This is a genomic window from Cupriavidus sp. WKF15 (assembly GCF_029278605.1).
GTDB lineage: Bacteria > Pseudomonadota > Gammaproteobacteria > Burkholderiales > Burkholderiaceae > Cupriavidus.
In genome coordinates this window covers 1,688,069-1,742,807 of record NZ_CP119572.1, presented here as the reverse complement: position 1 = coordinate 1,742,807, position 54,739 = coordinate 1,688,069, and the positions used below count along the sequence as shown (strand labels likewise).

General features: G+C 65.8%; 54 protein-coding genes (1 of these 54 only partly in view). 24 read left to right on the top strand and 30 right to left on the bottom strand.

Annotation, left to right across the window (positions count from 1 at the left end; translation table 11 throughout):
- Window positions 1–164: 164 nt before the first annotated feature.
- Together CupriaWKF_RS08170 and CupriaWKF_RS08165 are read left to right on the top strand one after the other, a co-directional pair.
- Window positions 165–1,169, top strand: coding sequence for a tripartite tricarboxylate transporter substrate-binding protein (locus CupriaWKF_RS08170; protein WP_276100492.1), 1,005 nt, complete (start codon window positions 165–167; stop codon window positions 1,167–1,169).
- A gap of 52 nt (window positions 1,170–1,221) precedes the next feature.
- Entirely contained in the window at window positions 1,222–2,304 is a 1,083-nt protein-coding gene (locus CupriaWKF_RS08165; protein ID WP_276100490.1) for a maleylacetate reductase, read from the top strand.
- A 55-nt stretch (window positions 2,305–2,359) separates the two neighbouring features.
- Here the strand turns inward: CupriaWKF_RS08165 and CupriaWKF_RS08160 are convergent, their stop codons facing one another.
- Window positions 2,360–3,274, bottom strand: a complete 915-nt coding sequence (locus CupriaWKF_RS08160) for a LysR family transcriptional regulator (RefSeq protein ID WP_276100718.1) — start codon at window positions 3,272–3,274, stop codon at window positions 2,360–2,362.
- A gap of 345 nt (window positions 3,275–3,619) precedes the next feature.
- On the opposite strand from CupriaWKF_RS08160, the gene CupriaWKF_RS08155 reads away from it, so the two are divergent.
- The 5 genes from CupriaWKF_RS08155 to CupriaWKF_RS08135 all read left to right on the top strand — a co-directional run bounded on the left by CupriaWKF_RS08155 (window position 3,620) and on the right by CupriaWKF_RS08135 (window position 8,171).
- On the top strand, window positions 3,620–4,099 hold the full coding sequence (locus CupriaWKF_RS08155) for a VOC family protein (RefSeq protein WP_276100489.1): 480 nt from the start codon (window positions 3,620–3,622) through the stop codon (window positions 4,097–4,099).
- Window positions 4,096–5,319, top strand: a complete 1,224-nt coding sequence (locus tag CupriaWKF_RS08150) for an FAD binding domain-containing protein (RefSeq protein ID WP_276100488.1) — start codon at window positions 4,096–4,098, stop codon at window positions 5,317–5,319. Before CupriaWKF_RS08155 ends, CupriaWKF_RS08150 begins: the two co-directional genes overlap by 4 nt.
- Before the next feature lie 37 nt (window positions 5,320–5,356).
- The gene (locus tag CupriaWKF_RS08145) at window positions 5,357–5,728 is read left to right on the top strand and encodes a DUF485 domain-containing protein (protein ID WP_276100487.1); all 372 of its coding nucleotides are present in this window, start codon (window positions 5,357–5,359) and stop codon (window positions 5,726–5,728) included.
- Window positions 5,725–7,362, top strand: a complete 1,638-nt coding sequence (gene actP, locus CupriaWKF_RS08140) for a cation/acetate symporter ActP (RefSeq protein WP_276100486.1) — start codon at window positions 5,725–5,727, stop codon at window positions 7,360–7,362. Before CupriaWKF_RS08145 ends, actP begins: the two co-directional genes overlap by 4 nt.
- Window positions 7,363–7,496: 134 nt before the next feature.
- On the top strand, window positions 7,497–8,171 hold the full coding sequence (locus CupriaWKF_RS08135) for a TetR/AcrR family transcriptional regulator (RefSeq protein ID WP_276100485.1): 675 nt from the start codon (window positions 7,497–7,499) through the stop codon (window positions 8,169–8,171).
- 38 nt (window positions 8,172–8,209) lie between these two features.
- Here the strand turns inward: CupriaWKF_RS08135 and CupriaWKF_RS08130 are convergent, their stop codons facing one another.
- The 6 genes from CupriaWKF_RS08130 to CupriaWKF_RS08105 form a co-directional block, all read right to left on the bottom strand.
- Window positions 8,210–8,809, bottom strand: coding sequence for a TMEM175 family protein (locus CupriaWKF_RS08130; protein WP_276100484.1), 600 nt, complete (start codon window positions 8,807–8,809; stop codon window positions 8,210–8,212).
- 7 nt (window positions 8,810–8,816) lie between these two features.
- Entirely contained in the window at window positions 8,817–9,530 is a 714-nt protein-coding gene (locus CupriaWKF_RS08125; RefSeq protein ID WP_276100483.1) for a YoaK family protein, read from the bottom strand.
- A 47-nt stretch (window positions 9,531–9,577) separates the two neighbouring features.
- The gene (locus CupriaWKF_RS08120; protein WP_276100482.1) at window positions 9,578–10,204 is read right to left on the bottom strand and encodes a hydrolase; all 627 of its coding nucleotides are present in this window, start codon (window positions 10,202–10,204) and stop codon (window positions 9,578–9,580) included.
- Window positions 10,205–10,618: 414 nt separating this feature from the next.
- Window positions 10,619–11,542 (bottom strand): 2-dehydropantoate 2-reductase, encoded by a 924-nt coding sequence (locus CupriaWKF_RS08115; protein WP_276100481.1) that lies wholly within the window; start codon window positions 11,540–11,542, stop codon window positions 10,619–10,621.
- An 11-nt stretch (window positions 11,543–11,553) separates the two neighbouring features.
- Entirely contained in the window at window positions 11,554–12,741 is a 1,188-nt protein-coding gene (locus CupriaWKF_RS08110; RefSeq protein ID WP_276100480.1) for a thiolase family protein, read from the bottom strand.
- 141 nt (window positions 12,742–12,882) lie between these two features.
- Entirely contained in the window at window positions 12,883–14,016 is a 1,134-nt protein-coding gene (locus tag CupriaWKF_RS08105) for a thiolase family protein (RefSeq protein WP_276100479.1), read from the bottom strand.
- A 136-nt stretch (window positions 14,017–14,152) separates the two neighbouring features.
- Between CupriaWKF_RS08105 and CupriaWKF_RS08100 the strand changes: the two genes are divergently transcribed.
- Window positions 14,153–14,737 carry a TetR/AcrR family transcriptional regulator gene (locus CupriaWKF_RS08100; protein ID WP_276100478.1) on the top strand — a complete coding sequence of 195 codons (585 nt, stop codon included), beginning with the start codon at window positions 14,153–14,155 and terminating at the stop codon, window positions 14,735–14,737.
- Between the two features lie 69 nt (window positions 14,738–14,806).
- Here the strand turns inward: CupriaWKF_RS08100 and CupriaWKF_RS08095 are convergent, their stop codons facing one another.
- The gene (locus CupriaWKF_RS08095) at window positions 14,807–15,595 is read right to left on the bottom strand and encodes an alpha/beta hydrolase (protein ID WP_276100477.1); all 789 of its coding nucleotides are present in this window, start codon (window positions 15,593–15,595) and stop codon (window positions 14,807–14,809) included.
- On the bottom strand, window positions 15,592–16,029 hold the full coding sequence (locus tag CupriaWKF_RS08090; protein WP_276100475.1) for an organic hydroperoxide resistance protein: 438 nt from the start codon (window positions 16,027–16,029) through the stop codon (window positions 15,592–15,594). Before CupriaWKF_RS08090 ends, CupriaWKF_RS08095 begins: the two co-directional genes overlap by 4 nt.
- A 289-nt stretch (window positions 16,030–16,318) precedes the next feature.
- On the opposite strand from CupriaWKF_RS08090, the gene CupriaWKF_RS08085 reads away from it, so the two are divergent.
- Window positions 16,319–16,753 carry a MarR family winged helix-turn-helix transcriptional regulator gene (locus tag CupriaWKF_RS08085; RefSeq protein ID WP_276100716.1) on the top strand — a complete coding sequence of 145 codons (435 nt, stop codon included), beginning with the start codon at window positions 16,319–16,321 and terminating at the stop codon, window positions 16,751–16,753.
- A gap of 21 nt (window positions 16,754–16,774) precedes the next feature.
- On the opposite strand, the gene CupriaWKF_RS08080 is transcribed toward CupriaWKF_RS08085, so the two are convergent.
- Window positions 16,775–17,551 (bottom strand): enoyl-CoA hydratase, encoded by a 777-nt coding sequence (locus CupriaWKF_RS08080; RefSeq protein WP_276100474.1) that lies wholly within the window; start codon window positions 17,549–17,551, stop codon window positions 16,775–16,777.
- A 143-nt stretch (window positions 17,552–17,694) separates the two neighbouring features.
- Window positions 17,695–18,291, bottom strand: a complete 597-nt coding sequence (locus tag CupriaWKF_RS08075; protein ID WP_276100715.1) for a DJ-1/PfpI family protein — start codon at window positions 18,289–18,291, stop codon at window positions 17,695–17,697.
- An 88-nt stretch (window positions 18,292–18,379) separates the two neighbouring features.
- Between CupriaWKF_RS08075 and CupriaWKF_RS08070 the strand changes: the two genes are divergently transcribed.
- Entirely contained in the window at window positions 18,380–19,711 is a 1,332-nt protein-coding gene (locus CupriaWKF_RS08070) for a PLP-dependent aminotransferase family protein (RefSeq protein ID WP_276100472.1), read from the top strand.
- A gap of 89 nt (window positions 19,712–19,800) precedes the next feature.
- Here CupriaWKF_RS08070 and CupriaWKF_RS08065 read toward each other — a convergent pair whose 3' ends face one another.
- Window positions 19,801–20,922: an AraC family transcriptional regulator gene (locus CupriaWKF_RS08065; protein WP_276100470.1), complete on the bottom strand. Its 1,122-nt coding sequence runs from the start codon at window positions 20,920–20,922 to the stop codon at window positions 19,801–19,803.
- 414 nt (window positions 20,923–21,336) lie between these two features.
- On the opposite strand from CupriaWKF_RS08065, the gene CupriaWKF_RS08060 reads away from it, so the two are divergent.
- A complete protein-coding gene (locus tag CupriaWKF_RS08060; RefSeq protein ID WP_276100469.1) occupies window positions 21,337–22,989 on the top strand; it encodes an AMP-binding protein in 1,653 nt (550 codons plus the stop codon).
- Window positions 22,990–22,994: 5 nt separating this feature from the next.
- Here the strand turns inward: CupriaWKF_RS08060 and CupriaWKF_RS08055 are convergent, their stop codons facing one another.
- Window positions 22,995–23,513 (bottom strand): metal-dependent hydrolase, encoded by a 519-nt coding sequence (locus CupriaWKF_RS08055; RefSeq protein ID WP_276100468.1) that lies wholly within the window; start codon window positions 23,511–23,513, stop codon window positions 22,995–22,997.
- Window positions 23,514–23,841: 328 nt separating this feature from the next.
- On the opposite strand from CupriaWKF_RS08055, the gene CupriaWKF_RS08050 reads away from it, so the two are divergent.
- Window positions 23,842–24,213: a hypothetical protein gene (locus CupriaWKF_RS08050; RefSeq protein ID WP_276100467.1), complete on the top strand. Its 372-nt coding sequence runs from the start codon at window positions 23,842–23,844 to the stop codon at window positions 24,211–24,213.
- A gap of 145 nt (window positions 24,214–24,358) precedes the next feature.
- Window positions 24,359–24,496, top strand: coding sequence for a hypothetical protein (locus CupriaWKF_RS08045; RefSeq protein WP_276100466.1), 138 nt, complete (start codon window positions 24,359–24,361; stop codon window positions 24,494–24,496).
- Between the two features lie 45 nt (window positions 24,497–24,541).
- Here the strand turns inward: CupriaWKF_RS08045 and CupriaWKF_RS08040 are convergent, their stop codons facing one another.
- Window positions 24,542–24,913, bottom strand: a complete 372-nt coding sequence (locus CupriaWKF_RS08040) for a hypothetical protein (protein ID WP_276100714.1) — start codon at window positions 24,911–24,913, stop codon at window positions 24,542–24,544.
- Between the two features lie 194 nt (window positions 24,914–25,107).
- On the opposite strand from CupriaWKF_RS08040, the gene CupriaWKF_RS08035 reads away from it, so the two are divergent.
- Together CupriaWKF_RS08035 and CupriaWKF_RS08030 are read left to right on the top strand one after the other, a co-directional pair.
- A complete protein-coding gene (locus CupriaWKF_RS08035) occupies window positions 25,108–26,496 on the top strand; it encodes a 3-deoxy-D-arabino-heptulosonate 7-phosphate synthase (protein ID WP_276100465.1) in 1,389 nt (462 codons plus the stop codon).
- 523 nt (window positions 26,497–27,019) lie between these two features.
- Entirely contained in the window at window positions 27,020–28,261 is a 1,242-nt protein-coding gene (locus tag CupriaWKF_RS08030) for a hypothetical protein (RefSeq protein WP_276100464.1), read from the top strand.
- A gap of 72 nt (window positions 28,262–28,333) precedes the next feature.
- Here CupriaWKF_RS08030 and CupriaWKF_RS08025 read toward each other — a convergent pair whose 3' ends face one another.
- Window positions 28,334–28,717, bottom strand: a complete 384-nt coding sequence (locus CupriaWKF_RS08025) for a hypothetical protein (RefSeq protein ID WP_276100463.1) — start codon at window positions 28,715–28,717, stop codon at window positions 28,334–28,336.
- 300 nt (window positions 28,718–29,017) lie between these two features.
- Here CupriaWKF_RS08025 and CupriaWKF_RS08020 point away from each other — a divergent pair, with 300 nt between their 5' ends.
- Entirely contained in the window at window positions 29,018–29,227 is a 210-nt protein-coding gene (locus CupriaWKF_RS08020) for a helix-turn-helix domain-containing protein (RefSeq protein ID WP_276100461.1), read from the top strand.
- On the opposite strand, the gene CupriaWKF_RS08015 is transcribed toward CupriaWKF_RS08020, so the two are convergent.
- The 9 genes from CupriaWKF_RS08015 to CupriaWKF_RS07975 all read right to left on the bottom strand — a co-directional run bounded on the left by CupriaWKF_RS08015 (window position 29,221) and on the right by CupriaWKF_RS07975 (window position 38,999).
- On the bottom strand, window positions 29,221–30,255 hold the full coding sequence (locus CupriaWKF_RS08015) for a fimbrial protein (protein ID WP_276100460.1): 1,035 nt from the start codon (window positions 30,253–30,255) through the stop codon (window positions 29,221–29,223). The genes CupriaWKF_RS08020 and CupriaWKF_RS08015 overlap by 7 nt on opposite strands.
- Window positions 30,252–32,870 carry a fimbria/pilus outer membrane usher protein gene (locus CupriaWKF_RS08010; RefSeq protein WP_276100459.1) on the bottom strand — a complete coding sequence of 873 codons (2,619 nt, stop codon included), beginning with the start codon at window positions 32,868–32,870 and terminating at the stop codon, window positions 30,252–30,254. The genes CupriaWKF_RS08015 and CupriaWKF_RS08010 overlap by 4 nt, the downstream gene beginning before the upstream one ends.
- Before the next feature lie 98 nt (window positions 32,871–32,968).
- A complete protein-coding gene (locus CupriaWKF_RS08005; protein WP_276100458.1) occupies window positions 32,969–33,742 on the bottom strand; it encodes a fimbria/pilus periplasmic chaperone in 774 nt (257 codons plus the stop codon).
- 64 nt (window positions 33,743–33,806) lie between these two features.
- On the bottom strand, window positions 33,807–34,364 hold the full coding sequence (locus tag CupriaWKF_RS08000) for a fimbrial protein (RefSeq protein ID WP_276100457.1): 558 nt from the start codon (window positions 34,362–34,364) through the stop codon (window positions 33,807–33,809).
- Window positions 34,365–34,546: 182 nt separating this feature from the next.
- Window positions 34,547–35,236: a response regulator transcription factor gene (locus tag CupriaWKF_RS07995; protein WP_276100456.1), complete on the bottom strand. Its 690-nt coding sequence runs from the start codon at window positions 35,234–35,236 to the stop codon at window positions 34,547–34,549.
- Window positions 35,237–35,661: 425 nt separating this feature from the next.
- Window positions 35,662–36,468 (bottom strand): 3-oxoadipate enol-lactonase, encoded by an 807-nt coding sequence (pcaD, locus tag CupriaWKF_RS07990; protein WP_276100455.1) that lies wholly within the window; start codon window positions 36,466–36,468, stop codon window positions 35,662–35,664.
- Between the two features lie 35 nt (window positions 36,469–36,503).
- Entirely contained in the window at window positions 36,504–37,499 is a 996-nt protein-coding gene (locus tag CupriaWKF_RS07985) for a tripartite tricarboxylate transporter substrate binding protein (protein ID WP_276100454.1), read from the bottom strand.
- A 69-nt stretch (window positions 37,500–37,568) separates the two neighbouring features.
- Window positions 37,569–37,847, bottom strand: a complete 279-nt coding sequence (catC, locus tag CupriaWKF_RS07980) for a muconolactone Delta-isomerase (protein WP_276100453.1) — start codon at window positions 37,845–37,847, stop codon at window positions 37,569–37,571.
- A 27-nt stretch (window positions 37,848–37,874) separates the two neighbouring features.
- Entirely contained in the window at window positions 37,875–38,999 is a 1,125-nt protein-coding gene (locus tag CupriaWKF_RS07975) for a muconate/chloromuconate family cycloisomerase (protein WP_276100452.1), read from the bottom strand.
- Between the two features lie 101 nt (window positions 39,000–39,100).
- Between CupriaWKF_RS07975 and CupriaWKF_RS07970 the strand changes: the two genes are divergently transcribed.
- A complete protein-coding gene (locus tag CupriaWKF_RS07970) occupies window positions 39,101–39,982 on the top strand; it encodes a LysR family transcriptional regulator (RefSeq protein WP_276100451.1) in 882 nt (293 codons plus the stop codon).
- Between the two features lie 22 nt (window positions 39,983–40,004).
- Here the strand turns inward: CupriaWKF_RS07970 and leuA are convergent, their stop codons facing one another.
- The 4 genes from leuA to bla all read right to left on the bottom strand — a co-directional run bounded on the left by leuA (window position 40,005) and on the right by bla (window position 44,683).
- Window positions 40,005–41,672, bottom strand: a complete 1,668-nt coding sequence (gene leuA, locus CupriaWKF_RS07965; protein ID WP_276100713.1) for a 2-isopropylmalate synthase — start codon at window positions 41,670–41,672, stop codon at window positions 40,005–40,007.
- A 337-nt stretch (window positions 41,673–42,009) separates the two neighbouring features.
- Window positions 42,010–42,468, bottom strand: coding sequence for a GNAT family N-acetyltransferase (locus tag CupriaWKF_RS07960; RefSeq protein ID WP_276100450.1), 459 nt, complete (start codon window positions 42,466–42,468; stop codon window positions 42,010–42,012).
- Window positions 42,469–42,532: 64 nt separating this feature from the next.
- Window positions 42,533–43,603, bottom strand: coding sequence for a CapA family protein (locus CupriaWKF_RS07955; protein ID WP_276100449.1), 1,071 nt, complete (start codon window positions 43,601–43,603; stop codon window positions 42,533–42,535).
- 198 nt (window positions 43,604–43,801) lie between these two features.
- Window positions 43,802–44,683 (bottom strand): class A beta-lactamase, encoded by an 882-nt coding sequence (gene bla, locus CupriaWKF_RS07950; RefSeq protein WP_276100712.1) that lies wholly within the window; start codon window positions 44,681–44,683, stop codon window positions 43,802–43,804.
- Window positions 44,684–45,088: 405 nt separating this feature from the next.
- Between bla and CupriaWKF_RS07945 the strand changes: the two genes are divergently transcribed.
- The 3 genes from CupriaWKF_RS07945 (at window position 45,089) to CupriaWKF_RS07935 (ending at window position 48,687) form a co-directional block, all read left to right on the top strand.
- Window positions 45,089–46,078 carry a transporter gene (locus CupriaWKF_RS07945; RefSeq protein ID WP_276100448.1) on the top strand — a complete coding sequence of 330 codons (990 nt, stop codon included), beginning with the start codon at window positions 45,089–45,091 and terminating at the stop codon, window positions 46,076–46,078.
- A gap of 118 nt (window positions 46,079–46,196) precedes the next feature.
- The gene (locus CupriaWKF_RS07940) at window positions 46,197–47,624 is read left to right on the top strand and encodes an amidase (protein WP_276100447.1); all 1,428 of its coding nucleotides are present in this window, start codon (window positions 46,197–46,199) and stop codon (window positions 47,622–47,624) included.
- A gap of 61 nt (window positions 47,625–47,685) precedes the next feature.
- The gene (locus CupriaWKF_RS07935) at window positions 47,686–48,687 is read left to right on the top strand and encodes a tripartite tricarboxylate transporter substrate-binding protein (RefSeq protein ID WP_276100445.1); all 1,002 of its coding nucleotides are present in this window, start codon (window positions 47,686–47,688) and stop codon (window positions 48,685–48,687) included.
- A gap of 109 nt (window positions 48,688–48,796) precedes the next feature.
- On the opposite strand, the gene CupriaWKF_RS07930 is transcribed toward CupriaWKF_RS07935, so the two are convergent.
- A complete protein-coding gene (locus tag CupriaWKF_RS07930; protein WP_276100711.1) occupies window positions 48,797–49,735 on the bottom strand; it encodes a tripartite tricarboxylate transporter substrate binding protein in 939 nt (312 codons plus the stop codon).
- A gap of 291 nt (window positions 49,736–50,026) precedes the next feature.
- Between CupriaWKF_RS07930 and CupriaWKF_RS07925 the strand changes: the two genes are divergently transcribed.
- Both CupriaWKF_RS07925 and CupriaWKF_RS07920 read left to right on the top strand, forming a co-directional pair.
- Window positions 50,027–51,007, top strand: coding sequence for a tripartite tricarboxylate transporter substrate binding protein (locus CupriaWKF_RS07925; RefSeq protein ID WP_276100444.1), 981 nt, complete (start codon window positions 50,027–50,029; stop codon window positions 51,005–51,007).
- A gap of 37 nt (window positions 51,008–51,044) precedes the next feature.
- Window positions 51,045–51,842 (top strand): crotonase/enoyl-CoA hydratase family protein, encoded by a 798-nt coding sequence (locus CupriaWKF_RS07920; RefSeq protein WP_276100443.1) that lies wholly within the window; start codon window positions 51,045–51,047, stop codon window positions 51,840–51,842.
- Window positions 51,843–51,941: 99 nt separating this feature from the next.
- Here the strand turns inward: CupriaWKF_RS07920 and CupriaWKF_RS07915 are convergent, their stop codons facing one another.
- Window positions 51,942–52,739, bottom strand: a complete 798-nt coding sequence (locus tag CupriaWKF_RS07915; RefSeq protein WP_276100442.1) for a helix-turn-helix domain-containing protein — start codon at window positions 52,737–52,739, stop codon at window positions 51,942–51,944.
- A gap of 242 nt (window positions 52,740–52,981) precedes the next feature.
- On the opposite strand from CupriaWKF_RS07915, the gene CupriaWKF_RS07910 reads away from it, so the two are divergent.
- Together CupriaWKF_RS07910 and CupriaWKF_RS07905 are read left to right on the top strand one after the other, a co-directional pair.
- A complete protein-coding gene (locus CupriaWKF_RS07910; protein ID WP_276100440.1) occupies window positions 52,982–54,160 on the top strand; it encodes a thiolase family protein in 1,179 nt (392 codons plus the stop codon).
- Between the two features lie 83 nt (window positions 54,161–54,243).
- Window positions 54,244–54,739: the 5' portion of an SDR family NAD(P)-dependent oxidoreductase gene (locus tag CupriaWKF_RS07905; RefSeq protein WP_276100439.1), read on the top strand. It continues 272 nt past the right edge of the window; only the first 496 of its 768 coding nucleotides appear in the window; the start codon lies at window positions 54,244–54,246; the stop codon falls past the right edge of the window.

The window sequence follows — 54,739 nt, the reverse complement described above, 5'->3', positions numbered from 1 at the left end:
CGGAAGCAAAGGCTTCCCGTTGAAGTGACCAGGGCATAGTATCGGGACGACGAGCTACGCTACAAGTTTTTTGCACAAAATGCAAAGCAGAAGCATCACGTGATTGGATTTGCGCAAGCGACGCGAACGATCGGAACGTGCCGACCATGGAGACAAGATCCACGATGACTACCACCCTGCCCTTCCTTTTCCATTCGGTGCGAGCGCGCGCGCAAGCATCCGCCGCGCTGGTGCTGACGCTTGCCTGCGCGCTGGCACCGGGCTTCGCCCGGGCTGACACGTGGCCCGCCAAGCCGGTCACGATCGTCGTCCCCTATGCCGCCGGCGGCACCGTCGACAAGGTCGCGCGGCAGGTCCAGGAGGGCCTGCGCAAGCGGCTGGCGCAGACGGTGGTGATCGACAACCGCGCGGGCGCGGGCGGCACCATCGGCACGGGGCAGATCGCGCGCAGCGCGCCGGACGGCTACACCGTCGGCATGGTGTTCGACGGCTTTGCCACCGAGCCGCATTTCTACCCGAAGCTGCCCTATGCCTCGCATCGTGACCTGACCGGCGTCTCCTACATGGTGCGCTCGCCGATGGTGCTGGTCGTACCCGCCGCCTCGCCCTACAAGACCGTGCAGGACTACGTGACGGCGGCACGCGTGCCGAACAAGGTGTCCTACGCGTCAGTGGGCAACGGCAGCTCGAACCAGCTCGTGGCCGAGGCCTTTCACGAGGCCGCGGGCACCAGTGGCATCCATACGCCCTACAAGGGGGGCGGCCCGGCCATCAACGACCTGCTCGGCGGCCACGTCGACTCGATGATCGCGAGCCTGCCGCTGGTGCTGCCCTACGTCCAGTCGGGCAAGCTGCGCGCGCTGGCCGTGACCTCGCGCCAGCGTGATGCGAGGCTGCCGGCTGTCCCCGCGGTAGCCGAGTCCTACAAGGGCTTCGAGGCCTATTCGTGGGTCGCGATGATCGCGCCGGCCAGGACCCCGCCGGAAGTGCTGGGCAAACTGACCTCCGCCATGACGTCGACGCTGCGCGATCCGGCGATCGCGAAACTGCTGACCGACGGCGGCTTCGACGTGGTGGCCGGCGATGCACAGCAGACCAACAAGCTGATCCAGGACGAATCGGCGCGCTGGGGCCGGCTGATCAAGGCACGCAACATTGCCGTCGACTGAGCGCGCGCTGCTGGCCTAAACCCTTTACCAACTTCCTGACAGGCATTTCGCGATGGTTCCTTTCGCCTACCAGACCCGTCCGCAACGCGTCGTCTTCGGCCCCGGCAGCCTGGCGCGGCTTGGCGAGGAAGCCGATGCCCTCGGCGCGCGCAGCGCGCTGGTGCTGTGCACGCCCGGCCAGCGCAAGCTTGCCGAACGCGCGGCCGCGGTGCTGGGCACGCGCAGCGCCGGGATTTTCGACGGCGCCGTGATGCACGTACCGATCGAGCAGGCGCGCCTGGCGCGCGAGCACGCCGCACGGCTTGGTGCCGACTGCGCTGTCGCCATTGGCGGCGGCTCGACCATCGGGCTGGCGAAGGCCATCGCACTGGAGTCGGAACTGCCGGTCATCGCCGTGCCGACGACCTACGCCGGGTCGGAAATGACACCGATCTATGGGCTGACCGATGCCGGCCTGAAGCGCACGGGGCGCGACCCGCGCGTGCTGCCACGAACCATCCTCTACGATCCGGACCTCTCGCTGGGCCTGCCGGTCCCGATCAGCGTGACCAGTGGCATCAATGCCATCGCCCATGCGGCCGAGGGGCTCTATGCCTCCGACCGCAACCCCGTGAGCCAGTGGATGTCACGCGAAGGCATTGCAGCATTCGGCCGGGCACTGCCGGTCATTGCCGCAGCGGAGCAGCACGCTGACGAGGCGTTGCGCGAAGCCCGCAGCGACGCGCTCTACGGCGCCTGGCTGTGCGGCGCCGTGCTCGGCAGCGTGACGGCCGGCCTGCATCACAAGCTCTGTCACACACTGGGCGGGACCTTCAACCTGCCGCATGCCGAGGTCCACACGGTGGTGCTTCCTCATGCGCTGGCGTACAACGCGCCTGCCGCGCCGGAGGCAATGGCCGCCATTGCACAGGCACTCGGTGCCGCGCATGGCAGCGGCCCGCTCGCCGTGTTCGAACTGGCGGCGAAGCTCGGTGCGCCCACATCGCTGCGCGAACTGGGACTGTCGTCGGCCGACCTCGATCAAGCCTGCGAGCTGGCGCTGCGCGACCAGTATCCGAATCCGCGCCCGCTCGAACGCGAGGGGATCCGCCAGCTGCTGGAAGACGCGTTCGCCGGAAAAGCGCCGTCGGCCTGAACGCGGCGCGGCGCGGCGCCCCGCTCCCGCGTACGCGCCTGCGCGGCAGCATGCGTCAGTCCCGGCGGCGGGTCGGCCCGGGCAGCGCGGCCAGGAACTCCAGGAATGCGCCGATTCTGCGTGAGCCGCGCTGGGTCGGCAGATACAGCGCTGAAATCGCCGAGCTTGCCTGGTCCGGATTGACGGACCAGTCGTCGAACAACGCCGTCAGCTGACCGCTAGCGATGTCGTGGTCGACCAGCCAGTCGGGCAGCAGGCCGATCCCTGCGCCGGCCAGCGCGACGTCGCGCAGGACCTCGGCGTTGTTGCTGCGGAAGTGGCCGCTGACCGGCACCTTGGTCTCGCTGTCGTCCTGCCGGAAGGTCCAGACCTGATCGCGCGCGCCATAGCTGAACCGAAGGCAGCGGTGATTGACCAGGTCGACCGGATCAGCGGGACTGCCGTGGCCTTGCAGATAGTCCGGGCTGGCAACGACATGGCGGCGAAAGCGCCCGATTTCCCGCGCGACGACGTTGTCATAGGATGCCGGGCTGCCCAGCCGCACGGAAAGATCGATGCGCTCGCCCAACAGGTCGACGATATCGTCGGTCAGCGTCACTTCGACCTCGAGCTGCGGATACTTCGCCAGCCAATCGCCCAGATAGGGCGCGATGCACCGCCGGCCGAACGCCACCGGCAACGACACGCGCAGTTGCCCTACCGGCTCCTCGCCCCGATCCGCGATCAGCGCGTCGGCCTCCTCGACCGCGTCCAGGATCCTGCGGGCCCGCTGATAGTAGGCGGCGCCTGCCTCCGTGACGGTAATGAGCCGTGTGGAGCGGTTCAGGAGCACCGCCCCGAGCGACGCCTCAAGCCCGTCCAGCGCGCGCGTAACTGACGATGTGGCCAGGTTCAGGCGGCGCCCCGCGGCGGAAAAACCCTTCGCGTCCACTGTTTCCACGAACATCTTCAGTGCAAGCAGCTTGTCCATTTTTGCCTTGGGACTGGTTGATCGATCCGTGCTTGGGGCGCCGGGTCCTGCCGATGCGTCGCGCGCCAGCATGTAGAACGCGGTCCCATCGTCGGGTTGCCGTTCGGCAATGACCTGCGACGGCACGATGGCATGTCGGGCGATGATGCCACGCCTTGGCGCGCATTGCCTCGCCCGGCCAGCAACAAGGCCTTGCCGGCGCTGTCGCCGATTCGCCACGCGCCATCGCCAGCCACCTTCCTGGATCAGGGTTAACACCAGCTTCTCCGCCCTTTGCCCGCTGGGCGATCCGCCCTATTATTTATCACACGATCACTGATCGATTGATAATTTAAGGAGGCAGCGATGGCACTCACCAAGCTGGCACATTTTTCCATCCGCACCACGGACCTCGAACGGTCCTGTGCATTCTATGAACGCATCCTCGGTTTTCGCCGTGGCTACCGTCCGCCGTTCAACTTTCCCGGCGCCTGGCTCTATATGGGCGACGACGAGCGCGACTACGGCACCGTCCACCTCATTGGCGTGGATCCGGACAACGCCGCGGGACTGTCCGCCTATCTCGGCGACAAGTCGCTGCCCGCGACGGGCACCGGCACGCTGGACCACATCGCGTTCCTGGCCACCGGCGTGCAGCAGATGTGGGCAACATTGCGCGCCGCAGGCATCCCCTGGCGCGACCGTACGGTGCCGGGCCTCGGCCTGCACCAGGTCTTCATTGAAGACCCGTCTGGCGTGACGATCGAACTGAACTACCCGGCTGCCGAAGCGGCCGGCCTGGAACTGCCAAATGCGGCGCAAGCAAGAACCGGAGGGATGGCATGAACACCGTACTGCACCAGAAACCAAAAGCGATCATCGTCGGCGGCTCGCTCGGCGGGCTGTTTGCCGCCAACATGCTCGAGCGCAGCAGGTGGGACGTTGAGATCTTCGAACGCACGCCCGAGGCCCTGAGCGGCCGTGGCGCCGGCATCGTCACCCATCCGGAACTGTTCGACGCGCTGGCCGCTGCCGGCGTGGCGGTCGACGACAGCATCGGCGTGCGCGTCAATGCCCGCATGACGCTCTCGCGCGACGGCGCTGTCGTGTCCGAGCGCGAGATGCCGCAGACGCTGACCGCATGGGGCAAGATGTACGACGTGCTGGGCAAGGCATTCCGGGGCGCCTACCGTACCGGCGCGATGGTGACGGCGGTCGATTCGCGTGCCGACCACGCGCTGGTCACGCTCCAGGACGGTTCCACGCACCGCGCCGACGTCGTCGTCGCGGCCGACGGCTTCCGCTCCGGCGTGCGCGAACAGATGTTGCCGGCGGCGGGCCTCGAGTACGCGGGATACATCGCCTGGCGCGGCCTGGTCGACGAAACGCAGCTCTCGCCGGCCACGCATGCCGCGATCTTCGGCAAGTTCGCGTTCTGCCTGCCTCCGCATGAGCAGATCCTCGGCTACCCCGTGGCCGGCGACGGCAACAGCACGGAGCCGGGACAACGCCGCTACAACTTCGTCTGGTATCGCGCCACGCGCGAGGACGATGAACTTCAGGACCTGCTGACCGACGCCACGGGCAAGCTCTGGGCCAACGGCATCCCGCCGGGACTGATCCGTCCGGACGTGCTCGCCGACATGGAACGCGCCGCCACCGAACTGCTGGCGCCGCAGTTTGCTGAAGTGGTCGCGAAAACCTCCCAGCCACTGTTCCAGCCGATCTACGACCTGACCGTGCCGCGAATGGCGTTTGGCCGGATCGCGCTGCTGGGCGACGCCGCCTTCGTGGCGCGCCCGCATTGCGGCATGGGCGTGACCAAGGCAGCGGGCGATGCCATGGCGCTGGTGCGCGCCCTTGCCGGCCATGCGTCGGCCGAAGCGGCGCTCGAAGCGTACAGCGCCGAACGCGTCCAGGTCGGACAGGCCGTCGTCGAGCATGCGCGCCATCTTGGCGCGTATATGCAGGCGCAACTCCGGAGCGAGCAGGACCGCGAGATGGCCGAGCGCTATCGCACGCCGGAAGCCGTGATGCGCGAGACCGCCGTGTCCCGCCGGTTCTGAGCGCGGCCCGGAACAACAACCATTCGGAGACAACCTCATGCCCCAAGCTGCCCCCACCTCTGCCCCCTTCGCGGCCGGCCCCGGCCTCGCCGGGTCCGAGACGCCAGTCGTCCCGCACCCGATGCTGAGCGAGCCCGCCTTCGAACGCCTGCACCGCATGCGCCGGCGCTTCTCATGGTCGCTCACGGCCGCCATGCTGCTGGTCTATTTCGGTTTCATCCTGACGCTGGCCTTCCGGCCGGACCTGCTCGCCCTGCCACTGACGCCGGGCCGGCCGATGAGCGTCGGCATCCCCATCGGCTTCGGCATGTTCGCGTTCACCTTTACGCTGGTGGCCGTCTACGTGTATCGCAGCAACACCGTCTACGACAGGATGATCGCGGACATCCGCAACGGAGAACAGCCATGAAACGCGCACTGACCACGGTTGTCCCGCTGCTGGCGGCCACCCCGGCCTGGGCCGCCACGCCGCCCGTCGGCCAGGGCCTGAACCTGATCGCTATTGCGCTGTTCGTGGTGTTCGTCGCCGCCACGCTCGCGGTGACGCGCTGGGCGGCCCGGCGCAACCACAGCGTGGCGGACCACTACGCGGCCGGCGGCAAGATCACCGCCATGCAGAATGGCTGGGCGATCGCCGGGGACTACATGTCGGCGGCGTCGCTGCTGGGGATCTCGGCACTGGTCTTCACCAGCGGCTACGACGGCCTGATCTATTCGATCGGCTTCCTGGCGAGCTGGCCGATCATCCTGTTCCTGATCGCCGAGCCGCTGCGCAACCTCGGCCGCTACACGCTCGCCGACGTGCTGTCCTACCGCCTCAGGCAGCGCCCGATCCGCGGATTCTCGGCCTCGAGCTCGATCGTGATCGTGCTGCTGTACCTGGTTTCGCAGATGGTCGGCGCCGGCAAGCTGGTCGAACTGCTGTTCGGCTTCAACTACACCTCCGCGGTGGTGCTGGTCGGCGTCCTGATGGTGGTCTACGTGTTCTTCGGCGGCATGCTGGCCACCACGTGGATCCAGATCATCAAGGCGGTCATGCTGCTGGCCGGATGCGCGTTCATGGCGTTCATGGTCCTGAGCCATTTCGGCTTCAGCCTGGACACCCTGTTCGAGCACGCCATTGCCGCGCACGGCAAGCACGACGCGATCATGCGCCCCGGCGGGCTCGTCTCCGACCCGGTCTCGGCCGTGTCGCTGGGCCTGGCGCTGATCTTCGGCACCGCGGGCCTGCCGCACATCCTGATGCGCTTCTTCACCGTGGCCGACGTCAAGGCGGCGCGCAAGAGCGTGCTCTATGCGACGGGCATCGTCGGCGCGGGCTACGCCATGATCATCGTGATCGGCTTCGGCACGATCGCGCTGGTGGCGCCGGACCCGCTCTACCACAGCGGCGCGGGCGCGGTGATCGGCGGGGTCAACATGGTGGCCGTGCACCTTGCGCATGCTGTCGGCGGCAACGTGTTCCTCGGCTTCATTTGCGCCGTGGCGTTCTCGACCATCCTTGCCGTGGTGGCAGGGCTGACGCTGGCCGGGTCCTCGGCGATCTCGCATGACCTGTATGCCACCGTGATCCGCCAGGGCCACGCGTCCGACAAGGACGAAATGCGGGTTTCGCGCCTGACCACGCTGGTGCTGGGCGTGCTCTCGATCCTGCTCGGCATCCTGTTCGAGAAGCAGACCATTGCCTTCATCGTCAGCCTGACCTTCTCGATCGCCGCAAGCTCCAACTTTCCCGTGCTGCTGCTGTCGATCTACTGGCGCGGACTGACTACGCGCGGCGCCGTGCTTGGCGGGATGACGGGGCTCGTGACCGCTGTCGTGCTGACGATCCTGAGCCCCACCGTCTGGGTGCAGGTACTGGGACATGCGTCGGCGGTGTATCCGTACGAGTACCCGGCGTTATTCTCCATGCTGGCGGCGTTCGTGGGCATCTATGTGTTCTCCGTGACCGACCGCTCGCCACGCGGCGCATGGGAACGCGCCGCCTACCAGAACCAGCGCGTCGCCTGCGAACTGGGCATCGAAAGCAAGCCTGCCAGCTAGCCGCAGCTCCGGATCGTTCCGGGCCATGCAACGGGCGTGCGCAGGTGCCTGCGCGCGCCCGTCTTCTCACTAATCGGGCGATTGGTAGAATCCGGACATCATCCGCATCGTCATCGCGAGAGAGAGAGAACGTCATGGAGACAGGCAACGCACCGGCTGCGGAAGACGCCGCCGTCAAGGGCACCCGGCGCCTGCTGCCCGAGGAGCGCGAGCAGCAGATCGTCGAAAAGGCCATCGAGCACTTCACCCGCAATGGCTTCGGCGGCAGCACCCGCGAACTGGCCCGGCAGATCGGCGTCACGCAGCCCTTGCTCTATCGCTATTTCGAGAGCAAGGACGCGCTCATCGAGCGCGTCTACAACGAGGTCTTCCAGTGGCGCGCGGACTGGGAGCGCCAGATTTCGGACCGCTCCATGCCCCTGACGGAACGGCTCTACGCGTTTTACCTCGACTATTCATCGGTGATCCTCCGTGAAGAATGGATCCGCCTGTTCATCTTTGCCGGGCTGACCCACGAAGGCATCAACAAGAAGTACCTGAGCAAACTGCGCAGCAAGGTGTTCCTGCCCGTGCTGGCCGAGGTCAGGGAAGAATTCGGTATTCCCGCACCCCGCGATGCGGCGCAGACCGAGGCCGAGATCGAGATGATCTGGAGCCTGCACGCAGCCATCTTCTATATCGGCGTGCGCAAATGGATCTACGGGCTCAAGGTGCCGGCCGACATGGAAGCCGTGATCCGCCGGCAGGTCGACATGTTCCTGCACGGCGCACCAGCGGCCCTGCGCGCCATGCGGGCGGGCGCGCCGTAAGGTAACAACGCAAGGACCGCTTCCATCAGGCCGGTGGGCTATGAATCCTTGCCTTCCTGCCCCAGGAGATACCTTTCGATGCGCGAGTCGGGAAGAAACCAGAATGCCGCCATCGCAATCAGAATCAATGTTGCTGCGATACTGCTGTAGAAACTTACCAGGATTGCCAGCGCGTACACGACAAGAGATACCCTCCCCTTCAGATCCTTGCCAATCGCACCTGCGAGCGAGGAACCCTTTCCCTGCGATGCCATGATGACACGCTGCAATATCCAATAGGATGTGGCACACATGAACAGTACAGAGGCATACAGCGCAGTTGGAACCTTCGAGAACTCTGACTTTCCGATCCAGGTGGTGGTGATGGGAATCATCGTCAGCCAGAACAGCAGGTTGAGATTTGCCCACATGATCTTTCCATTGATGCTTCGCACCATCTGGAACATGTGATGGTGATTGTTCCAGTAAATCCCGACGTAAACAAAGCTGAGCACATATCCGAAGAAGTGACGTGCCTCCGCTCGTACGCCACCCCAGTTGAATTCAGCGGGAAGCTGAATCTGATAGAGCATCAGCGTCAGGCTCACAGAAATGACCCCGTCACTGAACGATTCCAGTCGACTTCTGTTGATGGTCATGGCCCCCTCAGATGAATTGCTTGCGGAAGGAGAGACTGGCCAGATATAGAGTCACCATCATGAAAGGCAATACGCTCCAGAATCCGATGCGCATGTAAAGCACGGCGCCAAGAAACGCGCCTGCAACAAAGCCGGCGACGATGCTGCCGCTTTTCAGCACGGCCATCCCGTGCTCCCGGCTGAGCGTGCGTACGAAATTGGACAGGTCGATGCCGAGCTGCGTGGTATTCCCTGTCATCATGGTGCTGGGGCTGATGTGCTTGATCAGCGTCTTGCTCGCTGTATTGCGGATTGCCAGGGCCATCAGGCCCAGGCCGCCGGTCAGCGCCAGTTCGCCCGCACCGGGATCGAGAAGCGGATCGAAATACAGGCCCGCCAGCATGAAGCCCGACAGGAACACAGCCTCCGCCACGAACAGCCAGCCCAGTGTCTTGTGGGACTGGCTGCAGCGGTCAATCCACATCTTGGCAAGCATGACCGTGACGATAAATAGCGGAATGGCCCCGAGTTTCACCCACAGGCCCGCGCCTCCTTTCACGAACGCGGCGCCCGCCAGCACCAGGTTGCCAGTCACATGGGCGGTAAAGAAGCCGAGCAATGCGATGAAGCCGATGGTGTCGATGGCGCCACCCACGATGGTGAGCAGTACGGCCGTGCGGCATTGCGCCCACAAGCTCGTAGCCGGGTTATCGTGAAGCTGCGAATCGCTGATGGCTGCCATGTCGTTTGCATCCTCCGAACAGCATTAGGTGTCTGCGGCAATGACGCTCACGCCGGTTTGATCATGTCACGCGCATACGCGAGGCCCGTGCCATACCCGCCACCGTGCTCCACCACGATCGAGCGTGCCTTCTCATAGGTGTCATGGCGGGTCCAGTCCCTCTGGAATTCGAGCAGGAGCTGAATCCAGGAGGTCATGACCGCGCCAGCGGCGGCCATCCGCCGCAACGCGAGGTCATGGCTCGCCGGTGTCAGTCCGCCACAAGCATCGGCAACGACGTGCACCTGATAGCCCTCGGACAGCGCCGAGAGGACCGGGAAGCTTACACAAGCCTCCGTCAACATGCCAGCGATGATCAGCGTACGCTTTCCGGTCGCCGTAATCGCGTTGCGCACCGCATCGTCTTCCCAAAGGTTCATGTTGCGGCGTTCGATTGGCGTGACGTCTGTCAGCACTTCACGGAACGCCGGCATCAATGGGCCGCTGTACACCTTGGAGGCCGAAGTGGAGACCACGACCGGCAGCCCAAAGGTAACCGCTGTCTTGGCGACCGCAAGACCGTTACTGCGCAGAATCTGCGGGTCCTGGGAACCCGCAGCGAACGCAAGGCCTGCCTGTTCATCGACGAGGATCAGTGCGCAATCGGCAGGTTCGAGCAACGGTAGTTTGGACATGGAAGTTCTCCTGTTCGTTTTGGGGACTGGGACTGCGAGCTGGTCGCAAGCCGGGGGCGCCGCCCGGGCATTCAATTTCGCTGAATATTCTCTGCGACGTCTATTTGGCAATGGCTGCCATAACCGGAACGATAGCGGAGGCCGCTTTGCCTGAGGCGATCGATCCACGGACGCATCCATCAAATTATTTGAACGAATGGATCCGGTTCGCTCCGTCAGACGCCTGGTCCGAGCGCGCAACCTCCGCCGGAGCGGTCCTGCCTCATGAGCTGGTTTTGGTCGAGTATTCGCGCAAGGCGTCAGATATATCAATCAACCTTTGGTATGGTCGATCGAATCGGCGGTATCTGGATACCCGGCGACGGCGCAGCGCAAGGCGGCAGCGCAATCCATGCGACTTGTGGAGCGCCCTGCTCAGCCATGCTGGCCCTGATAGACCTGCAGGTGACAGTAAGCGATGCGGCTCAGCGGCAAGTCTCGGCCAACAGTTGCGGCGCGCGCCAGAAGATCGCCGACGATGGCATCGGCCTCGATCTGGCCCGCGTTTCGTGCGATGTCGCGCATCATCGAAGCTGCCCAGGTCGAGGCATCGTCAAGCAAGCGGTCGCGCATCTCCGCTGCCACGCGCGGTGGCAGGGGATAGCCGCAGAGCGCCGCCACGGCGTTGCACTCGTCGATGGCCTGCTCCATCAGCCTGCGGCCGTCTCGCGTCTTCATGATGTCGCCGACCGTGCCACGCATCAGGCAGGTCATCAGTGCCCCGGCGGCGATCATGACCCACTTGTTCCATAGCTCCTGCCCGATGTCGGGGGAGAGGCCCCGAATGCCAGGCGTGCGCGAAATCAGCCTGTGGAATTCCGCAGCCAGCGTCTGCCCCTGTTGCGTGCGGGCACCGACAAGAAGCTTGTCCGCGCGTCCCGCATGCGAGATCGCCCCGTCCGCGGCCAGGGTCGTCGCGATGTACGACACCCCGCCAAGAACGCGGTCCCGGCCGAAGCGGCGATCCAGTTGGTCGTAGACGGACAGGCCATTGAGCAACGGCAGGACCGCGGCGCCGCCTTCCACGACGCTGTGAGCGATGGCGTCCATCGCCGCGTCGATGTCATAGCTTTTGCAGGCCAGCAATACCAGGTCGTAGCCGGCGCCGGGATCATCGGCCACGACCGTCTTCACAGAACCGCGAAAGTCCCCCAGGTCGCTACGCACGCGCAGGCCATGATGCGCGAGAGCGTCCGCGCGAGCGGGACGGACCAGGAACGTCACGTCGGCGCCAGCCTCGATCAGCCTCGCCCCGTAGTAGCCACCCATGCCGCCCGCGCCGAGTACCAGTATCTTCATGGACGGCGGCCTCACGACAGCATTTCCAGCGCGAGGGCGATGCCCTGCCCGCCGCCGATGCACAACGTGACGATGCCCCGCCGGATGCCGTCCGCCTGCATGCTGTACAGCAGCCGCGTGGTCAGCACCGCGCCGGTCGCGCCAATGGGATGGCCGTGCGCGATTGCGCCGCCGTCGACGTTGATGATGTCGTGCGGCAGGCCAAGTTCGGCGGCAACGGCCAGCGGCACCGCCGCGAAGGCTTCGTTGATCTCGAATCGCTCGACATCGCCCAGCGACCAGCCGGCTCGCTGCAGTGCCTGGCGCACTGCCGGCACTGGTCCCAGCCCGAACAGGCCCGGCTCCACGGCCCCGACGCCGTAGGCCGCGAGCCGGGCCATGGGCGCGAGCCCGTGGCGTTCGGCGAAGGCACGGTCCGCCACCAGCACGGCAGCGGCGCCGCTGTTGATGCCGGGCGCATTCCCAGCCGTGATGGTGCCGTCGGGCCGGAACGCGGGCTTCAGGCGTGCCAGTCCTTCCAGCGTCGTTTCCGGCCGACTGGCCTCGTCGATATTGAATGCGACAGTGCCCTGCTTGCCCTTCAGTGCGATGTCAGCGATCTGCGCCGCGAAACGGCCCTGCTGCCGGGCACGGGCAAAGTATGACTGCGAGCGCTCTGCCCAACGATCTTGCGCGTCCCGGCTCAGTTCGTAGCGCGTCGCGAGATCTTCGGTGTGCCAGCCTGAATGCTGGCCAGAGAATGCGTCCTGCAAGCCGTCGTGCAGCATGCTGTCCTGCATGGTGGCATCGCCCATGCGATTGCCCCAGCGGCCGCTGGCCAGCAGATACGGTGCGCGGTCCATGTTCTCCATGCCGCCCGCGACTGCCACATCGACATAGCCAAGCCGCACCTCGTCCGCCGTCGTGGCGATCGCCTGCGCGCCCGACCCGCATACGCGATTCACGGTCATCGCCGGCAACGACACCGGCAAGCCCGCGCCGATAGCGGCCTGCCGCGCCGGATTCATCCGATTGCCTGCCTGCACCACATTGCCGAACACCACACTGCCGATCGCTGCCTCTTCAATGCCCGCGCGCCGCACCGTTTCGCGGATTACCGCCGCGCCCAGTTCGGTGGCCGGCGTACCCTTCAGCGACCCGTTGAAGGCCCCGATCGCGGTCCGTACCGGATGACACAGCACTACGTCCTTTGCACTCATCGTCCTGCTCCTGTTGCAGTGACTTGCGTCACATTCGACTCAGCTTCCGTCCTCCTGCGGCGGCGACGCGGAACGCCGCCGGCCCTTGGTCAACTGCCCTCCACGTGTGCCGGCCGACGCATCCGTCATCGCCCTCCTGCATCAGACCCGTTCAAGGATGGTCGCGATACCTTGTCCTCCGCCAATACACTGCGTAGCCAGCGCATAGCGCTGCCTCTCGCGTTGCAGCAGGGATGCGGCCTTGGCAGTAATGCGCGCGCCCGTCGCGCCCAACGGATGCCCGATGGCGATCCCGCCGCCATCCAGGTTGGTGCGGGACGGGACAAGGTCGAGGTCACGCATGCACGCAATTGCCTGGGAGGCGAACGCCTCGTTGATCTCCACCACCCCCAGCTTGCTGGCATCGAGCGACGCGCGTGCCAATGCCTTCTTCGTGGCCGGAATGGGGCCGACGCCCATGATTTCCGGATCGACTCCGGCAACCGCGAAAGACAGAATCCGGGCCGTTGCAGGCAGGTTGTGGCGCTCCGCGAACTTGTCGCTAGTGACAAGCACCGCGACCGCCCCGTCGGTCAAGGGCGAAGACGTGCCCGCGGTGACAACGCCTTCCGCGCGGAAGGCAGGCTTCAGGTTCGCCAGCGCTTCGAGGGATGTCCCGGGCCGAATGCAGCCATCCTCCGTGACGACGGACCCCTCAGACGTCTGGATCTGGACAATCTCGTCGCGCAAGCGGCCTTCTGCGCGAGCAGCTGCTGCCTTCATGTGTGAATGGACAGCAAAGGCTTCCTGTTCACGGCGGGTCACGTTCCAGCGCGCCGCTACGTTCTCCGCCGTTTCCCCCATCGAGACATAGGCCTGCGAGGCCGCTTTGAGCCGCGGATTGGGAGACGGGGTGAACCCGCCCTGGGGCACCATCGTCATGGACTCCACTCCCACGCAGAGGAACGCATCGCCCATGCCGGCTTCGATATTGGCCGCCGCCATGTGGATCGCCTGCATGGACGATCCGCAAAAGCGATTGACGGTGGTCCCGGCAACGGTATGAGGCAAACCGGCGAGCAGACCAACAATGCGCGCGAGATTGGTACCCTGAGGGCCTTCTGGATACGAGCACCCCAGAATGACGTCCTCGATGAGAGCCGGATCGAGGTCAGTTCGCGCCAGCAGACCACGTACCACTTGCGCGGCAAGTTCGTCCGGCCGGGTCGTGGCCAATGCGCCCTTCTTTGCAAAGTGGAACGGCGAACGAGCATATCCAGCGATGACGGCTTTCATTGAAGTCTCTCTCCGTGGCGAGATAGTATGATGGTCATCATAACAAAGAAACTAGCCGTGTGTGGAAGGCCTCCACAGACGTCACCGGCCGTCTTCCTGATATATTGATCGGCCTGGAGAAGGCAACGGCACATCAATGAGATACGGTTCCGAACAACGGGAGAAGACGCACAACAGCCTGGTCGAGGCGGCTTCCGCTTTGGTGCGGCGCGACGGCCCGGACAAGATCTCCGTGTCCGAGCTGATGAAAAGCGTGGGGCTGACCCATGGCGGCTTCTACTATCACTTCTCGTCTCGCGAAGACATGATCGCGCGCGCCATCGAGCGCGCGTTTGCCAGCACGCAGGAGAGGCTGGAGCGGATTTGTCACGACCATCCCCCGGCCGACGCACTCCGGGAGTATGTCGAGCGCTATCTGTCGCCTGAACATCGGGATCATCGCAGCACGGGCTGCCCGATTGCGACGCTGACAACCCATGCCGCCTTGCTCGGCGATGATTCGCGCTACGCCTTCGAGCACGGTACCGCCAGGCTGACTTCCCTGCTGGCCCGGATGCTCGAGCGGGTCGGACATGCCGATGCGGGCGTGCTCGCAATCTCTGTGATGTCTGAAATGTCCGGCGGGCTCGCGATCTCGCGTGTGATCGTCGATCGCGACCGATCTGACGAGGTGCTGCGGATTTGCAGAATGAACGTGCTGGCACGGACGCTTCCGGTCTAGCACATCGGGAAGCAGGATCGATGCGGCGGCGCCGGCCGACGCCGCAATGTCCCTGTCGAGTCCATTGCCTTACCGATTCGCCTGCGCGGCGGCGCTGATGATCGCTTCGGCCACTTGCGCCGGCCTTGACAGTTGCGGCACATGCGAAGACGGTACGCTCACCACATGGGCGGAGATGCTGCGGGCCATCGCGCGCTGCAGGCCGGGGTCGATCATGTGGTCGTTCTGCGTCAGCACATACCACGTCGGCCGGGTGCGCCAGGCGGCCTCCTTCGGTCTCTCCTCGAAGCTGCTGGCACGGATGGGCGCTTGCGTCACGGTCATCAGGCTGGTCTGCGCAGCCGGCAAGTCCTGGGCGAAGTGCTTGGCCATCCCTTCCGCACTCAGCTTCAGGAAGCCACCGCTGTCCGACACCAGGAACCTCGACCCCGGCGGTGTCGGGTAACCCTTTGTCAGGTCGACGACAGACTGTCCTTCGGACGGAGCGAACGCGGCCACGTAGACCAGTGACCTGACGCGCTCGTGCATGCCCGCTTCCGAGATGACCACGCCGCCCCACGAGTGTCCGACGAGTACAACCGGTCCCTCTTGCGCATCGAGCACGCGGCGCGTCGCCGCCACATCGTCAGCCAGCGAGGTAAGCGGATTCTGTACGGCTACGACGTTGAGCCCGCTGGACTGCAACAGCGGAATGACTTTGCCCCAACCCGAACCGTCGGCAAAGGCGCCGTGTACCAGCACGACGGTCGTTTTCGCCGTGCCGGGCGGCAGCGCCGGAGCCGAGTGGGAGCCGAAGGCAGCCAAGGCGAGAATGGCCCCGATGGCGATTCCCAGCGAACGTCTGGTCAGTGATTTCATCGGGCGCCCTTCTGCTCTGGCACAACGTTGATTTCCACGTTGATGTTGCCATGTGTGGCTTTCGAGTATGGGCAGGTCTGGTGAGCGGCGTCGACCAGCACTCTCGCCGTGCCCGCATCGATGCCGGGCATGCTGACATTCAGGCGCGCCTGCAGGAGGAACGCATCGCCCGCCGTGCCCAGATCCACTTCTGCGTCGACCGCCAGGTCAGGCGGCAGCGTCACGCCTTTCGCGCGGGCAGCGTGGCCGATCGCGCCGATGAAACATGCCGACCAGCCGGCAGCAAACAGTTGCTCCGGATTCGTGCCACTGCCCACCCCACCAGGAGGCGACAGCTTGACGTCGAGGCGTCCGTCCGTGCTGCGGGCAGCGCCTTCGCGTCCGCCCGTGGTGTGGGTCTTGCCGGTGTACAGCACTTTGTCGATCCGGGTCATGATGATCCCCTTGATTAGGTCATGCGCTAAGGATGCCGCGGCCTGCCGCGAGCGATAGCCGCGTCAAGGCGTAGGCCGCCGCGCGCCTTCAGTCCCATGGGAATGGGCCGTTGCGCAGCGGCATGTGCTAATGATTGGCGCTTTCCGTCGTATCGCAAATGACAGACATCGCGCGATTCAGGACACAAACGGCTAGTGCCTGCGTGACGATCGAATTCGGGGCCGATCGACTTGAGAGGGCATGGTATATTCGCATACGAACAAACTCCCACGTCCCAGCGGATCCTGTATGGAACATCGCCTTGTCTATCTGTTGAATGTGGGCCAGCGGCGCCTGCAGCGGTGGTCACAAGCGCGCGTGGCGGGAGGCGGCGTGACTGCAGCCCAGTCAGGGCTCCTGTTCTTCCTGGGAGGCAACGACGGCGCGCTGATGAGCGAGGCCGCCGCCGCATTGGATCTGGGGGCGCCGGGGATGAGCGGGCTTGCCGACCGGACCGAAAAGGCAGGACTGATCGAACGCCGGCCGGATGCGTCGGATCGCCGCGTGTCGCGCCTTTGGTTGACCGAAGCCGGCCGCGCCGCGCGCCAGCGCTCGAAAGTCAGCATGAAGGCATTGAACGCCAAGCTGACCAAAGGCTTCACCGAGGCCGAGATCGACATCGTCGCACGATGGCTGACGAGCCTGCAGACCAAATTCCCGGCCACCGGCGACGGCGAAGCATAGCCCGGTACAGCGGGGCACTGCCTAGTGCCCGGCGACTCGCGTGAAGTCCGGCTTGCGCTTCTCGGCAAAGGCCGAGAACGCTTCCCTTGCTTCCGCACTGGCGAGCCGCTCCTCGAAACGTGCGCTTTCGCTCGCCATTTGCGCGACCAGTTTCTCAGCGTCGCGCATCAGTCTCTTCATGGCATTCAGCGAGCCAGACGGCTTCCCGGCAATCCTGAGAGCCATCCGCCCCGCTTCTGCCCGCAACTGGTCAGTGGCACAAACTTTGTTGGCGATGCCCCATGCGACGGCATTCGTTGCATCGAGCGGCTCGCCCAGCGCAAACATCTCGAAAGCCCGGGCGTGTCCAATGCGCAAGGGCAGCAGGTAGCTCGAAGCCGCTTCGGGAACGAGGGCGAGGTTGACGAAGGGCGTGATGAGCTGCGCATCCTCTGCGAGCACGACGTAGTCGCAATGGAGCAACATGGTGGTGCCAACCCCGACCGCCTTGCCATTGACTGCGGCAACAAGCGGCTTCGACGCATTGGCAAGCGCGTGCAGGAAGCGATGCACGTGCCGTTCGCCGGGCCCCTTTCCCGCCGCGATCGCCGCAAACTCCGCCACATCATTGCCGGCCGTGAAGCTGTCTCCATCGCCCTGCAACAGCACCACGCGAATGTCTCGGTTCTGCTGCGCCGCGTCGATCGTGTCGGCCAGGACGCCGTACATCTCGTTCGTCAGTGCATTCTTCTTCTCAGGCCGGGCAAGCGTAATGGTCAGAACGCCGTTGCTCAGGTCAGTATGGATTTCCGGGGTCATGCTCGATCTCCAGGTGGGATGGTGGTGGATACCGCCGGCATCCGTTAAGTTCGCATACGAAGTATATCTATTTCGCACGCGAAGTAAACCGGTCAGGGATCTGCCCTGCCAGCCACCAACGATCATCCGCCTCCCGGTCCGCCTCATAGGTATGGCGAGATCTTCTCCAGTGCACGTGTCACAAACGCGTCCTTCTCGCCGACCGGTGCGACGTAGTGAATCGCACCGCACGCAGCATCCACGCCTTTCAGCCGTGCGATGAACCAGGCCGCCAGATACGGCGACGACAGGCAACCGCCCGCCGTCGCCACGTTCCCATGGGCTACAAATGGCTGATCCAGCACGGCGACTCCAGCCTCCTGCACCCAAGGCTTCGTGGTCAGATCCGTGCAGGCGGGCAGGTCGCCCAGCAAGCCCAGCCGGGCGAGAATCAATGTCCCCGAACATTGCGCACCGAGCAACTGGCGTGCCGGGTCCAGCTTCAGCCGCGCCATCAGCGCCGCATCGGCGACAACATCTCGCGTCTGAACCCCGCTGCCGACCAGCACCGCGTCCGCCTCGCAAGCCTCCTCGAGCGAGGCCTGCGACGCCAGCATCAGGCCGTTCATCGAACGTACGGTGCCAGTCGGACTGGCGATAGACACGCGCCAGCCCTGCTCCCTGACGCGGTTGAGGATGCTGAAGGCGATGAGTGAGTCGAGTTCGTTGAACCCGTCGAAGGTCAGGATGGCGATATGCAAGGCGAGCCTCAACTGTGTGTGCTTGTACGAGCCTATTCTGGAGCGGATAATCAATACGCTCAAATAATTGTCATGGATACAATCCAGCATGCGCCAGGCTCGCTACAAGCAACTGGTCGACCGCCTCGCGGACGACATCCGCGCCGGGCGGCTGCGCCCCGGCACGCGGCTGCCAACGCACCGCGAGCTTGCTGCGCGCGAAGGGCTCGCGCTGGTCACAGCCACACGCGTTTACGGCGAACTCCAGAAGATGGGGCTGGTAAGCGGGGAAACCGGACGCGGCACGTTCGTGAAAGAGGCGCTGCCCCGTGGCCAGGGCATCGACCTGCTGGCCTGGAGCGCCGACACGGTCGACCTGAGCTTCAACTATCCCGCCCTGCCGGACCAGGCGGAACTCCTTCGGACGGCGCTGCGCCAGCTCGCGTCAGCGGGCGACCTCGAGGCGCTGCTTCGCTACCAGCCTCATGGCGGGCGCGAGCACGAGCGTGAAGTGGTGGCGCGGCATCTGGCGACGCGCGGCGTGCCGGCATCGGCCGATACCGTCCTGTTGACGAGCGGCGCCCAGCATGGATTGACCATGGCAGCCATGGCCGCGCTCGAACCGGGCGACGTGGTAGCCGTGGATGCCCTGACCTACCCGGGATTCAAGCTCGCCGCCGAGGCCAATCGCCTGGAACTCGCACCGCTTCCAGCTGGCGCCCACGGCCCCGATCTCGATGCATTGCTGCACTTGTGCAGCCAGCGACGGGTGCGCGCCGTGTACGCCATGCCGACGCTGCACAATCCGCTCGGCTGGGTGATGAGCGCAAGCCGGCGGCGGCAGTTCGTCAGCATTGCGCGTCAGCATGGCCTGCTGATCATCGAGGACGCCGCCTATGCTTTCCTGGCCGATGACGCGCCACCGCCGCTGGCGTCGCTCGCGCCGGAGACAACGATCTATGTATCCAGCCTGTCGAAGAGCGTGGCCACCGGGCTGCGCGTCGGTTTTGTTTGCGGCCCGCGCGAACTCGTGCCCAAGCTCGAGAGAACCATCCGTGCGACCACCTGGAACACACCGGCGGTCATGACAGCCATGGCCTGCGGCTGGATCGAGGACGGCACGGTGGCAAGGCTGGAAGCCGCCAAGCGGCAGGATGCCGCGGCGCGCCAGCGCCTTGCCGCTGAAGTGCTTGGCGGACACAAGCGAATCAGCCATCCGGCTTCGTACTTCGTCTGGCTTCCCCTCGCAGAGGAGGTCCGCGCGGATGCGATCGCCATGGCGCTGATGCGGGAGCGGATCGCGGTCTCCACGGCGCATCCGTTCTCGACGTCCGGCACGGTACCGCATGCGATACGCCTGGCTCTGGGCTCCGTCAGCATGGACGCGCTCAGGCAGTCACTTCGGACGGTGGCCCGTGTGCTTGCCGATCATACATATTGACCGCGCGCCTGCAGGCCTACCCTGCTCCAAGGATCCGTGCGAGGCCGCGGAACCACCCGCCGCACTACGTTCGTTCCCTTTCGGCGATGTCAGGGCGCGGCGCCATCGCGCCGGACCTCATTGGGCGTCCGTCCAGTCCAGCGTTTGAATGCATGCCGGAATCCCACGGCATCGCTGAATCCAAGCGCCAGGCCAATGTCCTCCGTGCTGAGCGATGTCGTGGTCAGGTAATCCATGGCGAGCGCCTTTCTGATGCTCGTCAGCAGCTCGCTGTAAGACGTCTGCTCGGCCTCGAGCTTGCGTCGAAGCGTGCGGGAGGTCATGCCCAGGCTCTCCGCGATCTGCTCGATCTCCGGGAATCTTCCCGGGGTGCGGGTCAATTCCTGGAATACCCTGCGCGTGATTCCTGCCTGCCAGCGCAACGCCTCCAGCAAGCGCGCACAGTGCGCCGACATTTGCGCAGCAGTCATGGGATTGGCAAACTGGGGCGCCCGTGTCAGCCATGCCGCCGGGTAGCTCAGCGTGTTCTTTGGCTGGCCGAAGGCAAGCGGGCACTCCAGTACCTCGGCGAGCGCGGCCGCGTGGGGCGGCTCCGCCTGCGTGAACATCGCACGGGCCGGCGCGCACCAGTTACCCATCACGTCCTTGATGAGGGTCGCGTGCACCGCAAACTGCATGTCGATCAGGAAGTGGTACAAGGGTTCGTCCACGTCCGATTGCGGGAACTCGTCGAGGTCGGGAAATACCCACGAGGCCATGCCGTCCCCTTCCGCCCAGCGAATATCGAGCATCCCGTTCGCAAGCTGGTGATACCTGACCGCCACGTCAAACGCGCGTGCCATGTCCTCCGAGCACAACAGCGCATAGCCGTACATGCCATAGCTCGACACGTGGAGCCGGCTTCCGACCCGGATGCCCAGATCCGGCGCTCCCCCCAACCGCAGCGCATTGCGTGCGGCAGTCAGGAACTGATGTGGCGATGTCAGCGTAAATGGCGCAGCCAGGGCGGCGCGATCGAGATTCGTCCCCGCCAGGACTGCCTCCGCGTTCAGCCCCGCTTCGGCGGTCACTGCAACCAGCGCGGCCAGCTTGGCAGGAGAAAAGCGCCGTTCACGCGAGTCGATGGCGGCATAAGCGTCCGCCAACCGGTTGCGTTGACGCCTGGCCTCTCCCGTGTCCCCGCGATCGCCCTCGCCCTCGCCCTTCTGCATGCTGCTGCCCCATGTCCGAAACGATCCCGATTTTGCACTCTGACACTTCCTGATCGACCTAGGGTTCACCCTAGTATCTGGCAGGAGGCGACTCTTATCTGGCGGCTGCGGCCTGCGGATATGGGCGGTCCCTCCCGATCCGGGACGTCTCGTGCCTCGCCGGTCTCACGGGATCGCCTGTCCGTTTTGATCACCATTTCGGCCACGCCGATCATTGGCAAGCAACTGCCCTTGATTCATAGTCGTGCGCACTCGCTCCCCAGCGCCAGCCGCCCGAGAATCACCGCAGACAGCAGTCCCAGGCACCGTCAGGAGACACCTGCGCAACGGGCCACCCCGGATTGCGTGACGCGGCATGCATGGCATTGCCGCGATCGCTCGGGATCTTCTCCCCTTTGTCATCGGAAGCTCCAAATGCGCAACAGACACTGGACCCAGTCCTACGGTTCGATCCCCACCGACATCAACGCCGATCGCTATCCCTCCGTTAACGCGTTGCTGGAAACGGCCATGCGCGAGTTCGCGAACCGGCCAGCCTTCCATGCATTTGGACAAGTGCTGACCTATGCGGAGGTCGATCGCCAGGCCTGCGCGCTGGCGGCTTACCTGCAGAAGACGGCAGGGGTAAGGAAAGGCGACCGCGTCGCCGTGATGCTGCCCAACCTGCCGGCATTCCCGATCGCATTCATCGCCGTCACGAAGGCCGGCGGCGTCCAGGTCAATGTCAACCCGCAATACACTGCCCGCGAACTGGAACATCAGCTCAATGACGCCGGGGTGGAAACGATCCTCGTGTACGACGGCGCCACCCCCACGCTTGCAGAGGTAATCAGCAGGACGCGCATCAGGACGGTGATCACGGTCGGCCCTGGCGATGGCACCGGCGCGGCAATCCCGGGCCCTGCAGTCGATCCGTCATTGCAGGGTGCAACGACGCTGGCAGAAGCCATGGCGCGTGGCGCGGCACTCGGGTTCGAGCCGGTGAGCGTGAGCGGCAATGACCTGCTCGTCCTGCAATACACCGGCGGCACCACCGGTCTCTCCAAGGGGGCCGAGCTGACCCACCGCAACCTCATCGCGAACATCGAGCAATTCAAGGCCTTCATGCCCGACATGCTGCTGCCGGGCGAGGAGGTGATCGTGACCGCGATCCCGCTCTATCACATTTTCGCGCTGATGGTGAACTTCCTCACCGGCTTCTCCGTCGGCGCCGAAAACTGGCTGGTGGCAAATCCCCGGGACCTGGGCGCCCTGATCGATGTGCTGGGCGCGGCGCGGCCAACGATTTTCGTTGGCGTCAACACGCTGTATGCCGGGCTGGCTTCCCACCCACGCCTGCCGGAAGTGGACTGGTCGCGGCTGAAGCTGTCCGCAGGCGGCGGCGCGGCGGTGATCGAAGTCGTCTCGGAGCAATGGCGCGCGGTGACAGGCAGCTTTATCCGCGAGGGCTATGGCTTGTCGGAAACCTCTCCGGTCCTGTCGTTCAACCCGCAGAGCACGACCACCTTCACCGGTACCACCGGACTTCCGGTGCCATCGACCGATGTCAAGCTGCTCGACGATCAGGACCGCGAGGCAGGCATTGGCGAGGCCGGCGAGATCTGCGTCAAGGGCCCGCAAGTCATGCGCGGATACTGGAACCAGCCAGAGGCCAATGCAAGGGCGTTCACCGCGGACGGCTACTTTCGCACCGGCGACGTGGGCGTCTTCGACGCAGGTGGTTCGCTGAAGATCGTCGACCGCAAGAAGGACATGATCATTGTCTCCGGCTTCAACGTCTACCCGAATGAAGTGGAAGCGGTTGCCAGCAGCTTTCCCGGCGTGGCCGAGTGCGCCTGCGTCGGCGTGCCGGACGAGCGCACAGGCGAAGCGGTCAAGCTGTATGTCGCCAAAACGCCCGGCGTCGAGGTGAGCGAGGACGCCCTGCTTGCCCACTGCCGAGCCGGCATGGCCGCCTACAAGGTGCCCCGGATCATCCGCTTCGTCGACGCGCTGCCGAAGTCCAACGTCGGCAAGGTCCTGCGGCGCGAGCTTCGCACCAGCGACGCGTCCGACGTCATCCAGTGATCCGCTCAGGTCGGCCCGGGGCGCAGATGATGGATGAGCGCGAGGCTGTGCCTGCCATGAAGCCAGAGTTCATCGGAAACAGCCAGGGCAATCAGCCAGGACGCCGTGACAATGACAAGGTCGCAGCGTCCGCTTTTCCACCAGTTGAGGGAATGGCGGCCCGCGATCCAGGGCACGCCCAGCGGGTTTGGCCAGTCGGCCAGCAGGTGCATGATGCCGCCGCAGGCAAAGCCAAATGCCGGCGCCGCCAGGACATGCGTGCCGAGTGCATGCCAGGCCCACACCAGGAAGCCGATCCACGCGATGCCCCAGTGCGTCCAGGTCCGATGGGTGATCCACAGGCGTCGCGACCTTGACCACCATGCGACTTCCAGCCAGTCCGGAGCGGTACTGCCCAGCAGCGCCGCCACGAAGCCTGCCGCGCTGGCCCAGCCCCACCCGCCGCCACCGCACTTCGCGATAACGGAGGCCGCGATGACGGCTGTCGCCCAGCCGGTGGCGTGGTGTGCTTTCCGTGAGGCCATGGTGGGACTGCGCTGGTTTGCCGGTGGTCAGTGAGGGGGCGCAATCTTGGCAGATACGCCGCCGAAACGCCAGCGCCGGCATTGCCCTCGCACCACCATCCAGCGACGCAATGGCATCCATTCCGGTAAATGGCCGAACTGCGCGCCGGGACGAACCACAGGCTGGCTCGTGGCCGGCAACGCGGCGGCTGTCGCCATCGGCGCGGGCTTGTTTCAATACTTACGGATTGTCACGAGTTCCGCGTCATCTTGGCTCGGGACAGTGCCGTTTTAGGGGATAAGCGCGGCGCCTTGCTGCGCTGTCAAACATCCCTCAGGAGTTCACGTCATGAAGAAGCTGTTTGCAGCCCTCGCCTCTGCAGCCCTCGTCGGTACTGTCTTCGCGCAGGCTGGTGCGCCAGCTTCCGCGCCCCAGCCACAGGCAGCGGCGACCAAAGACCAGGCAAGGGTCGGCAAGGACAAGGCCGACGTCAAGGCCGACGTCAAGGCTGATGCCAGCAAGCCTGCCGCCAAGGGTACCCACCACAAAAAGTCGGCCAAGATGGGGGCCGCCACTCCTGAAGCTGGCAAGACAAAGGCCGGCGTAAAGCATGATGCCGACCATGCGAAGGCCACCACGGATGCCGCGAAGGCGGCCCCGCAGGCTGACACTGCGAAGGCCACGGCCAGCGCCAGTACCGACAAGACGAAGAAGCAGTAAGCCGCTACTGTCGCGCGGACAGGAGGTCCGTTGCCGAAGGCAAAGCCGTGGCAATGACGTTCGCGCGCAGGAGCTTTGCGGAGAGCGCCGGCTGGCGGCAAGCCCAGCCTGGCCTCTCCGTGTTTGTCATCGTTGTGGAGTCGCCATGAAAGTCATTCTCGCCCTGCTGATTGCCATCTCTACGCTGCTCGCCGGCTGTGTCGTGGTGCCGTATGGCGGCGGGTACTACGATGGCTACCATGATTCGCGCGGCTATTGGGGCCACGGGCGCGGTTATCGTTGATGGCCAACAGAGCCCGCGCGGTTAACAAGCGCTTTTCCCTGCCCCTCAGTGAGGCATTACGGTCAGTCCCGAAGCCCCCATGGAAGTCGACCTGCGCAGGCTCCTGAGCACGCCGTCCTGGTCGAACTCGAACAGGACTGTCGACGACCGGATATCGCCACCGGCGAACAGCGGGCCAATGAACGGAATAAAGCTCTCCGCATGAGGCTTTGAGGTGGCATACGAATAAACCAGGATCGTCGACCCGTTGCTTAATGCTGCCCGCGATGTCGGCTTTCCAAGCTGCCCGGTCACGTCCTCGATGGTGGAAAACCCCGGCAGGAAGTTTTCCATCTGCTCAGGCATGACGTCGACGCCCGTCGAGACACAGGCTGCCATCAAGCTGCACACGACAACCATTGCGTGAACCCGGTTCATCTCGTCACCGTCCTGCTTCGGCAAAGCGCCCAGCCCCCATACTTCAAGGATAGGACTTTGCGGCGCGGGCGGCATGGGAGAACGGCTGGTGCGCCGATCCTGGCTTGTCCCGGCGGCATTCCCCGGGATGCGTGGCGCGAGCCGGGACGATACCGCTATCCTGACGGCTGCCGATGTTCTCCTCTCACACGCTGATGTCCACAACGCCATCCCCCACTCTGCTCGGCGCAATCCTGCGCACTGTCGTGCGCGGCTACCAGGTGCCGGACATGGCCGTTCCAACGGGTCCCCACCTGGCCAGCCCGGCGGCGCGGCTCGCGATGACCATCGAGCAGGCGCGCCAGGCCGTGGCCCACGGCAAGGTGCCGGATGTGTCGCTGAAGCGCCGGTTTGTCGATGCGCTGGCAGGCATGGTGGGCGAAGCCATGCATCCGGATTCGGGAGATCCGGCCTTCCAGGCCATGGTCCTTCGGCAGCGGATGGCGCCCGTGCGCGAGTTCGCCACACTATCCGCGCGTGCCGAGGGGGATCGGCGCGTAATACTTTCCGCCGTGAACGCGGTCGCCCATCCGGGCCGGCAGCAACGCATGGCACCGGGCTGGCAGCGCGAAGCGCTGGCGGACCTGCATGCCTCGGCGGCATCGTCATCCTGGTCGGCGCTGCGCGCCATTGCGCAGCGTCTTCTCGATTCACCGGATAGCGGGAATGGCTCGCCCGTTGCAATCGGCCTGGCGCGGCTGCTGGACAACGCGGCCCTGCAACGCCTGCAGCGCATGGAAACCCTGGAGGCGGACGAAGCCGTGCGCCGGCACCGGTCGCTGTGGGATCGCGCAGGTCCCCGCCCCGGGAGCGCGACGGCCTTGGCCCGGGGCGTGTCCGCGCAGCAGCGCGGCGCTGGCGCCGAGGCGTTGGCTGAGCAAGCGCTACAGGCCCTGGTGCAGCGACTGAATGAGGCAGACGGTGACGACGGGCTATACCGCGTCGTGACCTCGCTGCGCGTCCCGGCTTCGATCCCCGCCAGCCACGAGCGCGCCAAGACAGAATGGGACGTGGTCCTGCTGCGCCGCGCACCGGTCGAGGCGATGCCGGCCTGGGATGTCTGCCTGCTTGTGGAGGTCAAAGCGTCCGTGGATGCGGCGACCACGGACTTCCCGCGGCTGCTGCGCGGCATCGGCCTGCTCGCCCACGCAAAGCAGGATGCGGCTTACATGTTCGAGTCCCGGCAAGGGACGGTGTGCCTGCGCGGAGCCGCCCTGAGCGCGCTCCGCACCAGTGAGCCGGACTTGCAGCGCACGGTGCTCTATTGCTGCGATGCCCGCGCCGAAGCGGCGCCGCGCCTGCTCAGCGCAGCCAGCCGCATGCAACTGCTGTCGGCGGACCAGAGCCTGGCATTCGCCAGCCACCTCGCGGCAAACCAGCATGCGGATGTCGCTATGCTTGAGCCGGTCTGGCATCTGTTGCTGGCATCGGATCGCTGGAAAGCTGTGCTCAACCAGTATTCAACGCTGCGCCAGGTTCGCGGACTGATGGTGAATACCGAAGACTTGCTTGCCGCGATCAGGCAGGCCGTTGCGAAAGGCTGATGCCAGCGCCCGGGCATAGACGCCCCGTCGGCGCTGGCTGGCGAACCACTACCTGCGCAATCTCCGCAACATGGCCATCAGCGGATGGCTGCGCTAACCGCTGCGTCGGCGCGACGCTGCCGCCTTGGGGGCGCTACGTCAAGCGTCGCCGGCACAAGGGGCTCTGCGGCGGCGGGCGGTAACTGGCCGGCACGCTTGTCGATCGGAACCCGTGCTGTGAAGGTCGTGAAAAAGAATGTCATGGTGCCCGCGTTTCACGCCTGACTCACACTTTTGATATCCCCCTTCGTGGGGTTGCCTGACCGGCCTCTATCGGCAGTCGGGGGAGTCGGGCCGCAAACCACCACTTTTCCCGGTGAAAACCCGGTCCTGCCGATGCTGATGGTCAGCACTCTGGACCATGCATGGCTCGTCCATAGAGCCGATTTCCGACGCTTTGCCCGGGTACTAGATTGAACGCATCGCTGGCATCGAAGAAGTGTCATCGAATTTCGATCATTCGCACAGTCCGGGGAGAGAGTTCATGAAAAGCGCTCACATGAAGCTGGCGGCCTTGCCGCTTGCATGCCTGGCCATCATTGTTGCCGGTTGTGGCGGAGGGGGCGGCGACTCGGCTCCGGCCGCTACCGCCGCCACCACACCAAGTTCGGGAACCACCGCGCCGGCGACAACGCCGACTGCAAGCAGCAGCGCCTTGCTGACGGGTACCGGCGATCCGGGGCCCGACATCGGCAAGGACGGGGACTTCTACCTGAACACGACGACCGGGATGCTCTTCGGCCCCAAGGCAAACGGCGCGTGGCCGCCGGGGGTTGCCGTGGCCGGCACGCCGGGCACAAAGGGCGATACGGGGGCAACTGGCAACACTGGTACGGCGGGGAATACCATCTTGTCCGGCTCGGTGGACCCGACCAGTAGCGTTGGCAATAACGGCGACTACTACATCAATACTACGACCGGGACGCTGTTCGGACCGAAGGCCGATGGTACATGGCCACCGGGTGTGCCGCTGGGTGGCGGTTCGCCGGGCAGCGGTGGCGGCACCGTCCTGACTGGCGTGGGGGCGCCCGGCAACAATATCGGCGCCGATGGCGACTACTATCTCGATACCAGTACCTGGACGCTCTATGGGCCCAAGGCCAATGGCCAGTGGCCTGCAGGGGTCGCACTGGTCGGCCAGCCTGGCAGCGGCAGTGGCGGCAGCGGCAGCAGTGGCGGTGGCACTACTGTCGGCGGCGCCCACGTCATCTACGGCAGCGGTGCGCCCAGCGACAATATCGGTGTCGACGGGGACTTCTACTTCGATACTTCGACCGGCACCCTGTATGGACCAAAGGCCGGCGGCCACTGGCCGACCACAGGCGCCACTGTACCGACCGTCTACAACGGCAACTTCAACGTGCCGGACACGCTCACCCGAGGGAAGTACGTCATGACCGGGGCTGGCGGGGCGGTTCCGTTGCCGTCGGACTTCGGCGTCGTGATTCCCTATGACTGCACCACTATCACGCTGACCGCACACACACTCGGCAAGGCTACCGGAACCCTCAATATGGCCGTGTACAAGGTCACGGGCTCGGGTTCGTCGGCGACCATGGCGGCGGTGGGTAACCTGAGCTGCAAGATCAGCAACGGACAGCAGAACTGCAGCCAGCAAATGCCGGCCGGGACCGTCAGCCACAACGACAAGCTGCAGGTACAGCTGGACACCAACCAGGCCACCAGCTGGGGCGGGCTCTACGTCAATCTGGCCTGCGTGAAATAGGCCGGAATCCAACAAGGGGAGCGGAAGGGCCAGAGCGGCGGCAGGATGCGTATCCTGCCGCCGCTCTGGCGTTCAGAAGTTCGCTTCGATGGCAGCCCTTGCACCCTCGGGCACCTGGTTCGGAATGACCTGGTGCGCAAGAATCTCGTAGCTTCGGGCCGTCGCGACCTCCTTCGGATCGACCAGCCGCTTGGGACCGCCCAGCCACGCAAAATGATCCACGCCATCGTCGCTTCGGAACCAGGCGAAATCGCCGATGCGGTCGAGGCCGCGCTTGAGGATCTTCAGCAGTGCCAGCGCCTCTTCCGAAACGCCAAGATAGCGTCGCGTGTCATGGACAATCGTGCCCAGGTTGCGCAGCTTGTCCAGATTCGAGCGGACGCCCTCTTCCGCCGCCTGGTTCTGCACCAGTTCGACCACCAGAATTCCCTTGTGAGCAGTGATGCGCGCGTGCATGGAACCTCCAGACTGTGCGGGTGACTTCACACAGGAGGAGAAGCAAGTTTTCGGCCAGTGCAGGGCGTTTGTGCGCGATTAGGGCCTTCGCCGTGAGTGATGATGGGGTTGTCGTGCTTGGCAGGCGCCGCTGCTTCGCCGGCGTAGCCGGCGAGTCTCCTGCGCCAGCGCCCGCGACGCGCTGATGCAGTACCAGTGGCCTGGCAATATCCGGGAACTCGAGAACATGATCGAGCGCGGTGTGCTGCTGGCGCCCGCAGCGGGGCTGATCGACACTTCCCACCTGTTCACAGCCAGCAGGTGCAGGCCGCCGAAGCGCCCGAGGACGCCGATGCCCTGCTGCAAAAGCTGCTGGACCAGCAGGTGTCGCTGCCGCAGATCGAGGGGCGGCTGATGCAGCTCGCCATCGACACGACGCGCGGCAACCTGTCGTCGGCGGCGCGCATGCTGGGGATTACCCCGCCGCAGCTCGCGTATCGGCTAAAAAAAATGACGGTGCGGGCCTATTGATAGTCGAAGGTGAAGGTCGCGGCGCTGACCACCTTTCCCGCGGTGACCGGCAAGCCGTTGTTCAGGCCGATGTACCGGACCGCATAGCTGTACGAGGCCGGAACGTTTGCCTGAATGCTACCCAGGTCATTGCGCGTCTGCAGCGGCACCGGCTGGTAGCTGCCGCCGGTCACGACCTGGAAGCCAACGCCAGTGGCAGCCCCCGGTGCACCAGCGTTCGACGGGCCAAGCACACCCGAGCTGGCGGCTAGCACAGGCGTGCCGGGAGCACCGTCGAATGTGACACCGACATTGGCCGGCGTGTCGCACGTGACGCCGATCGTGAACGGCGTAGCGCCTGCCGATGTTCCCGCCGGCCTCAGGTCCGCCGCGCGCACGGGCTGCAGCGTGACGGTCGCCGGATAGTTCACGTTGCACGTGATCGGCCGCGGGACCGCGCTTCCGCTGAAGCCGATGTAGTTGACGCCGCCACCCCCCAGCGCACCGGCGGTGGACCCCTGATAGACGCCAAAGCCGAAGCGCGTCTGCATGGGGTCCAGCGTGCCGCCGGAGGTCGGGCCAGTCTTGACGAACTCGATGGACACCGAGACCGAGTAGGTCATATCGGCGTTCAAGTTGCCCAGCCCCTGCCCCGTCGTGTTGCACCAGACGCTCGATGCATGGGCAATGGCTTGCCCCGCCGCGTTGCGCAAGCGAATGCCAACGCCGGGCACACCGGTCGAGTACACCCCGTCCGGCCCTTCGGTGCCGGAACCGTAGTAGCACGCGATAATCTGCGCGCCGGGCACCACGTTGGGCGGCACGTTGTCACAGATTCCGCTGAAGGTGTAGTTGCGCACGGTGCCCGGTATCGTGCTGCCGACTGGCAAAGTGGTGACCACTGCCATATTGTTCGCTGCCTGCAGGTATGGCATTGCCGGCGTCGACGTGCAGGCCGCGTTCGCCACCTGCGATGCCAGCAGCATGATGGCCGCCAGCAGGCCGTAAAGCGCCGTCTTCGTTCCGGCGGAGGCGTTGAGCTGATTCATGATCGTGCTCCTTGCTCGTTCTCAGGGATGCTGTTTCTTGAATCCACCGCCGGAACACCGCCATGGCACATGCCCTCGGCGCGCGGCAGGGAACGTCCGGTGGCGCTATCGGGCGGCAGGACGTAGTCGAACGAGCAGGTCTCGTCCTCCTGCGCTCCCCACTTTGCCGTCAGCACGCCGGCCTCCCGCCGGATTCCCCGTGCGATGAAGCGCCCATCCTGGCCAACCGTTCCAATCAGGTTCCCGTCGGCTTCGAATACCTCGGCACCGAACGGCAGCGGCTTGCCGTCGGCCATGCGCACGCGCAGGATCGCCACCTGGCCGCTGTTGCCGGTCTCGAACCGTACGCGAACCACCGCGCCGGATGTCGGCGCGACCTGTTGCATGGTCGAGCGCAGCTCCACGTTGAGCGGCAGGTCCTTCGGGTCGATCTCGATCTGGTTGCGCGAGAACGGCATCAGGTTCGGTACCACGGCATGTCCCCATGGGTCGAGCCGCAGGCCGTTGGCATTGGCGACGCGCGCGCCGGCCGCGTCCGCGGCCTCCACAATGGCGACGGTGTCGCCCAGCACAGGCATGAATGTCACGCCGCCCGCATACGCCACGATGCCGCCGGAGATGCCGGCGCCGAACTGGCTGTAATGGCTCCCGGTGCTGGCATTGGCGCTCAGCGTCGCCACCGGCGAGATATAGCCGGCATTCGCCGCCACGCTGCTGGAACCGCTGCCGCCGCCGCTGCTGTGGCCGGCATTCAGTCCATAGGTGAAGCTGTTATCGGTGCCCAGCGCCCCGGTCAGCGACTCCTGGATGCTCGTGACACCGTTGGAGTCCTTCTGCACGCTGGTCGTCGAATACGGCGCGAGCGGCGACTTGCCCAGCGGAATGGCGAGCGTGAGCATGACCCGGTTCTCCCACCGGCCGCTGCCGAGGTTGATCTGCCGCGCTGCCGAGACCCCATAACTCAGCCGCCCGTAGCTGTTGTTGTAGCCGGCCTGGAACTGGGTGTCCCGGCCGCGGCGGTTCCAGTAGTCCTGTGTGGAGCCGGACAGGTACAGGCTGCCATAGCCGGTCGGCAAGCTCTGGCTGACGGTCAGCTGAAGGCGGCCGCGCCGGATGCCGCCAGGCAGGGAATCGGTCGTTGCCGCTTCCACCGCGCGCATCGCCACGGCGTCGGCAAAGTTCAGGAAGCCGCTGGTGGAGTAGCGGTAGGCCGCCAGCGTCAGGTTCGTACGGGTCGGAGCCAGTTGCTTGCTGTATGACACGCGCAGGCTCTGGCCGCTGCGGTCGGGCTGGCTGGACAGGCGCGTGCTGGCATGCGTGATATCGGCACCGAACGCGCCGTAGGACGTGTTCAGCGCCATGCCGAGCACCAGCGAGAAATAGTCCTGCGCGGCCAGCAGGCCGCCATAGCCGGTGACCAGGTTGGAGATGCCGTGCTGGACCGTCGCCTGCATGAAGGCCGGCGTGCCGTGCACGCTGCTGTTCCGGTACTGGCCCGATATCACGCTGTAGCGCCAGACCCCGGGGCGCAAGGCGTTCACCACGGGTGCGTAGGGCACCAGCGAGGCCCGCACGCTGCCATCGGCTTCGGTCACCAGCACCTCCAGGTCGCCGCCGTAGCCGGTCGCATAGAGATCGTCGATCTCGAACGGACCCGGCGATACCGTGGTTTCGTAGATGATGTTGCCGTTCTGCCGCACCTGCACCCGCGCATTGCTGTTGGCGATGCCGCGGACGGTCGGCGCATACCCGCGCTGGGATTCGGGCAGCATGCGGTCGTCCGTGGCAAGCTGCACGCCGCGAAAGCCGAAGCTGTCGAACATGGCGCCATCGGTAAACGCATCGCCGATCACAAGCTGGCTGCGCAGCGTCGTGATCGAACGCTGCAGGCTGGTCTGTACCGACTGGTAGCGGTTGCCGCTGACCGCATCGTGCGACAGGCTGCCATAGTGCCGGAAGCGCCAGGCCCCGACATTGACGCCGGCATTCAGGCCGAGGTAGCCCTGCGTCGACGACACCCCGGCACTGTCCGCGTGATAGACGCTGGCGTTGTACTGCAGGCGCGCGGCATTGACGCCGTCGTCCCAGTAGCGCGGATCGACATAGCCGCGCGCGCTGCGGTTCAGGAATGACTGCGGCACGCTCAGCTCCAGCCGCTGCTCGCCGTTGTCGAATTCGGCCGTGGCGCCCGGGATCAGTTCCCCGAGCGTGAGGCATTCCGACTTTGCCGCCCCGGCCAGGCGATCCTCGGATTCGGGCGCAAGCCGTGTGATGTCCACACCGGCACGCTCGAGCAGCGGGCGGTCGAGGCAGGCTTGCACATTGCGTGGGTCCGTGCCGACCTGCCGCATATTGATCTCCGCCATGCCGAGCCAGACGCCGTTGACCTGAAGGTCGGCATGATAGGTACCCGGCAGCGCTACGTTGCCCTGGTTGAATCGCGAGACATCGAGGCTCGACCCGCCGGGCTGCCGCAGGAACTCGTCATTGAATTCGACCTGGGCCGATCGCGCTGTCGCGGCCCGGCTTGCCTCAGCGGCAAACAGCGTCAACGCCACCACGCAGAGCGGGCACAGGCGCGAAGGGAGCACTCGGTGTCTTCTTCTGACTTGCATGACTATGGATCGGAGGGTCGAGCGAATGCCGCCCTGCCATGCAGCCGGGATCGCTCTGACCGTGTACTGTCAAGGGGGAAACGTCCCGGGGGAGCCGCCTAATCGATGCCGGCGAGCGCGGCGTCCCCGTCGGTCGAGCCGCCCCAGTCGTTCAGGGTGTGATAGCGAACCTTGCTGTCGGCGCTGGCAGGCACGTTGCCTTGCAGCGTGAAGCGCAGCGATTCTCCCGGGGCGACCATGCCGCCCAGGTCGCTGACCGCACGCTTGCCGCCGCCCGTCAGTTCGACACTCACGACAGAGACGTGGAACGGTGTGGGGTTGTGCGCAACCAGCACGGACTGCCCTTCGCCGCGGGACAGGCGCCACGCGAGTTTCGCAGGGGCTTCGCCCGCCTCGCCCTTCAGGCCGGCGGGGCGATAGAAGAACTTGATGCGCGAACGGAATGCCAGCTGGAGCTTGTTCGGCCCGGCCTCTTCCGCGCTCGGCTTGGGCGGAATCTCCAGCACGTTGAGCCAGAAGACCGACTCGCGATCCTCGGGTAGCGGCTCTCCGGTGTAGACGATGCGCAGGCTCTGGCCCTTGCCGGCATCGATACGCGCAATCGGCGGCGTCAGCATGAACGGCACGCTGATGCCGGTCGGCGCTGCGGTTGAGTCGCCGTTGTCCAGCCATGACTGCACCAGGGCCGGCATCGGGCCTTCGTTGGTCAGCTTGACCGTGACTTCACGGTCGCGCGCGTTGTAGATAACCCGGGTGCCCGCGATCACCACCGACGCCTGCGCCACGGTGGCATCCGCCAGGCCCAGTGAGAGCAGGACGGCAAGCAGGATGGCGGCGAGCAGCCGACTTCTGAACAGAATGTAACTTGGCATTGAAACTTCATCGCGACCGGAGTCCGGCGCCGCACATGGCGGCGCCCGTTCCGGCCTCGCGGCTTTACTGGTAGGACAGGATGTAGGTCACGCTCGACGACACGGAGCCAGCCGCGGCCGCGCCCCCGGTTGCCACGTACTGGGCCGCATAAGGCAGCAGCGCGGTGCCGTCCGGCTTGATCGGCTGGGCCAGCGAGTTCTGGGCCGCACCGTCGGAAGCGCCGATCGAGATCAGGCTGCCATTGGACGGGTTGAGCAGCCCGATCTGCACATTGGCCGCCCCACCGCTGCCTACGCCGTCGGTGTTGACGAGGCGGCCCGTAGCGGGATCCACGTTGGCGCCGGCTTCGAAGAACGCATGGACGTTTCCGCTGGCCGGATTGCAGTTGCTCAGCGCGATCGAGAAACCCGTGATGCCAGCGGTGCTGCCGGCAGCGGCCAGGTTGGTCTTGGACACATTGGGCAGCGTCACGGTGAAGCTGCCTGCATTGCCGGTCGTGATGGTACAGGTGGTATCGGTGATCTGGCCCTTGAAGGTGATCGTGCCATCCGACGCATGCGCGAATGGCGAACCGATAGCAGCACCGGCGATGACCAGTGCGGTGAAGAGCTTGGTATTCATTATGGATCTGTCTTTGGGTTGGAAAACCATGGAACCGTGGCCGGGCCGTCTGGCCCGGTCCAACATGCTTCTGGATTCGTGGTCCGCACGCTGACAGGGCTGCGCAGGCCACAGAACGATGAGAATCGTATTCGCGGCCGTCTGCTGCCTGAATAGGGGATCCCTTATTCCGCAGCCAGTTTCTACGCGCCCGGGGACTCCGGGCGGTCGGAACCTTTCCGGCCGCCGCTACTGCCCGCAGGAAGCAGGCCGTGTTCGAGGGCGTACTGGTACAGCTCGTAACCACTCGTCAGCCCGAGCTTCTTCATCGCTATGCTTTTCTGCGTGCTGATGGTCTTGCTGCTGCGGTTCGCCTGCCGCGCGATCTCCACCAGCGAAACGCCCGCGGCGCATTGGCGCAGCACCTCCAGTTCGCGTTGCGAGAGCTTCTGCTCGGGTCCGGACGTGTCCGTTCCCCCTGCTTCCGCGGTGAACTGCTGCGACGGCGGCAGATAGCTCCGGCCGCTGAATGCAGCGCGGATCGCGGGCCCCAGGTGATGCAGTGGATCCGCCTTGTTCAGGATGACGGAGACGCCGGCCTTGCGGATGCTTTGGATCAGTGCAGGGTTGTCGAGCATCGTGATCACCACGATGCGGGTAGCCGGATAGCGCCGCCGCAGGATCTGCAGCATCGGCAGGCCGTCGCCGATCTCACCGCCTGGCATGGAGTAATCGGTGACGATGACATCACAGGCCGTGGTTTCCAGCAGACGGACCAGTTCCGTTGAATTCCTGGCCGTACCGACCATCTGCATTCCGAGTTCCTGCGCCAGTTCCTGACGCATGCCGCTGAGCACGATCGGGTGGTCGTCGGCAATCAATACCTTGATCATTGCCAGGTCTCCTTTGCAGATGGGTATTGCGACAGCTCTGCGCGGCCCGCAACGGCACCGGCTCTCGCTGGAACCGTGTGCAGTACGCATGGTAGGTTTCCTGCCGTTTGCGCGGCACTGGGCAAGGGCTGAATGCCCTAGCGGAAAATTCAGAGCCTGGTGGAGGCCGGGGCTGGTTTTGGTCCCAGCCTTTTTGGTGATGTCGGGGAGTTCGCGCGTGGCGGGCGTGGCTGTTTCGCCGGCTTAGCCGGCGAGTCACTTTGTGTCAGAGCGACAGAGGGGGAGCGCAGGGATGAGGCTGGATGAAGCGGGATAAAGGCCGTTCAGCGTCAGCGGAGTTGATCATCTGCTACGCTACCAGGACGCCGCGCGCAGCGCAGCCGAAGAGATAATGCGATGATGGGACCGCGTCTAATCCGGGCTCGTCACACCCCCAAAAACCGCCCCACCGCCTCCCCAAACGCCTGCGGCAATTCCCAGTTCGAAAGATGGGCCGCATCCACCGACAGATACTCCGCCCCCGGCACGGCCCGTGCAACTTCCAGGCCCTGCGCCGGGGTCGTGGCAGCATCCTGCTCCCCCGCAATCACCAGCACCTTAGCCTCGATCTGCGGCAGCAAGCCGCGCAGATCCGCATCCCGCACAGCCGCGCAGTTGGCCGCATAGCCGGCCGGATCGCATCGGAGCAGCATGTCGCGCACCGGCTCGAAGGCCTGCGCGCGCGACGCGCGATAGGACTGCGTGAACCAGCGTTCCAGCACCCCGGGCACGATCGCCACCATGCCGTCGCGGCGCACGGTCGCGATGCGGTTGTCCCAGACCGATGCGGGGCCGATCAGCGCGGCGGTATTGGCCAGTACAAAACGCCCGAATCGGTCGGCATGATGGCACGCCAGCCACATGCCCGTCATGCCGCCCATCGACAACCCGCAAAACTGCGCACGTCCGACGCCGGCATGATCCATGACGGCGAGCACATCGGCACCCAGTTCGGCCATGCCAAACGGCTCTGCCGGCACAGACGAGCGGCCATGGCCACGCGTGTCATAGCGCAGCACCTGGAAATGCCCGAGCAGCGCCGGCATCTGGGGGTCCCACATCTGCAGCGTGGTGCCCAGTGAATTGGACATGACCAGCACCGGCGCGCCCGCGGCGCCTTCGATCGTGTAGTGGATGGACACCCCGGCACTGGTGGCCGTGCCGGTGCGGGCTTGAAGAGCGGATTGGGTCATGTCATGCAGCCCGCCAGAGCAGGCACGGTTTGAAATCAGTCGGCGCGGATGCCGCGCTGGCGGATCAGCGCACCCCACTTCTCGGTTTCCTTCGCCAGGTGGTCACGCAGGACGGCTGGCGAGCTGCCGATCGGCTCGGCGCCGATCAGCGCCAGGCGCTTCTGCACGGCGGGCTTGCGCAGGGCTTCGAGCATGGCGCGGTTCAGCGTATCGATCACCGGCTGCGGCGTCTTTGCCGGCACGAAGGCTGCGAACCACGGCGACAGTTCGTAGCCGGGCAGTCCCGCCTCGGCGACGGTCGGCACGTTAGGCAACGCGCTGGAGCGCTTGGCGGTGGTGACGGCAATCGCCGTCAGCTTGCCCGAATCGATCTGCGGCTTGGCCGAGGTGATGCTGTCGAACATATAGTCCACCTGCCCGCCCAGCAGGTCGGTCATGGCCGGACCACTGCCCTTGTACGGGATGTGCAACATGTCCACGCCAGCCATCGACGTGAACAGTTCCGCCGCCAGGTGAATCGACGTCCCGTTACCCGCGGAGGCATAGGTGTACTTGCCCGGCGATGCCTTTGCGTGCGCGATCACCTCCTTGACCGTGGTTTCCTGCCGGCGCGCCTTGTTGGCGACCAGCACATTGGGCACGACGGCCAGCAGCGAGACCGGCGCGAAGTCCTTGACCGGGTCGTACGACAGCTTGCCGTACAGCGCCTGGTTCACGGCCATGCCATTTGCCACGATGATCAGCGTATAGCCGTCGGCCGGCGACCGCGCGACCAGCTCGGCGCCGATATTGCCGCCGGCGCCCGGCCGGTTCTCGACCACGATCGACTGGCCGAGCGTGCGCGACATGTCTTCGCCCAGCGTGCGTGCGATGTTGTCCATCGCGCCGCCCGAAGGGAACGGCACGATCCAGCGGATCGGGTGGTCGGGATAGGCCGCGTGCGCGGCCGGTGCGGCGAACGAAAGGCTTGCCGCCAGGGCAAGCGCGCCTGCACGGCCGGTGCAGGCCAGCCGCTGGAACAACGTCTTCATGGTCTCCTCTCTGCGTGCCCGCGCGATGCGGGTTGTTTTTGTCTCGTGTGTTTTTGTCTCGTGCGTGTTTCAGCGGATCGACGAAGGGTGCTTGGCCAGCGGCGTCACGTGGATCTTCATGTACGGGAACAGCGGCAGGCCGGATAGCAACGTGTGCAGCTCGTCGTGCGAGGCCACGTCGAAGATGCTGTAGTTAGCGTACTCGCCCACCACGCGGTACAGTTGCTGCCACTTGCCTTCATGCTGCAGTTGCTGGGCATACGCCTTCTCGCGTGCCTTGATGTCATCGGCCTGCGCGGCGGGCATGTCGTTCGGCAGGTTCACATCCATCCGGACCAGGTAAAGCATGGCGTTCCTCTCATTGAATCAGGTTGTTCAGGCGCGATCGCGCCGATAGTGCGCGAGCTTGTCTTCATCGAGCGCAAGACCCAGCCCCGGGCCTTCAGGCAGGTGCAGGCTGAAGTCGCGATAGGTGGGCCGCTCGACCACGATGTCGTCCTTCAGCAGCAGCGGCCCGAACAACTCCGTGCCCCACGCCAGCTGCGGCAACGTGCAGAAGCCATGTGCGGCAGCAATGGTCCCCACGCTGCCCTCCAGCATCGTTCCGCCATACAGCGCAATGCCCGCGGCATCGCCCACGGCGGCCGTGCGCAGCATGCCGAAGATGCCGCCCGACTTGGCAATCTTCAGCGCGAACACGTCGGCACCGCCGATACGCGCCAGTTCCATCGCATCCTCGGGACCGCACACCGCCTCGTCCGCCATGACCGGCACCACGAAGCGTGCTGCCAGCCGCGCCAGCGCCGTGCGCTGCTCGCGCGGCGTGGGCTGCTCGATCAGGTCGATGCCCGCGGCTTCGAGCATGGCGATGCCTCCGGCGGCATCGGCCTCGTTCCAGGCCTGGTTGATGTCCACGGTCACGCGCGCGCGGTCGCCGAGCGCGCGCTTGATCGCCGATACGTGCGCCACGTCGTCGCGCACGCTGCGCCGGCCGATCTTGAGCTTGAACGTGTTGTGGCGGCGCTCGGCCAGCAGGCGCTCGGCTTCGTCGATGTCCTTCGCGGTATCGCCGCTGGCCAGCGTCCACAGCACCGGCAGCGTGGTGCGCACCGCGCCGCCCAGCAGCGTCGCAAGCGGCACGCCCAGCCGCTTGCCCTGCGCGTCGAGCAGCGCGGTCTCCAGCGCGGATTTCGCAAAGCGGTTGCCGCGCGCAACCTTGTTCAGGCGCGCCATCGCGGCATGGACATTGGTGGCGTCTTCACCGGCCAGCGCCGGCGCCAGGTAGGTGTCGATGGTCAGCTTGATGCCTTCCGGGCTCTCGTCGCCATACGACAGGCCGCCGATGGTGGTGGCCTCGCCGATGCCCTCGATGCCGTCGCTGCAGCGCAGCCGCACGATCACCAGCGTCTGCTGCTGCATGGTGGCCATGGCCAGTTGATGGGCCCGGATGGTGGGCAGGTCGACCAGGATGGCTTCGACTGAGGTGATCGTGGCTGTCATACCTATGTACTGCTGAAGAGGATTGTTGAGGAAGTATGAAGCTTGACGCAGGCTGCGTCCAAGACCGATGATGTCTCAATCAATACCCTACAGGTATGCCTATGGAATTACGACACCTGCGCTATTTCCAGGTTGTGGCCCAGGAACTCAATGTCACGCGCGCCGCCGAGCGCCTGCATATGGCGCAGCCGCCGCTTTCGCGACAGATCCGGCAGCTTGAGGACGAGGTCGGCGTGGCGCTGTTCGACCGCGTGGGGCGCGGACTGCGGCTCACCGAAGCGGGCCGCTTCCTGCTGGAACAGACCATGCAACTGACCCAGCGGCTGGAAGAAACCATCGAGAGCACGCGCCGCATTGGCCGGCAGGACAAGCGCTGGTTCGGTATCGGCTTCGTGCCGTCGGTCTTGTATGGGGTGCTACCCGAGCTGATCCGCGAACTGCGTGGGTCGGAACAGCAGGTGGAAGTCGGGCTTGCCGAGATGATCACGGTCGAGCAGGTGGAGGCGCTCAAGTCCGGCCGCATCGACCTGGGCTTCGGCCGCATAGCCATCAACGACCCGGCGATTCGCCAGGTGGTGGTGATGGCCGAGCCGCTGGTGGCGGCGGTGCCAGCCAGCCAGCCGCCGCCGGCCCAGGCCACCCTGACACCGCAGGGCCTGGCGACGCGCCCGTTCATTCTGTACCCGGCGCGGCCACGGCCGAGTTATGCCGATCACCTGCTGTCGCTGTTTCGCGCGCAGGGGCTGCAGTTGCGCGTGGCTCAGGAAGCCAACGAACTGCAGACCGCGCTGGGGCTGGTCGCGGCCGGTGTCGGCATGACGCTGGTACCGGCATCGATCCAGCGCCTGCATCGTGACGATGTCCGCTATTGCCCGATCGATGCGCCGGGGTTCGTGTCCCCGGTCATCATGAGCTATCGCGTTGGCGACAGCTCTCCTTTCCTGGCCCAGGCGGTAGCCTGGGTCATGCGGCAAGCGCAGTGACGACCGCCGCGAGTGGCGGCATTCAGCCCTGCGCGCGGCGCTGCCGCACCAGCCGGTTGGCCACGCTGATCACCGCCTGCACCGAGGCTTCGACAATGTTGTGGCTCATGCCGACGCCAAAGCCCGCGCCGGGCACGCCCTCCAGCGCGGCTTCGACGATGGCCATGGCCTGTGCGTCGGCGCCGCCGCCGGTGGCGCGCTCTTCGTAGGCATCAATGCGCATGCGCAGATCGAGCGCGTGCACCGTGGCCGCGATCGGGCCATTGCCCTTGCCGTGCAGCGTCTTGCGCACGCCATCCACGCTCAAGTCCAGCGCGATGCCCTCCCCGCTCTCGTCGAGCTTGTAGGCGTGATAGACGATGCCCGGACCCGCTGCGTCGGACGTCAGGTAGGTCTGCCGGAACAGCTCCCAGAGTTCCGGGCCGCTGATCTCGGTCTCGCTGGCGTCGGTAGCCCGCTGCACGACCGCACTGAACTCCACCTGCATGCGGCGCGGCATGACCACGCCGTGCTCGCGTTCGAGCATGAATGCAATGCCGCCCTTGCCGGACTGGCTGTTGACGCGGATCACGCTGTCATAGGTGCGGCCAAGATCGGCCGGATCGATCGGCAGGTAAGGCACTTCCCACACGCCGTTCGGGTCCTGCGCGGCGAACCCCTTCTTGATGGCGTCCTGGTGCGAACCCGAGAACGCTGTAAAGACCAAATCGCCGGCATACGGATGACGCGGGTGCACGGGGATCGACGTGCATTCCTCGGCAATGCGCGCCACGGCGTTGATATCCGAGAAATCGAGCCCCGGGTGTACGCCCTGCGTGTACAGGTTCAAGGCAAGCGTGACGATGTCCACGTTGCCGCAGCGCTCGCCATTGCCGAACAGGCAGCCTTCCACGCGGTCGGCGCCCGCCATCATCGCAAACTCGGCCGCCGCGACACCGGTGCCGCGATCATTGTGCGGATGCACCGACAGCACGATATGCTCGCGCGGCACCAGGCGGCGGTGCATCCACTCGATCTGGTCGGCGAAGACATTGGCCGTGGCGTTTTCGACGGTGGTCGGCAGGTTAATGATCACACGACGGTCCGCACCGATGCCCCAGGCCTCGATGGCGGTGTGGCACGCCTGCAGCGAGACCTCGAGTTCGGCCGCGCTGAAGGTCTCGGGCGAATACTGCAACGTCCACTTCGTTTCCGGATGCTGGTCGGTCAGCTGCTTCAGGTAGCCGATGTGATGGCGTACGAGCCCCATCACTTCCGGCACGCTCATGTCGAACACGATGCGGCGCCAGGCCGGTGCGATCGCGTTGTACACGTGCACGATCGCCCTGGGCGCGCCCTTCAGTGCCTCTACCGTGCGCGCGATCAGTTCCTCGCGCGACTGGGTGATGACCATGATGGTCACATCGTCGGGGATCAGGTTCTCGTCGATCAGCCGGCGGATGAAATCGAAATCGGTCTGCGATGCGGACGGGAAACCGACTTCGATTTCCTTGAAACCGATGCGCACGAGTTCCTGGAACAGGCGCATCTTGCGCTCGCCGTTCATCGGCTCGAACAGCGCCTGGTTGCCGTCGCGCAGATCGGTCGACAGCCACATGGGCGCGCTGGCAATCATGCGGTTCGGCCAGGTGCGGTCGGTGAGGCCGACGGGCGGGAACGGTTGGTACTTGGCGGAGGGCTGGGCAATCATCATGGTCCACGAATCCGGGTGCCGGACGGTCCGCTGCGGGCCGTGCCGGGGTCAATCAGGCAAAAGACGATGCGACTTCCCCTGCAGCCCCTCGCATGGCGAAGGCTGGTTCGTGGGCCGGGGTCAGGGGGAAATCAGGAAGCGCGCAGCGAATCGGTCGATTCAGGCGCCAGAGGACTCAAGCAAGCGGACCCCGGCCGAGCACTAGGGCTAGGCGGCGCAGGGATAGGGAGATGAGGCGCTTGCGAGACATGCGATGGTTTTTAGCAGAGGCTTTGCGAAAACGTGAACGAAAATTTCCCGCCCCACGGCGCCCTGCAACGCGCCTGCGGCGTAGTCACCCGACGATGGGCTTCGCCATCTCCGTCGTCGCGCTCCAGCCCATGCGGGCATAGAGCGGTTGCCCCATTTCCGTGGCGTGAAGAATCGCAAAGGCGATCCCGCGGCGCGCGAACTCGGCCTCTGCGCGCGTCATCAGCGCCTGCCCGAGGCCACGCTGCCGGTGCGCGGGCTCGACATAGAGATTGAGGATGTAGCCGCGCTTGTCCTGCAGCGGATGGGCCGGATGCGGCGGCCAATCGATCACCATCAGGCCGATGCCGGCAAGCGGCGTGCCGCCCTCCTCCATGATCCAGCCGAAGTAGCTGCCGTCAGCCAGCCTTGGGCGCAGCCAGTCGCGGAACGGTCCCTGCATCGCCGCAAGGGTCGACGCGTCGCGGCCCGCTTCACGGAACATCGCCTCACGGTGGCGGCATACCAGTTCCAGGTCATCGATGCACAGCGGCCGGCATTCCATGGCGCAAGGGACTCCCGAGGTGGCTTGGACAATGCCAGAGGGTAGCGCAAACCGGTGCCCGGCCTCAATCCGCCCAGATCCGCAGTTCATGCTCTCCGGAACGCGCCGCATGGGTGCCGAACGCACTGCCTTCCCGACACAGCATCTGCTGCAACCAGTCCCGGTCGGCTTGCGGCGCATAGCCTAGCCGGAATTGCTTGCGCTTGAGCGGCACCAGCCGCAGGTCGGCAGCGCCGCCCGCGAAATCGAGCGCAACGAAAATCATCAACGCGAGATTGGGACGATAGGCCTCGTAGCCGCCGATCCCCTCATAGTCGTTGATGAAATCGCCGCAGCCATAGAGGATCGGCCTGCCCGCATGCAGTTCGATGGCAATCGGGTGATGCGACGAATGGCCGTGCACGACATCCACGCCGGCCTCGTCGATCAGCGCCCGCGCGAACCGGCGCCGCTCGGGTTCCACCTCGTACCCCCAGTTCGGCCCCCAGTGGATCGACACCACGACCACGTCACCATCACGGCGCTGCGCGCCGATCCGCTCGCGAAGGCGCGCGAGGCTCGCGGCGGAGCAATCGTGCAACAGGGCAACACCGGGGCGGCTGCTGGTCGCTTCCCAGCTGGAGGGCGTCCCTGCACTGGCCATCGCGAACGCGAACACCAGCACACGGTTGCCATGTGGACCGGCAAGCGCGGCGGGTTGCGCCGCCTCGTGTTCGTTGTGCCCTGCACCGGCCACGGCGATCCCCGCCGCCTGCAGGGTTGCCACGGTTTCCTCCATGCCCGCGCGCCCCCAGTCCAGCACGTGGTTGTTGGCCAGCACCGCGCAATCCACGCGGGCGGCGCCAAGACAGGTGATGTTCGCGGGATGCATCCGGTAGTGGATCCCCTTGCCGGGCCAGGCGTCGTCACGGGTGGTAACGGCGCTTTCCAGATTGACAATGCGTACGTCGGGGCGATGACGCTCGAGCTCGGTCAGTGCGTCCCCCCAGATATAGGCCGGCGATACCGGCCGCGCGATCGCGCCGTTCCTGCGCTCGGCAAGCTCGACGTACTCGATGGCGGAACGGACATACGATTCGTGCAGCCGTGGATTGCCCGGTGTCGGCAGGATCTGGTCGATGCCGCGTCCGGTCATCACATCGCCGCACAGGAACAAACGGATTGCGTTCATCTGCCGCCCCCGCGCGAAACTCCGGTGCCGGCCGCCAGACGCAGGACATCGCGCAAGGGGCCTCGCCGGGACCAAGCCTCTTTGCGCTCACTCGCCGCTCTACGCGGCCGGTGGCCTGTCTGCATGGTAACGCCGCCAGCCGGGCGTCTTCCAGCGTTGGTGTCAACCGAGGCCGGAAAGCGCAATGCGCGCCGCGCTGGCGATCGTCTCGTTGCTCCACTTCGCATCGGGCACGGCTTGCGTGAAGTAGACGGCAATGACGATGGGTGCACCGGCCGGCGGCCACAGCACGGCGATATCGTTGGTGGTGCCGTAGTCGCCGCTGCCGGTCTTGTCGCCGATCTGCCACCCCGCGGGCATGGCCGCCTGGATCCGCGCGGCGCCGGTCGTGTTGCCGCGCAGCCAGGCCTGGAGCTGGCTGCGCTGTGCGGCGGGCAAGGCCTGGTCCAATGCCAGCGCCTGCAGGCTCGCTGCCATGTCCGCCGGCGTCGAGGTATCGCGCGGATCGCCGGGAATGGCGGTGTTCAGTTCGGTTTCCCAGCGATCCAGCCGGAAAGACTGGTTGCCGATGGAACGGGCAAACGCCGTAACGCCCGCCGGTCCGCCGATACGGCGCATCAGCAGGTTTGCCGCGCCGTTGTCGCTGTACTGGATTGCGGCGGCGCACAGCTGCCCTACCGTCATGCCGTCCGCGACATGCTTCTCCGTGATCGGGGAATAGGCCACGAGATCCTGGCGCGTATAGCGGACATGCTCTTCGAGCAGGCCTGTCGTGGCGGCGCTGCGCTGCAGGATGGCGCCGGCCAGGATCGCCTTGAACGTACTGCACACGGGGAAGCGCTCCTCGGCACGGTGCCGTACCTGGCGGCCGTCGCCAGTGTGGCACGCGAACACGCCAAGGCGGCCCCCGGCGCGGCGTTCCAGCGCGGCCAGCTCCTCGCCCGCGTCGGATGCAGGAGAGCGCGCAGGGCCGGCGCATGCGGAAGCAAAAGGCGCCGCCGCGGCGGCCAGGAGCAAGGTACGACGGGATCTCGATGGGACCATGGACAGCAACAGTGGAAGTCGGCCGGCCATTCTAACCGCCCGCCGCTCGCCGGCTTCCGCGCCATCGGCCGGCGCGTCCGGCTCGGCCTGCTCGCGCCCCGGCCCACGGGCCTCCGCGCGTGCGCCGATCGACCGGAAGCTGACGCTGGATGGCAGCCGTGGCGGCGCCGCGGTCATGTTGTGCAACAAGGGCTGAATACCTGCGTCGGGCAATACCGCGTCAGGGGTGGCGCCCCCTGTGTTGTACCGTTGGAACATTCTTAATGCAGGTATGAAAACATTAACTTCATGGCCTGGTCCCGCCGCGGCGACAATGCCCGGTAACTCGAAAACCAAATCCAGCACGATCCAGACGTCCCGATACGCCATGCCCCGGCCCGCCCGGCCGGCAACTGAGGACCGAACATGCCAGACATGCCAGCCCGCCCCCCGCGCCGCCCACTGTCGCCCTGTCCGCTCGTGGCAGCATTGGCCACCTGCCTGGGGGCGGCCTGGGCGCCGGCGCAGGCCACCGAGGGCGGCCTGGGCCGGCCGGTTACGGGTACCAGCGTGCTTCCCAATGCCGGCATCGTCGCGCCGGAGCCGATTACAGTGGTCAACTTTGGCGAGATCTACCTGAACGGATCGATCGGCGGTGGCCGGCAGGTGCCGGTTGTCGGCCAGACCTCGCTGGGCATCGACGCGGAGGTCGCGTTCACGCTGGCCACCATCATGAAAGTCTGGGACACCGGCCCTGGCGCGTGGAACTTCGCCTCCAGCTTCACCCTGCCCTATGTCTGGACGCAGGTCGGCGCCACGTTCAGCGCCGGCCGCATGCAGGGGCGCGCGGAAGACCGGGCGTCCAACCTGTTCGATATCACGTTCACGCCGCTGATCGCGGGCTACCACTTTTCCCAGACGGCCCACATGGCGGTCAGCCTGAACATCTGGGCGCCGACCGGGCAGTATGACAAGAACGCGCTGGCCAATCCCAGCCTGAACAACTGGACCTTCATCCCGCAGGTCGCCTTTACCAAGCTGCTGCCCGAGCACGGCCTGGAATTCGACGCGGTGGCGGGCATCCAGTTCTACACGCGCAACAACGACACCGACTACCAGAACGCACCGCTGTTCACGCTCGACGCCATGGTGCTCAAGCGCTTAGCCAATGGCTTCGGCGCGGGCCTGGTGGCGGGCACCACGCAGCAGCTCGGCGGCGACAGCGGCCCGGTCGCCGACCGGCTCAACGGCTTCCGCGGCCATGACTGGGCGCTGGGACCGATCGTGACCTATGACACCAAGGTGGGCGCCAAGAGCAAGCTGTCGCTCGGCCTGCGCTGGGTCCCCACCGTGGCGAGCAAGAACCGCATCGACAGCACCAGGACGTTCATGGGGACCGCGACGCTGGTGTTCTGAATTCGTCGGCAGCCGGCCCGGGCGGCCGGCTCCTGTGTATCCTTGAGGGCTGGCGGGCCGGCGCGGCATATCCGCGCCGGCCCGTCTGTCATTCGAGGATCAGAGGAGACACATACCGATGAGCGACGCGCTTTGTTTTCTGTCCGCCGTCGAACTACAGGGCCGTATCCGGCGCAAGGAGGTATCGCCGGTGGAAGTCGTCCGGGCCGTGCTGGAACGCGCCAGCCGCCTGCAGCCCGAGCTGAACTGCCTGATCACCGTGTGCGCCGACGAGGCGCTGGCGGCGGCCCGCGCCGCCGAGCAGGCGGTGATGGATGGCCAGCCGCTGGGGCCGCTTCATGGCATTCCCTTCACCGTCAAGGACATCGTCAATACGCGCGGCGTGCGCACCACCTTCGGCGCCGTGCCCATGCGCGACAACGTGCCGGCCGAGGATGCGGTGGCCGTCAGCCGCCTGCGTGACCGGGGCGCCATCCTGGTCGGCAAGACCACTACGCCCGAGTTCGGCTCCAAGTGCCTGACCGATTCCCCGTTGTTCGGGCGCACCCGCAATGCGTGGAGCGCGCAGCGCACCAGCGGAGGCTCCAGCGGCGGCGCCGCGGTGGCCGTGGCCGCCGGCATCGCCCCGCTGGCGGTGGCGACCGATGGCGGCGGCTCGACGCGCATTCCGGCCGCTTGCAATGGCGTGGTCGGCATCAAGCAGACCCAGGGCGTGATCCCGCACAGCCAGGCGCAGGACCTGTTCGGCAACCAGACCTATATCACGCCGACCACGCGCACCGTCGCCGACACGGGCCTGATGATGCAGGCCATGGCGGGCGAGCACCCGTGCGATCCGTGGTCCATCGGCATCCCGGCACCGGACTATGCCGAAGCCGCGCAGCCGCGCGGCGACCTGCGCGGCCAGCGCATCCTGTATTGCCTGGCGCCGCCGGGACGCCCGGTTTCTGCCGATGTCGCCAGAGCGTTCGAAGCGAGTCTGCAGCAGCTCGCCGCGCTTGGTGCCGAGCTGGAGCCCATTTCCGGCGAAGGCTTCGACGTGGAGCCGATCTGGCGCGCGATTAACCACACCGTCTGGCGCACGCGCTTTGTCGATATCGTCGCCAGGCATGGCAACGAACTCAGCCCCACCTTTGTCCGGCAGGTGGAGTCGGCCGCGCACTTCAGCGGCGTGGAATACCAGCAGGCCATGTTCGAGCGCTCCCGGCTGTTCCAGCGTGTGCAGGCGCTGCTGCAGCACGGCGACCTGCTGGCCATGCCCACGCTGACGCGCACGGCGCTCCCGATCGGCCAGGACCTGTTCGGCACTATCGATATCGACGGCACGGCGCACGAGAACGTCCGCGCCCACTGGTTCCCGTGGACCATGCCGTTCAATATGACGGGCCACCCGGCCATCAGCCTGCCCTGCGGGTTCGGCCAGGACGGGCTGCCGATCGGCTTCCAGCTCGTGGGCCAGTTCCGCGGCGATGCGGAACTGCTGCGCGTGGCGGCCCTGTTTGAAGCCGCCCACGGCCTGACCAGCCAGTGGCCGGCGCTGCCATGACTGTCCGCCAGGCCACGTGTCCCCTGCCCCCAACTCTTCGCAAGCCAGCCGCCTCACTGCCATGTCCCAAGCCTCACGCCGTAAGTTCTCGCTCTCCCTTCTGGCGCTGTCCGCCATGGCCATCGCCACGGCCATTCCTGCCGGTTCCGCACGCGCCGCGGACAGCGCCGAGCCCATGCATATTATCGTCGGCTACGCACCGGGCGGTGCCGCCGACAGCCTGGCTCGCCTCTATGCCGAGCAGCTGCGCCAGGACGGCCACGGCACCGTCATCGTGGAAAATCGTCCCGGCGCCTCGGCGCGGCTTGCGCTGGACTACGTCAAGCGCTCCAGGCCCGACGGCAAGACCGTGTTCATCGGGCCGTCGCCGCTGTTCACCATCTTCCCGCTGACCTACAAGAAGCTCTCGTATGACGCGGACAAGGACCTGGTTCCGGCCGCAGTGCTGACCGATGTGCCGACCGTGGTTGCCGCCGGCGTGCAGCAGCCTTACAAGAACATGAAGGAATACATGGACTGGGCGCGCCGCAATCCGGACAAGGCCAGCCTTGGCCTGGCCACGATCGGCAGCGCGGGCCACCTCGGTACGGTGGCGCTGGGCAAGTCCGCCGGCGTGGCCATTACGCCGGCCGCCTATCGCGGCGCATCGCCGATGCTCGTCGACGTGATCAGCGGCAATGTGTCGATCGGCTGGGATGCCGTGGCAAGCATGATGCCGCTCTACAAAGGCGGCAAGCTGCAATTCCTGGGCGTGAGCGGCACGCGGCGCGCCAAGGCGCTGCCTGAAGTCCCCACCATGAAGGAACAGGGCTTCAGCCAGTATGACTACGCCACGAGCTGGTACGGCGTGTTCGTGCCCGCCGGCACGCAGCCCGATGTACTGGCCAAGGTCGAGAAGATGTTCCTGGCCGCCTCGGCAAATGCGTCCACCGCAGCCAAGCTGGAAGCGCTGGGCCTGGAGGTGGTGGCCAGGCCCGGGCAGGAAGCGCGGCATCGCATCCAGGTGGAGCGCGCCGCGTGGCGGCCGATCGTGGAGGCGACCGGCTTCGTGGCGGAGGATTGAAGACCGGGCGGGAACGCGCGCGCAGTGCGTTCCCGCCAGTGACTCAGGGCCTGGACTCGATTGGCGACCGCCGTGCCCGGGATGACGGGCACCGGCTTGCGCCCCTCCTCTAGTCCGCCTTCACCCCCAGCGTCTTCGCCAGCGGAATCCACCGCGCCCGCTCGTCGCCCACGAACTGGCCAAACGCTTCCGCCGAGCCCGGCATCGGTTGCGCGCCGATCGCATGCAGCTTGTCCTGCAGGTCCGCTTGCTTCAGCACATCGTTGATGGCGCGGTTCAGCCCTGCGATGGCCGCGTCAGGCGTACGCGCCGGCGCCACGACGCCGAACCATGCGCTGGCCTCCAGTCCCGGATAGCCCAGCTCCTGCATGGTGGGTACATCGGGCAGCAGCGGAAAGCGGTCCAGGATCGCCAGCGCATGCAGCTTGCCGCTCTTCGCCTGCTGCATCGACGAAGGCAAGGCGTCGAACATCAGGTCGATGTTCTTGCCAATCAGGCTGATGATGGCCGGCGCGCTGCCCGCGAACGGCACGTGCGTGACCTGGAAGCCGAGCTGCGAAGCCGCGTATTCACCGGCCAGGTGCGTGATATTGCCGCTGCTGGCCGAACCCATGGTGAGCTTGCCGGGCGACTGCTTGCCCAAGGCCACCAGGTCCCTCAGGGACTTCACCTGCAGGTCCTGCCGCGTGACCAGCAGCAGCGGCGACTTCCCCATGCCGGCGACCGGCTTGAAATCCTTGACCGGGTCATACGGCAGCGTGGTGTAGAGCGCGCTGTTGATGACCAGCGGCGCATTGGACCCCACCAGGATGGTCTTGCCATCGGGCTCGGCCCGGGCCACGGTCTCGGCGGCGATGATGCCGCCCACCCCGCCCTTGTTGTCGACCACGATGGGCGTGCCCAGCGTGACGCTCGCCTGCTGCGCCACGAGGCGCGTGATCTGGTCCGCCGCGCCGCCAGGCGGATAGGGCACGATAAAGCGGATCGGCTGCGCGCGCGTTTGCGCGATCGCGGGCAAAGCCACAACGCCAGCAACGGCCGCCGCCATCACGGCTGCCAGGCGCAACGGAAATCTGGTCTTCACTGCGGTCTCCTCCTGGTTGGTATCTGGTTTGCAGCGACCATCGGCTGCGCCTACAACACGCCGGCCTGCCCAGGCGGACAACCGGGTCCAGCTTAGGAGTGCGCGGGCATCGGTGTCCAATATTCATTTGTTGCGCGCCGATATCGATCGGATATCACTTACCAACAAATGAATATTGGACGAAGCCATGCTGCTCCCCTTAGCCTTGGCGACACAGACGCACTGACAGTGCGCATCCGAACATGAGGAGACAACATGCAGACCGTCACCAGGCGCGTGCTCGCCATCGCGGGCGTTTCGATCCTTGGCATGCTGGCGCTCCCGGCGGCGCCGGCCCGGGCCGAGTACCCGGACAAGCCGATCAAGCTGGTCGTGTCCTTTCCGCCGGGTAGCGGAACCGATACCAATGCGCGCTACGTGGCGCGCAAGCTCGAGGAAAAGCTCGGCAAGCCGGTGGTGGTCGAAAACCGCCCTGGCGGCAACAGTTTCATTGCCGCGCAAGCGGTGGTCAGCGCCGAGCCGGACGGCTATACGCTGCTGCTGGCCAGCAACTCCCCGGTCGCCACCAACGTGGCCATGTTCCGCAAGCTGCCTTATGACCCGGTGCACGACCTGGCACCGATTGCGCGGCTTGGCGTGGGCGCCATGGCGCTGGTGGTGCCCGCCTCATCGTCCTATCGCGATGTGGCCGAACTGGTCGATGCCGCGCGCCGCAATCCGGGCAAGCTCAACTATGGTGGCGGCAGCGCGTCCTACCAGATCGCTACCGAACTGTTCCTGACGCGCGCCGGGGTCAAGGCCAACCACGTGCCCTACAAGGGCGCGGCGCCTGCGCTGACCGACGTGGCCGCGGGCCAGATCGACTTTGCCTTTGCCGACTTCGGCGCCACCCTGCCGCTGCTGCAGGCCGGCAAGCTGCGCATCCTGGCCGTGACGGGCGACAAGCGCCTGGCCAGCCGCCCCGATACCCCCACGCTGCAGGAAAGCGGCTTTCCCGGCTACTTCATGGTGAACTGGACCGCCGCATTCGCGCCGGCCCGCACGCCCAAGCCGGTGCTGCATAAACTGGAGCAGGCGATTGTCGAGATCTACAGCACGCGCGAGTCCGCCGAATTCCTCGCGCGCACCAACTGGGATGTCTTTGTCTCCGGCGCGGACGAACTGCGGCGCTTCCAGCTTGCGGATATCCGCCGCTGGTCGGACGCGGCCGAACAGGCCGGCATCCCGAAGCAATAACGAGTTTTCAGAACCTCAGAAACGGAGAGACCACAACATGGCTGAATTCCTTCGCTACGAGCAGCAGGGACACATCGTGACCCTGACCATGAACGAGCCCGAGCGCCGCAACCCGCTGACCGGCAACACCGCCGTCGACGAATTCCTGGCGGCCATCGACCGCATCCATGGCGACCGCAGCGTGCGCGCCGTCATCATCACCGGTGCTGGCACCGCGTTTTCGTCGGGCGGCAATATCCACGACATGGAACGCCAGGCCTCGGGCCAGGTGACCGGCATGGAGATCCGCCAGGACTACCGCTGCGGCATCCAGCGCCTGCCGCTGGCGCTGTTCAACCTCGAGGTCCCGGTGATCGCCGCGGTCAACGGCGCGGCCATGGGGGCCGGCCTGGACCTGACCTGCATGTGCGACATCCGCATTGCCTCGGAGCGCGCGCAGTTCGCGGAGTCCTTCGTGCGGCTGGGCATCATTCCTGGCGATGGCGGCGCATGGCTGCTGCCGCGCGTGATCGGCCTGTCGCGTGCCGCCGAGATGATCTTCACCGGCGAGCCGATCAGCGCCCAGCAGGCGCTGGAGTGGAACCTGGTGTCGCGCGTGGTGCCGGCCGAGGACTTGCTGCCCACGGTGAATGCGCTGGCCGAACGCATTGCCGTCAATCCGCCGCATGCCGTGCGGCTGGCCAAGCGGCTGATGCGCGAAGGCATGCACACGCGGCTGGATACGCTGCTGGAGTTGTCCGCCGGCTTCCAGGCGCTGTCGCACCAGACCGCCGATCATCGTGAAGCGGTGCAGGCGTTCCTGGAGAAGCGCAAGCCGGTGTTCACGGGGAACTGAGGGCGGTGGGCTGGCCTGCTCCCGAGGTCATCTTTGGTTATTCGGCGGACTCTGGGGATGGGCGACGGTTGTGGTTGTCGCTCTTGGCAACAAGCTGCGCTATCCCGCCGCCCCGAGCGAACCTTCCACGTTGCGCACTAGCGTGACCAACCGCGGCCCGACGTCCTCGAACAACTGCTTGCTCTGCTGGCTGAACACAGGCACCGATGCCGCGAACAGCCACGCTTCACCATCGCGCCGGGCGCGCATAGGCACGGCAATCGCCTCGATTTCCCGATGCAGGTCGCGGTGCCCGCGGCAGAAGCCGTGCTCGTCCAGGTCGTGCACGGCCTCGGCCAGCCGTCCCTGCAGCCAGCTCTCGCGCTGCGGATCCGTGACACGCAGGTGCTCCAGGTAGGCGTTGCGCTCCGCCTCGCCCATCATCGACAGATACGCACGCCCCGACGCCGTGCGCGACATCGACACGCGCGTGCCGACCTCCGGTCGGTACACACGGCTGCGGACGCCCTGCGCAATCTCCACATAGGTCAGCGTATGCCCGTAGCCGACCATGAGTTCCACCTGTCCTTCAATGTGATCGGCCAGCTCCTGCATAAGAGGTCGCGCGAGCTGCCGCACCGTCATGCGGGCCAGTGCCGGCGCAGCCAGGTTCACCAGCCCCACGCCCGGCACGTAGCGCGACAGGCGCTCCGAATAATGCAGCAGGCCCAGCTCGCACAAGGTGTCGAGCAGGCGGAACAGGGTCGGCTTGGCCAGGCGGGTGCGCTCCATCAGCTCGCGGCTGCTGAGTTCCTGCACGGTCGGTGAAAAGCAACTGAGGATGGAAATGCCGCGTGCCAGCGCGCTGACCAGGCGGGCTTCGCCTTCGGTATCACTGCCGGAGCCTGGCGAGGTCATGGATGCATGTGAGTCATTAAGCATATCAACGTCGGGATCTTAAGTTTTTTGATACCAGCGTCTCGAAACCCGGATGTTGCCCTTCGTTTTTTCCGAGGTCAAATTCCGATTTCTATGTTTACTTAGCCAATTTTCGACGCGAGAATCCCAAATCATCGTATCCGACGATCATTTTTCGGCACCGAAGTCTCAATATCCGGCCCGCCACTCGCCATCCACAATTGCTTTTCAGGAGACAACCCATGCAACAAGCCGTCATCGTTGACGCCATCCGCAGCCCGATGGGCCGCTCCAAGCCGGGTTCGGCTTTCACCGAACTGCATGCCACCGAACTGCTGGCCCAGGTGCTCAAGGGCCTGGTGGAGCGCAACAAGCTGGACCCTGGCCTGGTGGACGACGTCATCACGGGCTGCGTCACGCAGGCCGGCGAGCAGTCCGCCGGCCCCGGCCGCGTAGCCTGGCTGGCGGCAGGTTTCCCCGACCACGTGCCGGCCACCACGATCGACCGCAAGTGCGGATCGAGCCAGCAGGCGGTGCACTTTGCCGCGCAGGGCATCATGGCCGGCGCCTATGACATCGTGATCGCTTGCGGCATCGAGTCGATGAGCCGCGTGCCAATGGGTTCGGCACGAATCGGCCAGAACCCCTATGGCCCGTCGATGGAAGAACGCTATGCGCCGGGCCTGGTGTCGCAGGGCGTCGCCGCCGAGCTGGTGGCCGCCAAGTACGAGCTGTCGCGCGAACAAATGGACGGCTACTCGGCCCGCTCGCATGAACTGGCCGCCACCGCGCGCGGAGCCGGCGCGTTCCGCCGCGAGATCCTGCCGATCGTGACGCCCAACGGCGTGATCGAGCACGACGAGACCATCCGCCCCGGCACCTCGGTCGAGAAGCTCGGCACGCTGCAGGCCTCGTTCCGCAATGACGAACTGAGCGCGCGCTTCCCGCAGATCGGCTGGAACGTGACCGCCGGCAATGCCTCGCAGATCAGCGACGGCGCCTCGGCCATGCTGCTGATGAGCGAAGCGGCGGCGCAGCGCCTGGGCCTGAAGCCGCGCGCGCGCTTCGTCGCCTTCGATGTGTGCGGCGACGATCCGGTGATGATGCTGACCGCGCCGATCCCGGCCAGCCAGCGCGCCATCAGGAAGAGCGGCCTGACGCTGGACCAGATCGACCACTACGAGATCAACGAGGCGTTCGCCTGCGTGCCGCTGGCCTGGCAGAAGGCGCTGGGCGCCGACGCAGCGCGCCTGAACCCGCGTGGCGGCGCGATCGCGCTGGGCCACCCGCTCGGTGCATCGGGCGTGCGCCTGATGACCACCATGCTGCATGCACTGGAAGACAGCGGCGGCCGCTACGGCCTGCAGTCGATGTGCGAGGCCGGCGGCATGGCCAACGCCACCATCATCGAGCGCCTGTAAGGCATCTGCATGGACCGGGCTTGCGCCCGGTTCCTGCCTGATTTCCCGAATCACCAATCCCTGAACAGAACCGGAGACTCAAGATGAAACTGACCGCAGAGATGTCCGCCGTCGTAACCGGCGGGGCGTCCGGCCTGGGCCTGGCCACCGCGCGCCGCCTGATCGAGCGTGGCGTGAGCGTGGTGATTGCCGACCTGTCGGAAGAACGCGGCCATGCCGCCGTGGACGAACTGGGTCCCAAGGCCCGCTTCGTCAAGGCCGATGTCTGCGACACCGACCAGATGAACGCCGTCTATGACGCCGCCGAGGCACTCACCCCGCTGCGCGCGCTGGTGCACTGCGCCGGCCTGGGCGCGCCGGTGCGCGTGGTCGAGAAGGACGGCTCGCCGGGCTCGCTGGAGAAGTACGAATCGGTGGTGCGCATCAATCTGATCGGCACCTTCAATGCGCTGCGCCTTGGCGCCGCGCGCATGGCGAAAAACGAAATCGTGGATGGCGAGCGCGGAGCCTGCGTGCTGACCGCTTCGGTGGCTGCCTATGAAGGCCAGATCGGCCAGATCCCGTATTCGTCGGCCAAGG

What these genes read in the sequence shown, in the direction of transcription:
- actP (WP_276100486.1), top strand. Translation starts at nt 5,725, where the DNA reads ATGAAACGCGCACTGACCACGGTTGTCCCGCTGCTGGCGGCCACCCCG.
- CupriaWKF_RS07925 (WP_276100444.1), top strand. Translation starts at nt 50,027, where the DNA reads ATGCAGACCGTCACCAGGCGCGTGCTCGCCATCGCGGGCGTTTCGATC.
- bla (WP_276100712.1), bottom strand. Translation starts at nt 44,683, where the DNA reads ATGGTCCCATCGAGATCCCGTCGTACCTTGCTCCTGGCCGCCGCGGCG.
- CupriaWKF_RS08110 (WP_276100480.1), bottom strand. Translation starts at nt 12,741, where the DNA reads ATGAGTGCAAAGGACGTAGTGCTGTGTCATCCGGTACGGACCGCGATC.
- CupriaWKF_RS08120 (WP_276100482.1), bottom strand. Translation starts at nt 10,204, where the DNA reads ATGTCCAAACTACCGTTGCTCGAACCTGCCGATTGCGCACTGATCCTC.
- CupriaWKF_RS08060 (WP_276100469.1), top strand. Translation starts at nt 21,337, where the DNA reads ATGCGCAACAGACACTGGACCCAGTCCTACGGTTCGATCCCCACCGAC.
- CupriaWKF_RS08150 (WP_276100488.1), top strand. Translation starts at nt 4,096, where the DNA reads ATGAACACCGTACTGCACCAGAAACCAAAAGCGATCATCGTCGGCGGC.
- CupriaWKF_RS08105 (WP_276100479.1), bottom strand. Translation starts at nt 14,016, where the DNA reads ATGAAAGCCGTCATCGCTGGATATGCTCGTTCGCCGTTCCACTTTGCA.
- CupriaWKF_RS07915 (WP_276100442.1), bottom strand. Translation starts at nt 52,739, where the DNA reads ATGACCTCGCCAGGCTCCGGCAGTGATACCGAAGGCGAAGCCCGCCTG.
- CupriaWKF_RS08045 (WP_276100466.1), top strand. Translation starts at nt 24,359, where the DNA reads ATGAAAGTCATTCTCGCCCTGCTGATTGCCATCTCTACGCTGCTCGCC.
- CupriaWKF_RS07945 (WP_276100448.1), top strand. Translation starts at nt 45,089, where the DNA reads ATGCCAGACATGCCAGCCCGCCCCCCGCGCCGCCCACTGTCGCCCTGT.
- CupriaWKF_RS08100 (WP_276100478.1), top strand. Translation starts at nt 14,153, where the DNA reads ATGAGATACGGTTCCGAACAACGGGAGAAGACGCACAACAGCCTGGTC.
- CupriaWKF_RS08130 (WP_276100484.1), bottom strand. Translation starts at nt 8,809, where the DNA reads ATGACCATCAACAGAAGTCGACTGGAATCGTTCAGTGACGGGGTCATT.
- CupriaWKF_RS08135 (WP_276100485.1), top strand. Translation starts at nt 7,497, where the DNA reads ATGGAGACAGGCAACGCACCGGCTGCGGAAGACGCCGCCGTCAAGGGC.
- CupriaWKF_RS08115 (WP_276100481.1), bottom strand. Translation starts at nt 11,542, where the DNA reads ATGAAGATACTGGTACTCGGCGCGGGCGGCATGGGTGGCTACTACGGG.
- CupriaWKF_RS08030 (WP_276100464.1), top strand. Translation starts at nt 27,020, where the DNA reads ATGAAAAGCGCTCACATGAAGCTGGCGGCCTTGCCGCTTGCATGCCTG.
- pcaD (WP_276100455.1), bottom strand. Translation starts at nt 36,468, where the DNA reads ATGACCCAATCCGCTCTTCAAGCCCGCACCGGCACGGCCACCAGTGCC.
- CupriaWKF_RS08025 (WP_276100463.1), bottom strand. Translation starts at nt 28,717, where the DNA reads ATGCACGCGCGCATCACTGCTCACAAGGGAATTCTGGTGGTCGAACTG.
- CupriaWKF_RS08050 (WP_276100467.1), top strand. Translation starts at nt 23,842, where the DNA reads ATGAAGAAGCTGTTTGCAGCCCTCGCCTCTGCAGCCCTCGTCGGTACT.
- CupriaWKF_RS08085 (WP_276100716.1), top strand. Translation starts at nt 16,319, where the DNA reads ATGGAACATCGCCTTGTCTATCTGTTGAATGTGGGCCAGCGGCGCCTG.
- CupriaWKF_RS08155 (WP_276100489.1), top strand. Translation starts at nt 3,620, where the DNA reads ATGGCACTCACCAAGCTGGCACATTTTTCCATCCGCACCACGGACCTC.
- CupriaWKF_RS08125 (WP_276100483.1), bottom strand. Translation starts at nt 9,530, where the DNA reads ATGGCAGCCATCAGCGATTCGCAGCTTCACGATAACCCGGCTACGAGC.
- CupriaWKF_RS07975 (WP_276100452.1), bottom strand. Translation starts at nt 38,999, where the DNA reads ATGACAGCCACGATCACCTCAGTCGAAGCCATCCTGGTCGACCTGCCC.
- CupriaWKF_RS07940 (WP_276100447.1), top strand. Translation starts at nt 46,197, where the DNA reads ATGAGCGACGCGCTTTGTTTTCTGTCCGCCGTCGAACTACAGGGCCGT.
- CupriaWKF_RS08055 (WP_276100468.1), bottom strand. Translation starts at nt 23,513, where the DNA reads ATGGCCTCACGGAAAGCACACCACGCCACCGGCTGGGCGACAGCCGTC.
- CupriaWKF_RS07970 (WP_276100451.1), top strand. Translation starts at nt 39,101, where the DNA reads ATGGAATTACGACACCTGCGCTATTTCCAGGTTGTGGCCCAGGAACTC.
- CupriaWKF_RS08070 (WP_276100472.1), top strand. Translation starts at nt 18,380, where the DNA reads ATGCGCCAGGCTCGCTACAAGCAACTGGTCGACCGCCTCGCGGACGAC.
- CupriaWKF_RS08145 (WP_276100487.1), top strand. Translation starts at nt 5,357, where the DNA reads ATGCCCCAAGCTGCCCCCACCTCTGCCCCCTTCGCGGCCGGCCCCGGC.
- CupriaWKF_RS08035 (WP_276100465.1), top strand. Translation starts at nt 25,108, where the DNA reads ATGTCCACAACGCCATCCCCCACTCTGCTCGGCGCAATCCTGCGCACT.
- CupriaWKF_RS08170 (WP_276100492.1), top strand. Translation starts at nt 165, where the DNA reads ATGACTACCACCCTGCCCTTCCTTTTCCATTCGGTGCGAGCGCGCGCG.
- CupriaWKF_RS08040 (WP_276100714.1), bottom strand. Translation starts at nt 24,913, where the DNA reads ATGAACCGGGTTCACGCAATGGTTGTCGTGTGCAGCTTGATGGCAGCC.
- leuA (WP_276100713.1), bottom strand. Translation starts at nt 41,672, where the DNA reads ATGATTGCCCAGCCCTCCGCCAAGTACCAACCGTTCCCGCCCGTCGGC.
- CupriaWKF_RS07920 (WP_276100443.1), top strand. Translation starts at nt 51,045, where the DNA reads ATGGCTGAATTCCTTCGCTACGAGCAGCAGGGACACATCGTGACCCTG.
- CupriaWKF_RS07985 (WP_276100454.1), bottom strand. Translation starts at nt 37,499, where the DNA reads ATGAAGACGTTGTTCCAGCGGCTGGCCTGCACCGGCCGTGCAGGCGCG.
- CupriaWKF_RS07910 (WP_276100440.1), top strand. Translation starts at nt 52,982, where the DNA reads ATGCAACAAGCCGTCATCGTTGACGCCATCCGCAGCCCGATGGGCCGC.
- CupriaWKF_RS08000 (WP_276100457.1), bottom strand. Translation starts at nt 34,364, where the DNA reads ATGAATACCAAGCTCTTCACCGCACTGGTCATCGCCGGTGCTGCTATC.
- CupriaWKF_RS08010 (WP_276100459.1), bottom strand. Translation starts at nt 32,870, where the DNA reads ATGCAAGTCAGAAGAAGACACCGAGTGCTCCCTTCGCGCCTGTGCCCG.
- CupriaWKF_RS08005 (WP_276100458.1), bottom strand. Translation starts at nt 33,742, where the DNA reads ATGCCAAGTTACATTCTGTTCAGAAGTCGGCTGCTCGCCGCCATCCTG.
- CupriaWKF_RS07995 (WP_276100456.1), bottom strand. Translation starts at nt 35,236, where the DNA reads ATGATCAAGGTATTGATTGCCGACGACCACCCGATCGTGCTCAGCGGC.
- CupriaWKF_RS08015 (WP_276100460.1), bottom strand. Translation starts at nt 30,255, where the DNA reads ATGAATCAGCTCAACGCCTCCGCCGGAACGAAGACGGCGCTTTACGGC.
- CupriaWKF_RS07930 (WP_276100711.1), bottom strand. Translation starts at nt 49,735, where the DNA reads ATGGCGGCGGCCGTTGCTGGCGTTGTGGCTTTGCCCGCGATCGCGCAA.
- CupriaWKF_RS07960 (WP_276100450.1), bottom strand. Translation starts at nt 42,468, where the DNA reads ATGGAATGCCGGCCGCTGTGCATCGATGACCTGGAACTGGTATGCCGC.
- CupriaWKF_RS07935 (WP_276100445.1), top strand. Translation starts at nt 47,686, where the DNA reads ATGTCCCAAGCCTCACGCCGTAAGTTCTCGCTCTCCCTTCTGGCGCTG.
- CupriaWKF_RS08065 (WP_276100470.1), bottom strand. Translation starts at nt 20,922, where the DNA reads ATGCAGAAGGGCGAGGGCGAGGGCGATCGCGGGGACACGGGAGAGGCC.
- catC (WP_276100453.1), bottom strand. Translation starts at nt 37,847, where the DNA reads ATGCTTTACCTGGTCCGGATGGATGTGAACCTGCCGAACGACATGCCC.
- CupriaWKF_RS08090 (WP_276100475.1), bottom strand. Translation starts at nt 16,029, where the DNA reads ATGACCCGGATCGACAAAGTGCTGTACACCGGCAAGACCCACACCACG.
- CupriaWKF_RS07955 (WP_276100449.1), bottom strand. Translation starts at nt 43,603, where the DNA reads ATGACCGGACGCGGCATCGACCAGATCCTGCCGACACCGGGCAATCCA.
- CupriaWKF_RS08095 (WP_276100477.1), bottom strand. Translation starts at nt 15,595, where the DNA reads ATGAAATCACTGACCAGACGTTCGCTGGGAATCGCCATCGGGGCCATT.
- CupriaWKF_RS08165 (WP_276100490.1), top strand. Translation starts at nt 1,222, where the DNA reads ATGGTTCCTTTCGCCTACCAGACCCGTCCGCAACGCGTCGTCTTCGGC.
- CupriaWKF_RS08080 (WP_276100474.1), bottom strand. Translation starts at nt 17,551, where the DNA reads ATGACCCCGGAAATCCATACTGACCTGAGCAACGGCGTTCTGACCATT.
- CupriaWKF_RS08160 (WP_276100718.1), bottom strand. Translation starts at nt 3,274, where the DNA reads ATGGACAAGCTGCTTGCACTGAAGATGTTCGTGGAAACAGTGGACGCG.